43 protein-coding genes and 3 pseudogenes (1 of these 46 running past the window's edge) are annotated in these 44,290 nt (G+C 35.7%); 14 read left to right on the forward strand and 32 right to left on the reverse strand.

The window, feature by feature from the left end; translation table 11 throughout:
* Nucleotides 1-28, reverse strand: partial view of a hypothetical protein gene (locus tag ACTNDN_RS05695; protein ID WP_441130851.1) — the beginning only. 146 nt of this gene lie to the left of the window's left edge; 28 of the gene's 174 nt are visible here — the first part of the coding sequence; the start codon lies at nucleotides 26-28; its stop codon lies off the left edge, out of view.
* Between the two features lie 3 nt (nucleotides 29-31).
* A complete protein-coding gene (locus ACTNDN_RS05700) occupies nucleotides 32-154 on the reverse strand; it encodes a hypothetical protein (protein ID WP_441130852.1) in 123 nt (40 codons plus the stop codon).
* Between the two features lie 86 nt (nucleotides 155-240).
* Between ACTNDN_RS05700 and ACTNDN_RS05705 the strand changes: the two genes are divergently transcribed.
* On the forward strand, nucleotides 241-1,101 hold the full coding sequence (locus tag ACTNDN_RS05705; RefSeq protein ID WP_441130853.1) for an aldo/keto reductase: 861 nt from the start codon (nucleotides 241-243) through the stop codon (nucleotides 1,099-1,101).
* A 64-nt stretch (nucleotides 1,102-1,165) separates the two neighbouring features.
* Here ACTNDN_RS05705 and ACTNDN_RS05710 read toward each other — a convergent pair whose 3' ends face one another.
* From ACTNDN_RS05710 to ACTNDN_RS05725, 4 genes are all read right to left on the reverse strand, one after another.
* Entirely contained in the window at nucleotides 1,166-1,291 is a 126-nt protein-coding gene (locus tag ACTNDN_RS05710; RefSeq protein WP_268817797.1) for a hypothetical protein, read from the reverse strand.
* A gap of 222 nt (nucleotides 1,292-1,513) precedes the next feature.
* Nucleotides 1,514-3,946 (reverse strand): heavy metal translocating P-type ATPase, encoded by a 2,433-nt coding sequence (locus ACTNDN_RS05715; RefSeq protein ID WP_441130854.1) that lies wholly within the window; start codon nucleotides 3,944-3,946, stop codon nucleotides 1,514-1,516.
* Between the two features lie 84 nt (nucleotides 3,947-4,030).
* Nucleotides 4,031-4,237 (reverse strand): copper chaperone CopZ, encoded by a 207-nt coding sequence (copZ, locus tag ACTNDN_RS05720; RefSeq protein WP_031538922.1) that lies wholly within the window; start codon nucleotides 4,235-4,237, stop codon nucleotides 4,031-4,033.
* Between the two features lie 13 nt (nucleotides 4,238-4,250).
* A complete protein-coding gene (locus ACTNDN_RS05725; protein ID WP_031538923.1) occupies nucleotides 4,251-4,577 on the reverse strand; it encodes a metal-sensitive transcriptional regulator in 327 nt (108 codons plus the stop codon).
* 148 nt (nucleotides 4,578-4,725) lie between these two features.
* Here ACTNDN_RS05725 and ACTNDN_RS05730 point away from each other — a divergent pair, with 148 nt between their 5' ends.
* Nucleotides 4,726-5,373, forward strand: coding sequence for a GntR family transcriptional regulator (locus ACTNDN_RS05730; RefSeq protein ID WP_441130855.1), 648 nt, complete (start codon nucleotides 4,726-4,728; stop codon nucleotides 5,371-5,373).
* A gap of 188 nt (nucleotides 5,374-5,561) precedes the next feature.
* On the opposite strand, the gene ACTNDN_RS05735 is transcribed toward ACTNDN_RS05730, so the two are convergent.
* Complete coding sequence (locus tag ACTNDN_RS05735) at nucleotides 5,562-5,987, reverse strand: MarR family winged helix-turn-helix transcriptional regulator (protein WP_441130856.1); 426 nt, start codon at nucleotides 5,985-5,987, stop codon at nucleotides 5,562-5,564.
* Between the two features lie 123 nt (nucleotides 5,988-6,110).
* On the opposite strand from ACTNDN_RS05735, the gene ACTNDN_RS05740 reads away from it, so the two are divergent.
* Nucleotides 6,111-7,598: an MFS transporter gene (locus tag ACTNDN_RS05740; protein WP_441130857.1), complete on the forward strand. Its 1,488-nt coding sequence runs from the start codon at nucleotides 6,111-6,113 to the stop codon at nucleotides 7,596-7,598.
* A 59-nt stretch (nucleotides 7,599-7,657) separates the two neighbouring features.
* Here ACTNDN_RS05740 and ACTNDN_RS05745 read toward each other — a convergent pair whose 3' ends face one another.
* The 7 genes from ACTNDN_RS05745 to ACTNDN_RS05775 form a co-directional block, all read right to left on the reverse strand.
* Complete coding sequence (locus ACTNDN_RS05745) at nucleotides 7,658-8,428, reverse strand: MerR family transcriptional regulator (RefSeq protein WP_031538927.1); 771 nt, start codon at nucleotides 8,426-8,428, stop codon at nucleotides 7,658-7,660.
* Nucleotides 8,429-8,604: 176 nt separating this feature from the next.
* A complete protein-coding gene (locus tag ACTNDN_RS05750) occupies nucleotides 8,605-9,318 on the reverse strand; it encodes a GntR family transcriptional regulator (RefSeq protein WP_031538929.1) in 714 nt (237 codons plus the stop codon).
* A gap of 290 nt (nucleotides 9,319-9,608) precedes the next feature.
* Nucleotides 9,609-10,325, reverse strand: a complete 717-nt coding sequence (locus ACTNDN_RS05755; protein ID WP_441130858.1) for a DsbA family oxidoreductase — start codon at nucleotides 10,323-10,325, stop codon at nucleotides 9,609-9,611.
* Between the two features lie 134 nt (nucleotides 10,326-10,459).
* Nucleotides 10,460-11,056, reverse strand: coding sequence for a nitroreductase family protein (locus ACTNDN_RS05760; RefSeq protein ID WP_441130859.1), 597 nt, complete (start codon nucleotides 11,054-11,056; stop codon nucleotides 10,460-10,462).
* Nucleotides 11,057-11,202: 146 nt separating this feature from the next.
* On the reverse strand, nucleotides 11,203-11,736 hold the full coding sequence (locus ACTNDN_RS05765; RefSeq protein WP_235248342.1) for an NADPH-dependent FMN reductase: 534 nt from the start codon (nucleotides 11,734-11,736) through the stop codon (nucleotides 11,203-11,205).
* A 149-nt stretch (nucleotides 11,737-11,885) separates the two neighbouring features.
* On the reverse strand, nucleotides 11,886-13,076 hold the full coding sequence (locus ACTNDN_RS05770; protein WP_441130860.1) for a PLP-dependent aminotransferase family protein: 1,191 nt from the start codon (nucleotides 13,074-13,076) through the stop codon (nucleotides 11,886-11,888).
* A 246-nt stretch (nucleotides 13,077-13,322) separates the two neighbouring features.
* A complete protein-coding gene (locus ACTNDN_RS05775) occupies nucleotides 13,323-14,486 on the reverse strand; it encodes a GNAT family N-acetyltransferase (RefSeq protein ID WP_441130861.1) in 1,164 nt (387 codons plus the stop codon).
* A gap of 244 nt (nucleotides 14,487-14,730) precedes the next feature.
* Here ACTNDN_RS05775 and ACTNDN_RS05780 point away from each other — a divergent pair, with 244 nt between their 5' ends.
* The 5 genes from ACTNDN_RS05780 to ACTNDN_RS05800 all read left to right on the forward strand — a co-directional run bounded on the left by ACTNDN_RS05780 (nucleotide 14,731) and on the right by ACTNDN_RS05800 (nucleotide 19,039).
* Nucleotides 14,731-14,922 carry a hypothetical protein gene (locus tag ACTNDN_RS05780; RefSeq protein WP_031538935.1) on the forward strand — a complete coding sequence of 64 codons (192 nt, stop codon included), beginning with the start codon at nucleotides 14,731-14,733 and terminating at the stop codon, nucleotides 14,920-14,922.
* A 794-nt stretch (nucleotides 14,923-15,716) separates the two neighbouring features.
* Nucleotides 15,717-16,307: an MEDS domain-containing protein gene (locus ACTNDN_RS05785; RefSeq protein ID WP_235248346.1), complete on the forward strand. Its 591-nt coding sequence runs from the start codon at nucleotides 15,717-15,719 to the stop codon at nucleotides 16,305-16,307.
* A gap of 461 nt (nucleotides 16,308-16,768) precedes the next feature.
* On the forward strand, nucleotides 16,769-17,545 hold the full coding sequence (locus ACTNDN_RS05790; protein ID WP_031538463.1) for an amino acid ABC transporter substrate-binding protein: 777 nt from the start codon (nucleotides 16,769-16,771) through the stop codon (nucleotides 17,543-17,545).
* A 72-nt stretch (nucleotides 17,546-17,617) separates the two neighbouring features.
* Nucleotides 17,618-18,277, forward strand: a complete 660-nt coding sequence (locus ACTNDN_RS05795; RefSeq protein ID WP_031538462.1) for an amino acid ABC transporter permease — start codon at nucleotides 17,618-17,620, stop codon at nucleotides 18,275-18,277.
* A 15-nt stretch (nucleotides 18,278-18,292) separates the two neighbouring features.
* Nucleotides 18,293-19,039, forward strand: a complete 747-nt coding sequence (locus ACTNDN_RS05800) for an amino acid ABC transporter ATP-binding protein (protein WP_031538460.1) — start codon at nucleotides 18,293-18,295, stop codon at nucleotides 19,037-19,039.
* A gap of 346 nt (nucleotides 19,040-19,385) precedes the next feature.
* Here ACTNDN_RS05800 and arfA read toward each other — a convergent pair whose 3' ends face one another.
* From arfA to ACTNDN_RS05825, 5 genes are all read right to left on the reverse strand, one after another.
* On the reverse strand, nucleotides 19,386-20,900 hold the full coding sequence (gene arfA, locus ACTNDN_RS05805; protein WP_031538458.1) for an arabinosylfuranosidase ArfA: 1,515 nt from the start codon (nucleotides 20,898-20,900) through the stop codon (nucleotides 19,386-19,388).
* A 60-nt stretch (nucleotides 20,901-20,960) separates the two neighbouring features.
* Nucleotides 20,961-21,560, reverse strand: coding sequence for a YesL family protein (locus ACTNDN_RS05810; RefSeq protein WP_031538457.1), 600 nt, complete (start codon nucleotides 21,558-21,560; stop codon nucleotides 20,961-20,963).
* Nucleotides 21,561-21,599: 39 nt separating this feature from the next.
* Nucleotides 21,600-22,508 (reverse strand): carbohydrate ABC transporter permease, encoded by a 909-nt coding sequence (locus ACTNDN_RS05815; protein WP_081836666.1) that lies wholly within the window; start codon nucleotides 22,506-22,508, stop codon nucleotides 21,600-21,602.
* Between the two features lies 1 nt (nucleotide 22,509).
* Nucleotides 22,510-23,409 carry a carbohydrate ABC transporter permease gene (locus tag ACTNDN_RS05820; protein WP_031538454.1) on the reverse strand — a complete coding sequence of 300 codons (900 nt, stop codon included), beginning with the start codon at nucleotides 23,407-23,409 and terminating at the stop codon, nucleotides 22,510-22,512.
* A gap of 67 nt (nucleotides 23,410-23,476) precedes the next feature.
* Nucleotides 23,477-24,832, reverse strand: a complete 1,356-nt coding sequence (locus ACTNDN_RS05825; RefSeq protein WP_031538452.1) for an ABC transporter substrate-binding protein — start codon at nucleotides 24,830-24,832, stop codon at nucleotides 23,477-23,479.
* A gap of 488 nt (nucleotides 24,833-25,320) precedes the next feature.
* Here ACTNDN_RS05825 and ACTNDN_RS05830 point away from each other — a divergent pair, with 488 nt between their 5' ends.
* Nucleotides 25,321-25,536, forward strand: a complete 216-nt coding sequence (locus ACTNDN_RS05830) for a YozQ family protein (protein WP_396953893.1) — start codon at nucleotides 25,321-25,323, stop codon at nucleotides 25,534-25,536.
* Between the two features lie 134 nt (nucleotides 25,537-25,670).
* Here ACTNDN_RS05830 and ACTNDN_RS05835 read toward each other — a convergent pair.
* Nucleotides 25,671-27,150 (reverse strand): annotated as a pseudogene (locus ACTNDN_RS05835) (aldehyde dehydrogenase family protein).
* 944 nt (nucleotides 27,151-28,094) lie between these two features.
* Between ACTNDN_RS05835 and ACTNDN_RS05840 the strand changes: the two are divergent.
* From ACTNDN_RS05840 to ACTNDN_RS05855, 4 genes are all read left to right on the forward strand, one after another.
* Nucleotides 28,095-29,462 carry an ATP-binding protein gene (locus ACTNDN_RS05840; protein ID WP_031538446.1) on the forward strand — a complete coding sequence of 456 codons (1,368 nt, stop codon included), beginning with the start codon at nucleotides 28,095-28,097 and terminating at the stop codon, nucleotides 29,460-29,462.
* Nucleotide 29,463: 1 nt separating this feature from the next.
* Nucleotides 29,464-30,135, forward strand: a complete 672-nt coding sequence (locus ACTNDN_RS05845; RefSeq protein ID WP_031538445.1) for a response regulator transcription factor — start codon at nucleotides 29,464-29,466, stop codon at nucleotides 30,133-30,135.
* Between the two features lie 78 nt (nucleotides 30,136-30,213).
* A complete protein-coding gene (locus ACTNDN_RS05850) occupies nucleotides 30,214-30,639 on the forward strand; it encodes a NusG domain II-containing protein (protein ID WP_251629493.1) in 426 nt (141 codons plus the stop codon).
* A 115-nt stretch (nucleotides 30,640-30,754) separates the two neighbouring features.
* Entirely contained in the window at nucleotides 30,755-31,015 is a 261-nt protein-coding gene (locus ACTNDN_RS05855; protein WP_231512570.1) for a hypothetical protein, read from the forward strand.
* A 191-nt stretch (nucleotides 31,016-31,206) separates the two neighbouring features.
* Here ACTNDN_RS05855 and ACTNDN_RS05860 read toward each other — a convergent pair whose 3' ends face one another.
* From ACTNDN_RS05860 to ACTNDN_RS05895, 8 genes are all read right to left on the reverse strand, one after another.
* Nucleotides 31,207-31,338, reverse strand: a complete 132-nt coding sequence (locus ACTNDN_RS05860; protein WP_349205031.1) for a hypothetical protein — start codon at nucleotides 31,336-31,338, stop codon at nucleotides 31,207-31,209.
* Nucleotides 31,339-31,350: 12 nt separating this feature from the next.
* Nucleotides 31,351-33,765: a heavy metal translocating P-type ATPase gene (locus ACTNDN_RS05865; protein WP_031538440.1), complete on the reverse strand. Its 2,415-nt coding sequence runs from the start codon at nucleotides 33,763-33,765 to the stop codon at nucleotides 31,351-31,353.
* Between the two features lie 79 nt (nucleotides 33,766-33,844).
* Nucleotides 33,845-34,051, reverse strand: a complete 207-nt coding sequence (gene copZ, locus ACTNDN_RS05870) for a copper chaperone CopZ (protein WP_031538438.1) — start codon at nucleotides 34,049-34,051, stop codon at nucleotides 33,845-33,847.
* A gap of 14 nt (nucleotides 34,052-34,065) precedes the next feature.
* The gene (locus ACTNDN_RS05875; RefSeq protein WP_031538436.1) at nucleotides 34,066-34,410 is read right to left on the reverse strand and encodes a metal-sensitive transcriptional regulator; all 345 of its coding nucleotides are present in this window, start codon (nucleotides 34,408-34,410) and stop codon (nucleotides 34,066-34,068) included.
* A 253-nt stretch (nucleotides 34,411-34,663) separates the two neighbouring features.
* Complete coding sequence (locus tag ACTNDN_RS05880) at nucleotides 34,664-36,787, reverse strand: copper-translocating P-type ATPase (RefSeq protein ID WP_441130862.1); 2,124 nt, start codon at nucleotides 36,785-36,787, stop codon at nucleotides 34,664-34,666.
* Nucleotides 36,788-37,114: 327 nt separating this feature from the next.
* Nucleotides 37,115-37,747, reverse strand: a complete 633-nt coding sequence (locus ACTNDN_RS05885) for a YdhK family protein (protein WP_031538432.1) — start codon at nucleotides 37,745-37,747, stop codon at nucleotides 37,115-37,117.
* Between the two features lie 154 nt (nucleotides 37,748-37,901).
* On the reverse strand, nucleotides 37,902-38,693 hold the full coding sequence (locus ACTNDN_RS05890; protein ID WP_048718796.1) for a C39 family peptidase: 792 nt from the start codon (nucleotides 38,691-38,693) through the stop codon (nucleotides 37,902-37,904).
* A 122-nt stretch (nucleotides 38,694-38,815) separates the two neighbouring features.
* The gene (locus ACTNDN_RS05895) at nucleotides 38,816-39,424 is read right to left on the reverse strand and encodes a class I SAM-dependent methyltransferase (protein ID WP_031538430.1); all 609 of its coding nucleotides are present in this window, start codon (nucleotides 39,422-39,424) and stop codon (nucleotides 38,816-38,818) included.
* Nucleotides 39,425-39,671: 247 nt separating this feature from the next.
* Here ACTNDN_RS05895 and ACTNDN_RS05900 point away from each other — a divergent pair.
* Nucleotides 39,672-40,418: pseudogene (locus ACTNDN_RS05900) on the forward strand (IS21/IS408/IS1162 family transposase); the annotation flags it as partial.
* A gap of 65 nt (nucleotides 40,419-40,483) precedes the next feature.
* Here the strand turns inward: ACTNDN_RS05900 and ACTNDN_RS05905 are convergent.
* The 4 genes and pseudogenes from ACTNDN_RS05905 to ACTNDN_RS05920 form a co-directional block, all read right to left on the reverse strand.
* On the reverse strand, nucleotides 40,484-41,506 hold the full coding sequence (locus ACTNDN_RS05905; RefSeq protein ID WP_031538427.1) for a tyrosine-type recombinase/integrase: 1,023 nt from the start codon (nucleotides 41,504-41,506) through the stop codon (nucleotides 40,484-40,486).
* Complete coding sequence (locus ACTNDN_RS05910) at nucleotides 41,503-42,468, reverse strand: tyrosine-type recombinase/integrase (RefSeq protein ID WP_251629495.1); 966 nt, start codon at nucleotides 42,466-42,468, stop codon at nucleotides 41,503-41,505. Before ACTNDN_RS05910 ends, ACTNDN_RS05905 begins: the two co-directional genes overlap by 4 nt.
* The gene (locus tag ACTNDN_RS05915; RefSeq protein ID WP_197030893.1) at nucleotides 42,469-43,707 is read right to left on the reverse strand and encodes a tyrosine-type recombinase/integrase; all 1,239 of its coding nucleotides are present in this window, start codon (nucleotides 43,705-43,707) and stop codon (nucleotides 42,469-42,471) included.
* Between the two features lie 114 nt (nucleotides 43,708-43,821).
* Nucleotides 43,822-44,199, reverse strand: a pseudogene (locus ACTNDN_RS05920) (DDE-type integrase/transposase/recombinase); the annotation flags it as partial.
* Nucleotides 44,200-44,290 lie beyond the last annotated feature (91 nt).

Raw genomic sequence — 44,290 nt, forward strand, 5'->3', positions numbered from 1 at the left:
TACTTGCGACTTCGACTTTTACTTGCAACTTTCACCCTCTTACTTGCGACTTCGGCACTTTTACTTGCAACTTCCACCCTCTTACTTGCAATTCCCATCCTCTTACTTGCAATTCCCATCCTCTTTCTTGCAACTCTCCTCTTCTAAACCTCACTCCCCCAACCCATCTCAATTATTTGAAAAATCAACCAGAAACCGATACGCTTAGGATAGAAAAAACTATTCTAACGGGGTGAAATAATGGAGTTAACAATTAATTCGACAAAAAAACTAAGCAATGGAGTAGAAATACCTTATTTGGGCTTTGGTGTTTTTTTAGTCAACGATCCAACAGAATGTGAGCAAAGTGTCCTTTCTGCAATAAAAAAAGGATATCAGTCCATTGATACAGCTACAAGGTATGAAAATGAAGAATTTGTAGGCAATGCTATTAAATCCGCTGGTGTGCCTCGTGAGGAATTATTTATTACAACAAAGGTTTGGGTAACCGACTTCGGCTATGAAGAAACAAAAAAAGCTTTTCACGAATCCTTAAAAAAATTACAGCTTGATTATTTAGATCTTTATCTTATTCATTGGGCAGCGCCTGGCTTTGAAGAAACATGGAGAGCATTAGAGGATCTTTATGAAGAAGGATTAGTCCGTGCTATCGGCGTGTGTAATTTCCAAATTCACCATTTTGAGAAATTAGCCGAAACAGCAAGAATAACGCCAATGTTAAACCAAGTAGAAACACATCCCCTTTTCCAACAGGTTGAATTACGAAATTATATGGCACAGCATAATATCGCACATGAAGCATGGGCTCCCCTCGGTCAAGGAAAAAATGGATTATTCGATTTGCCAGCTTTAGCGGCCATTGCCAAAAAGCATAATAAAACAGTTGCACAAATTATTTTGCGCTGGCATTTAGAACGAGATACCATTATTATTCCTAAATCCGTACATGAGCATCGTATTATGGAAAACGCTGATTTATTCGACTTTACACTTGATGCAGAAGATATAAAAACAATTGCTTCCTTAGATACAAACCAACGAAGCTTCGGAAATCCTGATGATATCGAACGTTTTAAAGCAATGCAGGAAGCTGCAAAATAATTTAATAATCAACTCAAAAAGGCATACCAATTCATCTATATTGGTATGCCTTTTATTCTAAAATTTACTGCTTCTTATTAGTAGAAGCCCATTGATTATCTGTAGCTGTCTTATTCTGTTTTTTGCTTGTAACTTCTGTATTTGCCGTTGCCCATTGGTTATTTACTTCTGATTTTTTCTGTTTCGCCATTATTCGTTACCTCCTGCTAGTAGTTATCGACGTACAATTCTAGTATGAGATAAAGTTGCTAAGATTATGAACCCAACCGAAAATCTTTTCATAAAATGAACCTTTAAAAAGGCAAAGCTTTATCCTTCAAATGATGTATTCGGACATCTACAAAACAATGATTTCCGAGCTATGTCCCTCGATTCCTCATTTACGGGAGATGTGAGTCTAACTAACCAGCATTTAAAGCTTCAATCGCTGTAAACGAAGCGCATTTAATACGACAGATACAGAGCTAAATGCCATCGCTGCACCAGCAAGCCAAGGTGCTAGTAAACCAATTGCTGCAATCGGTATACCAAGTGTATTATAACCGAATGCCCAGAATAAATTTTGCTTAATGTTGGCAATCGTCTTTCTGCTTATTAAAATACTGTCGGCAATTGCTTGTAGATCCCCACGAATAAGCGTAATATCGGCTGCCTCCATTGCAATATCTGTTCCTGTTCCAATAGCCATGCCTATATCTGCTAAGGCTAAGGCTGGAGCATCATTTATGCCATCCCCCACCATGGCCACTTTTTTCCCTTGCTGCTGTAGCTTTTTAACAGCGTCAGCCTTTCCATCTGGTAATACCTCTGCAATGATATGGTCAATGCCTGCTTGTCTCCCTATCGCTTCTGCTGTTTGCTGATTGTCTCCAGTGATCATAACGACATCCAAGTTCATCTGTTTCAATCGCTTAATTGCCGCCTTTGACGTGTCTTTAATCGTATCTGCGACTGCAAGAAGCCCTGCATATTTACCATTAACGCTTATAAGCATTGCTGTTTTCCCTTGGGATTCGAGCTCCTTCATTTTAGGTAGAATTTTCCCGACATTGATGCGATATCGATCCATTAAACGCCGTGTTCCGACTAATATTTCATTTCCATCAACATGTGCACGAATTCCATAGCCCGGGACTGCCTCAAATTGGGCTGTATCCTGAAGTACAATCCCCCTATCTGTTATGCCTTTAACAATCGCCTCAGCAAGCGGATGCTCTGATTTGCTTTCTGCTGCTCCAATTAGGGAAAGTAACGTTTCTTCCTCCCAATCTGTTATGACATCCGTTAATACAGGTTTTCCATTTGTGACTGTTCCCGTTTTGTCTAATAAAATGGTGTCAATTTTATGCGTCATTTCAAGATGTTCTCCACCTTTAAATAATATCCCATACTCGGCTGCTCTACCTGATCCGGCCATAATAGAAGTCGGAGTAGCTAGCCCAAGTGCACATGGACATGCAATAACCAGTACGGCAATTAACTTCTCTAGACTTTCTGCAAAATCTCCAGGTGCAATAATGAAATACCAGAAAAGGAATGTTACAATTGCAAGCGTCACTACAATAGGAACAAAAATGCCTGAAATATAATCTGCTAATCGTTGAATTGGTGCCTTTGATCCTTGAGCTTCTTCCACTACTTTAATAATTTGCGCAAGGGCTGTCTCTTTCCCAACCTTTGTCGCTTTCATTTTTAAGAATCCATTTTTATTAATGGTAGCACCAATTACGGTGTCTCCCCCTTGTTTATCAACTGGAATACTTTCACCTGTAAGCATAGATTCATCAATCGCTGACTGTCCTTCAATAATTTCGCCATCAACGGGAATTTTTTCTCCCGGTTTTACAAGAAGTATATCCCCTGCTAAAACTTCCTCAAGAGGAATTTCCGTTTGCTCCCCATCTCGAATGACGACAGCAGTCTTTGCCTGAAGCCCCATCAGTTTTTTTATCGCTTCGGAAGATCTTCCCTTTGCCTTCGTTTCAAATAATTTGCCCAGAATAATTAAAGTAATTAGAATGGCACTTGTTTCGAAATATAATCCAACAGGATGACCGAAATGCCCTAATGTCTCAAAAGATAGATAGACACTATAAAAATAAGCAGCTGAGGTTCCTAATGCAACAAGGACATCCATATTAGCGCTCTTATTTTTTAATGCTTTATATGCTCCTATATAAAACTGTTTTCCTACAAAAAATTGAATGGGAGTTGCCAGCGCCATTTGTACCCAAGGATTCATTAATATATCTGGTACGTAGAGAAAGGAAGTAAAGGTAAAGTGACCAACCATTGTCCATAATAAAGGAAGTGATAAAACGATCGAAAAAAGAAATTTCCGTTTTTGTCTTTGGTATTCTGCTTCCTTTTTATTTATGGTCGCTTGCTTTGATTCCTTTTTTGTTGCTCCATAGCCAAGCTTATTAATTTTTCCAATTATCTCATCTGCTGCAATACTTGCCGGATTGTACTCAATTGTTGCATTCTCCAATGCCAGATTCACGGTTGAAGTGTTAACACCAGCCATCTTATTTAAGCCTTTTTCAATTCTTGTTGCACAGGCAGCACAAGTCATTCCTGAAATATCTAGTTCCAGTTTTTCAGTTATTATTCCATAGCCCAATCCTTCTACTTTTTCTTTAATTTCATTTGTTGATAGTTCGTCTTCTCTATACGTAACTGTTGCCTTTTCAAGCGCCAAATTGACTGTAGCTTGTTCTACACCTTGCATTTTGTTAAGACCTTTTTCAATACGATTTGCACAAGCTGCACAGGTCATTCCCGTAATCTCAAATGTCTGTTCATTTATTTTACCTTTACTTTTCACTACACTTTGTTCAGCCATATCGCAAAAACTCCTTATACCTATATAGGGTATATTTGATTGAAAATAAAAATGTGCAGACGATCGCACATTTTTTAAATTGCATTACTTTACATCATAGCCTTGCTCGTCAATTGCTTCTTTAATTGTTTCAAGAGCAACTTCATTAGCATTAAATGCTACATCAACTAATCCTTCTTTAAGATTAACTTTAACAGCTGAAACGCCTGCAAGTTCTCCTACACTTCCTTCTACCGCTTTTACACAATGATTACAAGACATTCCTTCCACTTTTAACGTTACATTTTCCATCTGAAAACACTCCTTATTTTTTCATTAATTTTTGAATGGTTGTTAAAACCTCGTCAACTACTTCCATGTCTCCTTCTTGAATACGCTCTACGACACAGTTTTTCAAGTGGCCTTCTAATAAAATCTTTGCAACACTATTTAAAGCAGATTGTGTTGCAGAAATTTGCGTAATAACATCGTCACAATACGTATCTTTTTCTATTAGACCTTTTATCCCCCTAATTTGACCTTCAATACGATTTAATCTGGTCACTAAATTCTGTTTTACTTTATCTGAATGATGACTTCTTCGGTCACTCGTAAGATGGCAACTTTCTAATTCATGCTCATTATTGTCCAATAAAAATCCCCCTTAACGATTTATCGCATATTTATATTATACCCCCGTATGGTATGAATGTAAACTAGATAGATTTGACGATTTTGTGAATGATTTTAATAACCTACTCTTTTCCACTAATATAACCGAAATATGATATATTATTGCTATGAAAAACATTACGCAAATTCCACGTCAATCATTAAGAGCACAAGTATATGACCGATTAAGATCAGCAATTATCCATCTTGAACTAAAGCCTGGTGAGAGAATTAACGATAAAGCATTGGCCGAACAATTTGGTGTTAGCAGAACCCCAGTACGAGAAGCTCTCAAAAAATTGGAGGATGAAGGATTAATTGTAACTTCTCCAGGTTCCGAAACAGTTGTAAGCCTAATTGAAGTAGAACAAGCGATGCACGCCTTTACCGTTGTAGCCTCGCTCCATGGATTGGCTGCTAGATTAGCTCTTACCACTTTAACTCTTGCACATGCCGACCAAATGACGGCAATAAATAATGAATTTGCTGAAGCTTTAAAAGTGGAGGATAAGTATAGAGCAATCCAAATGGATGATCAATTCCATGCAGTAATTATTGAGGCATCACATAATCCCGAAATAATGCTAGCTTTAGATCGCCTTCTTCCGAAAATTCGCCGACTTGAATTACAAAAATTCAATACTTTCGATGGGAAAAAATCAATTAAACAGCATCAGGAAATTATTTCCTGTATATCGAATGATAGCAAGGAGCAGCTCCCAGCATTGATTGAAAATAATTGGCTAAGCCTGGCTGAATATTTAACTGAAAAATAGTTGCTATTTATCTTTCGTTTTTTTCATAATTGGTGGGAATATTGGATATTCCACCGCTCATAATGCAGAATAAAATGAACTAACCATTAGTGGGGTTTTCCTTCATCCTTCACTGATGGTTAGTTGAACCAATCGAACCTTCACGGACGTCTATCTTCTTTCCATTCTCCCAAACCTAAAGTTGATTCTTACTGAAGTTTAAGAGTGGGATAAATCTTTTTCAATAATTGAAGCAATTGACGTTCTTCTTCAGCAGTCAAATTGCTAGTAATTTCTTCATTTAGCCGTTCTAACACTTCTTGTATCTGCGGAAAAATATTTCGTGCTTTAATTGTTGGATATAAATTATTTGAACGCCGATCTTTGTGATCTGTTTGTCTATCAACATACCCGACGTTTTCAAGATGCTTGATTGCTCTAGCGGTTGTTGCTTTATCAAACTTTAATTGAGAGGAAAGTTCATCTTGGTTAATCCCCGGCTTGGCAATAATCATTTTTAAAAAGGCGTGTTGCCCACCATTTCCTAACTCAAATGGCTTCAATTCCCTCGAAAGAAATTTCTGATTCTGCCTATGGATCATCGAAACAATCCTTCCTATTGGCATTTCATTCATATTTTATCCCCCTCGGATAGTTTCATATAAGAAAGTGAAGACTAATTTTACTGATTGTAGCATACAAAATTTTAGTTGCGCGCGCAACTAAATTATTTTAAAATGAAGCAATAATAGTTACATATGCAACTAAATAAACGAGGTGATTATTTGCAACCTTCCGTAAAAGAAATCAACCAAGAAGTTCATCAACGTCGCTGGCTCATTTTTACTGTTTTAAATATATTCACATTTATGGCAACCCTTGATGCGAGTATTGTTAATATTGCACTGCCGACAATTTCTAAACAGCTAGGTCTAGCATTCGCCAGTTCTCAATGGATTGTTATTAGTTATTTACTCACAATCTGTACCGTTATCCTTTTCTTTGGAAAATTAGGGGATATGTTTGGAAAAATTAACGTCTTTAAGTGGGGCTCGATACTATTTATCATTGGTTCATTCCTTTGTGGATTAAGTACTTCTCTATCCTTATTAGTCATTTCACGGATTATCCAAGCATTTGGCGCAGCAATGACAATGGCAAATAGCCAAGGTATTGTAACGGAAATTTTTCCTGTAAAAGAGAGAGGAAAAGCATTAGGTTTAATTGGAACGTTTGTCTCTTTAGGAAGTATTACAGGACCAAGCTTAGGTGGGATCATTATTTCAAGCTTAGGCTGGGAATATATCTTTTGGATAAACATCCCAATCGGTTTTATTGCCATTGCTTTAGCGTGGAAGATATTGCCTAAGGATGTCACCATAACAAAGACAAAGATAGATGTAGCAGGAAGCTTATTATTTAGCTTTGCCATTATTCTTTCTATCGGTGGCTTATTACTTGGGCAACAATATGGCTATTCAAACTGGTATATCATTACTTCCATTATTATAGGAATCCTTACATTTATCAGTTTTATCATCGTAGAATATCGAAAAGAAAGCCCAATGCTAGAGCTTTCTATCTTTAAGAATCCACTTTTTTCTATCAGCATCTTTTGTGCATTTATTGTCTTTATCGCAAATTTTTGTTTTAATATCCTGTCTCCTTTTTACACACAGGATATTCTTGGAATGTCAGCATTGCATTCAGGTTATATCCTTATGCTCTTTCCAATTACCATGGCAATTGTCGCGCCTCTAAGTGGTGCATTATCCGATAGAATAAGTGGTCAGGCTATTACCTTTGCAGGACTTTTAGTAATGATTGTTGCCCAAATCGGTTTAACTTTCCTTCATGAAGGAAGTACGCTCACGAGTCTTGCACTATGGATTATTATGCTTGGCGCCAGCACTGGTCTTTTCCAGTCTCCTAATAATTCACTAATTATGTCGACAGTAGAGCGGAAACAACTAGGAATCGCAGGTAGCATTAATTCACTTGTTCGTAATTTAGGAATGGTCGTCGGAATTTCTGTTGCAACAAGCATATTATTCTCTGTTATGAGCATGAAAGCAGGCTACCGCGTAACTGCCCTTATCCCTGGGAGACCTGATATTTTTCTTAGTGGGATGCATGTCGTATTTCTTGTTTCAAGCAGTCTTTGTTTTGTTGGTTTGCTTCTTACAGGATGGAGATATATGACTTCTCGTAAAGTAGTGGCAAAAAAAGTTAGAAATGCTTCTTGATTTAGTGATTACTTATAAAAACTCCTTGATGGAAGACAATCAAGGAGTTTTTTCTTTAGTTAACTTTTAGAAGCCATCCCGGTATAAATCAAAATAGCATCCCGCAAAAAAGCTGTAGCTCCTACTTGCACTTTGTCATAATAGGAGGTAAATCTTTCATCAGCAACATACATTTCTGCAAGTCCCGCATGTGCCTCCTTCGTGTATTCTGGCCATGTGAAGGAAAGCCATTGCTTGTGCAACCCTGCTGTTTTTTGCCCAGCCTCTCCAGCAGGATTGCCTTCTTTTAAGGCTTCTTGTAAGGTAGAAAATAATGTCTTCTCCACTTCAACCATGCTTCGATAATCATTTTCTGACATATTCATTAATTTAGCATTAGATTGGTCTATCATCTCTTCCCCATACTTTTCTCTTATTTCTTTGCCATACTTCGCCTCGTTATCTTCTATCATTTTCTTTTTAAAGCCCACAAATTTTTCTTGATTAGACATCGTCCCACTCCCTTCTATTGTTTCCATCGTTTTTTCTACATTTGCAATTAACAGATGTAGCTGTTCTTTTTTAGCCAGGAGTTTTTCGTGATGTTCCTTTAATGCTTGTTTGACATCAAAAGTAGGAGAAGCCATCATATTCTTTATAGTCTCTAATGGAACATCTAGCTCACGGTAAAACAGAATTTGCTGTAATTTATCTACCTCATTTTGTCCATAGATACGATATCCTGATGAATTGATTCTCGCCGGCTTGAGAATGCCTATTTCATCATAATATCGCAATGTTCTTGTACTTACTCCTGCTAACTTACCTAATGCATGTACGGTGTATTCCATCTGTTCCCCTCCTGACTCTTTCATCGTAAACGTTGACGCAACGTAAATGTAAATAGTTTTCCTTTATATTTTTTAATTTTCAATAATCTACACTAAGAAAAAAGCAGCTATCGAAAGAACTTCACCTTCCTGATAGCTGCTCTATTTTTCATTTCTTTGAATAGAAATCCTTTCACCTAACGTTTTAAATTTACGGTTGTTACCTCAAATTTATCATAGCGGTGACGGGAAAATGAATATTCAAATGGAATGCCATTATTTAAATAGCCAACATGTTCTACTTCAAGGATAGGGTCATCTAATTCACATGCAAGGTGTTCATGATCTAGCTCTGTGGATTTACATGCTCTAATTTTCCGATGCGATCCAGCAATCGTTAATCCTAATGTTTTCGTAATATGCTCATAAATGGATCCATATAAAACCTCGTCATTTAAACCTGATATAATGGTTGTTGGCATATAAGTAATTTCTAAGACATATGGTTCGTCTTTCACTGATCTCAATCTAATGATATGATACACTGGTGTTTTTATATCAATTGCCAAATGTGCCGCAACCTCTTCTGAGGGAAAATGAACTTCAAATGTAATGATTTTACTCGCTATTTTCTCTCCATCTAATAGCTTGGATAATCCAGTGATTTCATTTGACAAAACATTTACTCTGCTGGCATGTAGAGCAGATTGAACGATAAAGGTACCATGTCCTCTTTTACGATAAAGAAGTCCTTCCATCACAAGTTTATCCAATGCCCTTTTCATTGTCATTCTGCTGCAGGAAAACTCTTTAGATAATGTAATCTCATCAGGTATAGGATGATCCAATGGATAAAAGTTTTCTTTAATTCGACGTTTAACTTCAATTGCTATCGCTTCATACTTATTCATAAACGAGCCACCTTAATTAGAAAAAATAATTCTATACATTTTATTTGCAATATCTTTTAATCTTATAACGAATAGATAATGATATTTTAATTATAAGCATTTGAACTTAAAAGTCTATACTTTAAAAACTTACGCTTGGTATATCTATTTATAGTATAGTACATTTTTTTATAAAGCGCATACTTTTTTAAAAACGCTTTCAATTAAATTCATTCCGAATGATTGAAAAGAAAAAGAGATAGCCATTGTTTTGACTATCTCTTTTCCTTATTCACTTAAATACTCTATCATTATTTCTTAGGAACTTCGCATCCTTCGTCTGTACAAACAGCACCTGCTCCGGTAATGTCTTGAAATTTAGGGGCTGGATGGTCTTCCTGCCATACTTGTTCTAGGACACGCTTAAAAGTTTCAGTTGGTTGGGCTCCAGAAACTGAATATTTTTGATTGATGACAAAGAATGGAACACCTGTCACACCAATTTGTCCAGCTAGCGCTTCATCAATTCTGACATCATTTGCAAAGCTAGTGGCATCTGCTAATACTTTTTGTTGCTCTGCTTCTTCTAGGCCGACTGATTTACCGATTTCCACTAATACCTGATGATCACTTATTAGTTTTCCTTCTGTAAAGTAAGCATGCAATAATTTCTCTGTTAACTCTTTTTCTTTTCCAACCGTTTTCGCATATTTTGTTAAACGATGGGCGTCAAATGTGTTCGTTGGTTTCATGTTATCAAAATCATAGCTTAAACCTGTGCTTTCAGCTTGATTGCCAACATTTTCATTCGCATTCTTTGCTTCCTCGATACTCATTCTATATTTACCAGCAAGCGCCTCATGGATACTTTTTCCAGAGTAAACTTCTGCATTCGGATCTAGTTCAAAGCTCTTAAATTCAACCTCCACTTGGTCTTTGAAAGGAAATTGCTCTAACGCAATCTCTAAACGACGTTTGCCAATATAGCAAAAAGGGCAAACAAAGTCTGACCATACTTCAATTTTCATTTTTCCACCTTCTTTATAATGATGCTATTATCCTAACACAATAGCAAGGATTTTACTTTGATTTTGCTTAAGTCAGCGTCCATTTAAGCCAAATAGAAAAACTCCTATACTAGGAGCTTCTCCTAAAAACAACCTTATTTAAAAAGCTTTACGCGATCCTCTAGAGGCTTAAATTCTTTTTCTCCTGGTTCTGCTGTTGGTTTACCAAATGGCATTTGTGCAACAAGCTTCCATGTAGAAGGAATTTTCCATTCTGCTTGTACCGTCTCATCAATAAGGGGGTTATAATGCTGCAAAGAAGCTCCATAGCCTACTTCTTCCAAAGCAGTCCAAATGACCAATTGATGCATGGCGTTCGTTTGGTTTGCCCAAACTGGAAAGTTCTCTGCGTATAACGCAAACTGCTTTTGTAATCCTTCTACTACTTCTTGATCTTCAAAAAATAAAATCGTTCCATATCCTGCTTTAAAGGAATTTAATTTTTCTTTTGTGGAAGAAAAGTTCTCCACTGGAACAATTTTTTGTAACTCCCTTGCAGTGAGATCCCAAAGTTTATCATGTTGTTCGTTTAATAAAACCACTACTCTTGTACTTTGGGAATTGAAAGAAGATGGTGTATGCAACACAGCTTCATTCACAATTTCTTGGATTTTTTCATCAGATGCTACTTGTTCTTTACTAATGCCATAATAAGAACGACGGTTTTTTATTGCTTCTAAAAATGCAGTCATTTTTTCTCCTCCAGTCGAAAATTTTTTCTTATTTATATTACCCATTTGTCTTATTATTAAAATATTTTTTCTAAAATTCTTCAACCGGATTTTCCCTTATAAGAAAAAAGAGTAAGGCTTCAAAAGCCCTACTCTATGTATACAAATTATCCACGAATTGTTTTTAATGCTGTGCTCCAAGCTACTACTTGATCAAGCATTGCATTCATGTTCTCTAAATGAAGAGAAGATGGTTTAAATGTTGTGAAGTTTTCAAAATCAGTAAATAAAGAAAGCGTTGGATGAACTCGAACGTCAGCAATTTGCAATTCACCTAAAATTCCTCGTAAATGCTCTGCTGCTCGAGCTCCGCCTGTTGAACCATAGCTTACAATTCCAGCTGCTTTATTGTTCCAAGCTTCTCTTGCAGAATCTAAAGCATTTTTTAAAGCACCAGTTATACTGTGATTATATTCTGCAGCAACAAATACGAAGCCATCAAGGCTAGCTAGCTTTTCATTCCAAGCTGCAACATTTTCTTGGCCTTCTGCTGCACCTAAAAAAGGTAAATTAAAATCTGCAATATCAACGATTTCGTATTCAGCATCTCCACGCTTGTCAGCAATTTCTTTCACCCATGCTCCAACTTGTGGACTCACTCTTCCTTGACGTGTACTACCTAAGATAATTCCAATTTTCATCCTTTTAACCTCCGTATTTTTTGAAAATTTGTATTACTTTTTTATCCTAATACTGAGATTATTTAATTGCAAATAATATGACTTACTTATCATTAAAAAGTTATCAAAAGTAACTAACTTACGTTTTTCGTTATTTAAATAGTTGCTTCCTAACACATTTCCTTCACTATTTCCCCTAAACTTGTAATGCCTTTAATGATATTCTCTTCTGACATATACGAATAATTAATTCGGCAATGGTTTTTTTCTTGCATGTTAGGGAAAAAGCTTTCACCTGGCACGTAAGCTACTTTTGCGATTGGCAAACTACGTTCCTGCATAAGAATTTTTGTATCAATATGTTGTGGAAAAGTGAGCCATGTAAACAAACCGCCTTGCGGATATGTATAGGTAACACTTTTCGGAAAAGCTTCCTGTAGCGTTTGAAACATCAATTCTTTCTTATGTTTATACGTTTCTTTGATATGTGCGATATGCTCATCCAAATCATACATATCCATAAATCGATTCACTGCATACATATTTAAAGTAGAATTTTGCGTATCGGAAGCCATCTTTAATAAGCTTAGTTTCTCAGCTAATGCACGATCTGCAATTAACCAGCCAAGACGTAATCCTGGACTAAGAATTTTCGAAAAGCTTCCAATATGAATAACTCTTCCCTCTGTGTCAAAACTTTTAATAGATGGCATATCTTCTCCTTCGTATCGTATTTCACGATACGGACTATCTTCTACAATGACGACATTATATTTATTTGCTAAGTCTACTAAAGCCTTTCTTCTCTCTAAGCTCATCGTCACTCCTGTAGGATTCTGAAATTCAGGAACCGTATAGATAAGCTTCGCATTAGGATGCTTTTGTAATACAGCCTCAAGTTCGTCCATTCTCATACCATTTTCATCCATTGATACACCTATGTATTCTGGTTCATATGGATTAAATGCAGCAAGCGCACCTAAAAAAGTTGGATTCTCCGTTATAATAATATCTCCATAATCAATAAAAGCCTTGGCTGCAAGATCTAATCCTTGCTGTCCGCCCTGAATAATAAAAAGATTATCAACATCACAGCTTATGCCAATTTTCTTCACTCGGTTCACAAGCTTTTCCCTTAATGCCATTAATCCTTCTGTTCCTGTATATTGCAGCGCCAATTTTCCCTCTTCTAGTAGTACCTGATCGTATACTTTTCTTAATTTTTCAATTGGAAAAATCTCTGGATCTGGATATCCACCTCCAAATGAAATAATAGATGGATCTGCACCTAGTTTTAATAGTTCTCTGATGGCCGATGGTTTTACTCGTTCTATTCGATTGGCAAATTTGAACTTCATCATGCTTTTTCCTCCTTATATCTGCAACTCTGAATTTTCAGTATATTCATTATAGATTAACTATCGCTCTTGGGTATATAGATTTTATTATTTTGGGATGGATACTTGTTTTAATACTTACCAAAAGCACGGAAAGGAAGCAACAGAAATATTTTGACGATTCAACAAACAGTAAACCAGTAAATGTCAAATTGATATCTAACATTTACTGGGAAGTACAAAAAGAGGTGGCTTTTAAATGAAATCGAATTAAATGGTTGTAGGAATTTCCCTTTTTATAAGCTTTTCCATATCAACTGTTTTCACTAACTTTCCATTTGGATTATCTGCCTCTTCTTCTTTTGTTATTACAAAACCTACTTTTTCGTATAAACTTATATTCTTTGCTACATTTGCTCTCACTTTACATTCCATTTTTTGCTTTCCATTTAATAATGCATATTCTTCCATCCAAGCTAACATCGCTTGCGCAATCCCTTTCCCTCTTGCTGAAGGAGTAACGGAAAGTCTCGAAAAATAAAGAGAATCTTCTTTTAGCTGTAAACGGGAGGAACCAAGAGGGATAGCATTTAATCGATAAAGAATTGCTTGCTCTGTTCCATTTTTGAGTGCATCTATTAATTTGTCTATTGGTTCATTCAGTGCACTTGAGGGCACCTCCATATATCGATAATCTTCAAACGCCTCTAGCATTAGCCTATGGACAAGAGGAGCCTCATCCTCTGTCACAAGATTAATTTGCTGTTTTCTCTCATTCTTTCTCCCTATTAAAATATCAGTTAATTGATCGATACTCTCCACAATATAGGTTGCATTTGCCTTGTGTAGCTCTTCATATGAGCCATAGCCATATGTAACTCCTATCGAATCAATACCTACATTTTTTGCTCCAATGATATCATGCTCCCTATCCCCTATCATCACAAAGTCACTCAGCTGATAAGACGGATATAAATCTACTATGTATTGAATAATTTCTGTTTTTGAAGTTCTAGTCCCATCGAGATTACTGCCAATGATTTGCGTAAAATATTGCTCGATTTGAAAATATTTCAAAATCGTCTCCGCAAAAATAGTTGGTTTGGAAGTGGCAACAATTAAAATGCAACCTTCTTTTTGTAATAAGTCGAGTAACATCGATATACTTGGATATAATTCATTTTCAAACATTCCGCTTTGCGAAAATCGCTTTCTATATAGTGCTATGGCCTGATTCGTTATTTCCTCGTTGTAACCATAGTATTTTGGAAAAGATTCTTGTAGTGGCGGACCAATAAACCTTTCTAATTTATCTAAATCAGGTTCTTCTTTCCCAAGCTTTTGCAATGCATATTGAACAGATTTCGTGATTCCTTCTTTAGGATCTGAAATTGTTCCATCTAAATCAAATAATATGAGTTCGTACTTACACATGCCCCCACCCCTTTTATAAATAAATAAATCTTAATCTTCAGTCACTTATCCTTTTGCCCATTATAACGAATTGGGCATTTTGCCACAATAAGCAATTATGGAACAAATCAAAACATAATCATTAACTATGAAATAAATCCACCTTAACCACTTGGAATAGTCAACTTGTTAAGTTATAATGACATTATCAATACTTCTTTGATATCTTCGAAAAATGAAATAGATTAAATTAGGGGGAATTACAATGGTTTATTACGATAAAACGAAATCCATTAAAAATATTCTCATTCAAAAGATTGTTTGTAATAGCGGCTTATCCTCTGAAATGTTGGAGCATTTATCCATAGCAGAGTTAAATGAGAAACTTAATAAAGACTTCCCTTATACCCACCCTCATAATGGATCCGGTTCTCTAAAGTGGAAAAATATTCGCTAGCCCTTTGTCGGACCCTTTTTTCATTATTACCCGTTATACAAATCGAGGCTGGGACATAAGCATTTCAGCTAATAATATAGACAAACTTTCATATGGTTAATACACATGAAAATTCGTGTTTAGCAGTTGGGAAAAAAGTTTAAAAACGAAGGGGATTGAGCTGAAGGCACTCGACTCCTGCGGGAAATAGAGGAAAGGCTGAGACCCCGCAGCGCATGCGAGGAGGGCACTGAAAAAGTCTAGTTCTCCAAATTAAATGAGGTTTTATTTATTTGAAAGCAAATAATAAGTTGGTTTGGAGAGGTGTCCGCTCGACTCCTACGGGAGATGCGAGAAAGTCCGAGACCCTGCAGGAGCGTAGCGACGAAGCGGCTCGGCGCTCGCCCCGGTGAGTCGTGCGGTAAGCCTCGGAAAACAAAAGCCTACACTAAGTTAGAATGGTTTGGTAACTACCGATTCACCAGGTAATCACTTTTTCAGTGGCCTCAAGTGCAGTGTCTGTAGCGCAATGGAACGACTTATTTTTACACTTGACTATATTTAAAACATAGCTAATCATCATGAGAAATTAGCTTTATTTAAGAGTTAACTTAGAGATTGTTCGTCTTTAAAAATTAGTTATTTAGTTTTGTCCCAGCCTTTTCCTAAACTTTCAACTCTCAGTTATCCAATTAGAGGATAATCGAAAAATTCTTCTTATCTTTCGGCTTCTGCTTATTTCCCCCAATATCTGAGACTTACTTTTATTAGAAAATCTACTATAATGGAATTAGAAAAAAGGGAGAGGTGCTTAATTGGAATATATAAAGAGGCAATTTTTAGAAGGGAAAGAAAAATTACATGTATTATTTTTTTATATCGATAGGAAAAACTATATGGAGGAAGTAATTCAGTTTATCCATACTGGGATTGATGCAGGTGATTATATTATTCTAGTTGAGAATGAACGGAATTTCAAAAGGATTTATGAGAAATTAACATTTATCCTTACTTCTGAACAAATGAAACAGCTACATTATGTTAATAGTTTAGATTTTTATTTTTCAAGCGGCGGGTATCATCCTCCAGCAATCACAGAATATTTCAATAAAACCGTTCAGCCATATGTAGATAATAATATATCTTTTCGATCATGGGCACATGTTGAATGGGCAACGATGGAGGAGCCTTTCCACTTAATAGGCGAATTAGAAAAAATTATTGATCAAGCAGTCAATCAGATTTCCTTTCCACTAGTCTGTGCGTATGGACAACTAAAAATGCCAAATTTTTTATCAACACTTTTATTGGAAACCCATCCTTACATATTGAAAAAAGATACACTTATATCATCTAAAAAGTACATAATAAATGCACCTTTTAATACAAATAATGATAGGGAGTAAATCCTATCTTAGCTTTGCGGGGGAGATAGCGAATAGCTATTCATCATTGATCGCTAATTCCCTGTTGCAGCAACTATCACCTCTACCTATTCTTGGTTATTAACCGTAATGAAACTATTTCCATCTAGTTATATGTTAAGCGTATTTTTTATAGGTTTCGCCTATGTAATCTCCCGCACCAATCCACTCAAGTTTTTAGTACTTCTTTTTCTTTATAATTCCTAAGTCATCCACTAATAAGAAAGAGTATTTTTTTGGATAATTCCTCCAACAAATCCTTTACTCTACTAATATACTAAAATATTTTATTGACAATTACTTTTTTAATATGGTAAATTCTATTCATTGGTTTATCACTATAATATATTATCGAACTAAAGGATTTTTGGTGAGAGCCTGTTTTTTAATAGATTTATCTTAAAAAATACAAACTTCAATTCATAAAGGTGGCTTTATACAACATGAAACGTTTAGCAATTAATTTACTTATTTTAGCGTCTGTATTCTTCATTTTTACAGCTTGTTCAAATAATTCATCTGATAAAAAGGAAGATACTTTAGTAATTGGAATTGATGACAAATTCGCTCCAATGGGATTTAGAGATGAAGATAATGAAATCGTTGGTTTCGATATAGATTATGCGAAAGCAGCTGCTGAAAAAATGGATATGTCAGTAGAATTCCAACCAATCGATTGGAAAACAAAGGAATCCGAATTAAGTAGCGGTCGAATTGACCTAATTTGGAATGGATATACTATAACGGATGAACGGAAAGAAAAAGTACTTTTCACAAAGCCTTATTTAAAAAATGCACAAGTAGTCGTAACATTAACTGATTCAAACATAACAAAATTAGATGATTTAGAAGGAAAAGTTGTTGGGCTACAATCTCTTTCTTCTGCATCTGATGCATTAGATAGCAATCCGATTAAATCAAAAATTAAAGAAGTTACCGAGTTTTCCGATAACGTTTTAGCATTAAGTGATTTAAAATCTGGTCGTTTGGATGCAGTCGTTATTGATGAAATTGTTATTGATTATTATATGACAAAAGAGCAAGATACCTTTAAAGTGCTTGAAGAGTCCCTTGCTCCAGAAGAATATGGAATTGGTGTTAAAAAAGGCAATGAAGCTTTATTAGAAAAACTTCAAAAAGCACTTGATGAAATGAATGAAGATGGAACAGCCGCTAAAGTTTCGGAAAAATGGTTTGGAGAAAATAAAGTATTAAAGTAAACTCGCAAATGAATCGTAAACAAAACAGGATTTCTTTACGAAACCCTGTTTTGTTTTGTTGGAGGAAGAGAAATGTCGTTTGATTATATTATGTCGATACTAAAACCAATGTTAGAAGGAGCACAAGCAACCGTTCTTTTATTTATTATTGCTATTGTAGTATCCATTCCACTAGGTTTTCTTTTAACTCTTGCTATAAAATCTAGTATCAAACCAATTGCTTGGCTGGCAAGTTGTTATGTTTACATCATGCGTGGAACCCCTTTATTACTGCAATTATTATTTATTTGCTTTGGATTACCCATGATTCCAGGAATCGGAGAATACTTGGTGTTAGATCGTTTTGTAGCTGCCTCTCTAGGCTTTATTTTGAATTATGCAGCCTATTTTGCGGAAATTTTCCGTGGAGGTCTACTTGCTATCGATAAAGGTCAGTTTGAAGCTTCTCAAGTTCTCGGTTTAAATAAATGGCAAACAACAACACGTGTTGTGCTGCCACAAATGTTTCGCATTGCCCTTCCTGCTGTTGCAAATGAGTCGGTTACATTGGTGAAAGATACAGCCTTGCTCTATGCTGTTGCTGTCCCAGAATTACTTCACTTTGCGCAAACTGCTGTAAACCGTGATTTTACGATTATTCCATTTTTCATCGCAGGGATTATTTATTTAATCATGACTCTACTATTAACAGCATTATTTAAATGGCTGGAGCGTAGATTTAAATTTGAATAAGAAGGACGGATTTTTATGGCAATCATCGAAATAGAGAATATTAAAAAATCATACGACAAGGTCGATGTATTAAAGCAAATTACCTTTGAAGTCAATAACAATGATGTCGTTGCGGTTATTGGTCCATCTGGTTCTGGAAAAAGTACGATGCTCCGTTGTCTTGTCGATTTAGAAAAAATAGATGGAGGAAATATTCGAATTTGTGGGGAAGATTTAGTAAAAGACGGACTCTATTCCCCACCCCAAAAAATAAAACAGATTACATCAAAGATGGGAATGGTTTTTCAGCATTTCAATCTATTTCCCCACCTTACAGTAAAAGAAAATATTGAACTTGCACCGAAATTAGTTAAGAAAGAAACAGCCGCTGTCATTCATGAAAGAAGCATGAAAATACTGGAGAAAATCGGCCTTACCAGTTTTTCCAATGCATACCCTGCCAAACTATCTGGCGGCCAAAAGCAGCGTGTTGCCATCGCCCGTGCTTTAATGATGGAACCAGAAATATTGTTGTTTGATGAACCAACATCCGCTTTAGACCCCGAACTGACTGGTGAAGTTTTAGAAGTAATGAAAGACTTAGCAGAAGAAAAAATGACAATGATAGTCGTTACCCATGAAATGGGCTTCGCCAAGGAAGTAGCCAACAACGTTATCTTTATGGACAATGGAGTAATCGAAGAGTCAGGACCACCAAATAAGATCTTTACAAACCCCCAATCCGTGCGTACACAGGCTTTTTTGAGTCGGAATTTGAAGTAAGTGTAAAGTCGGAGGTTGGGACAAAACTAAATAACTAATCTTTAAAGACGAACAATCTTTAATTTAGCTCTTAAATAAAGCTACTTTATCTATGTTTCTAAATAGAGTTAAGTGTAAAAACTAAGTCGTTCCATTGCGCTACAGATGCACGATGCGCCGGGGAGGAAGCTAAGCCTTCCCTCTATTTCCCGCAGGAGTCGAGCGTCCTCCGCTCCATTACACTTCGTTTTTTAAACCTTTTCTAAAATAACAACCACGAACTTTTAAGTAATTTAATTACATTTTAGTTCGTGTTTGTTGTTGGTTGAAATACTTATGTCCCAGCCTCTTAAATAAGAATGAAGGACTACTTTCTTCTCAAACGAATGACATTCCAAGACATTTTTGGCAGTACAAGTACTAATTTGCCATTTTCCATATAAGATTTCTTAGAGGCAATAGGTTTTACTGCCTCATGTTGAAGGGTGTTAATTGCCTTTGGGTCATCGTTTGCAAGGACAATATGCTCCTCAATGGAATATCCCTCAAATGACCGAATATCCACATCGACATTTAATTGATTGTCTAAGCTTCTATTAACAGCAAAAATAACAAGTTCCTCTTTCTCCTCATTATAGACAATGGATTGATCTAAGTATGGTACATCTGTAAAATCCTTTGAATCATATTTTGGTGAATCCACTATCGCCTGAATGGCCGTCCCTCGACCATATACAGATGTATAATAGTATGGATAGAAAATAGTCTGTTTCCAAGATCCCCCACCTGTTTCCGTCATTATTGGAGCAATAACATTTACTAGTTGAGCAAGGCAAGCAATTTTCACTCGATCTGAATGATTAATTAAAGAGTTCAATAAACTTCCTACAAGCAATGCATCTTCAAAATTATAAACGTCCTCTAACAGTGGTGGCGCTACACTCCAAGGCTCTATTTGTTTATCTTGAGCATTAGAGTGGAACCAAACATTCCATTCATCAAAGCTTAAATGAAGTTTTTTCTTGCTTCTCTTCTTCGCCTTAATATAATCACAGGTTGCGATAACCGTTTTTATAAAATCATCCATATCTAATGATTTTGCGAGGAAATTGGCTGTATCATTATCTCGGTTACCATAATAGGTATGAAGTGATACATAATCAACGTAATCATATGTCTGATCCAATGAGGTTGCTTCCCACTCAGGAAATGTTGGCATCGCTGTATTGGAACTTCCGCAACTGACAAGCTCGATTCGTGGATCCACAATTTTCATTGCCTTTGCTGTTTCTGCAGCTAGTCTTCCATATTCATAAGCTGTTTTATGTCCAATTTGCCATGGTCCATCCATTTCATTCCCTAAGCACCAAACTTTAATATTATGCGGGTCTTCATAGCCATGTTGTTTTCTTAAATCACTCCAATAGGTACCTCCTGGGAGATTGCAATATTCCAAAAGGTTACGGGCTGCATCAATTCCACGTGTTCCAAGGTTTACAGCCATCATTACTTCAGAATTCACTTGTTTTGCCCATTCAAAAAATTCATTTGTTCCTACTTCATTTGTTTCGATGGAATTCCATGCTAGTTCCAATTTCTTTGGTCGTTTCTCTTTTGGCCCTACCCCATCTTCCCAATTGTAAGCAGACACCATATTTCCTCCAGGATAACGAACGATCGGAACTTGTAATTGTTTCACTAACTCCATTACATCTTGACGGAATCCATTTTTATCCGCCAAAGGATGCCCTGGATCATAAATACCTCCATAAACCGCACGACCTAAATGCTCTATAAAGGAACCATAAATACGGGAATCAATTTCTGCTATTTTAAAAGATTTATCGATGATCAATTTTGCAGTTTTGAAATTTTCAGGCATTCTTCTCTCATTCCTTTTCGATTGGATTCAAACTACTGTACTTTTTCATCAAAAATTTACTCATTCGATTACCAAGCTATTAGTGACTCTCCATAGATAAATACGGCTGTTAATGAACACTATAAGGGCGACTCCTATTAGAGCTAATGGAATTAACATTTGACAAAAGTAAATGATCAAATAGTCTATTACTACCATCATGATGCTCATTGGTAAATTTTTTATAGCTAAAAAGAGAGAGAGTCTTAATAATTCTAAAACCGCCCCATCATAACTTACTAAAACTGGAAATATTATTACAAAGAACAAAGCAAACAGAAAAACTAGAAAAATATAAAAATAGTAAATACTCCATGATGTATTTGCAGCAATTTCAAAATAAAAATTTCGGGAAGATAGCAACAACATTTCAAAACCGACAACAATAATACCAGCCATCATATTTCTTATAAAATTTCGCTTAAATGATTGGTAAAATTCCGTGAAGATAGTCATTTCTTTCCCATTAATCAAATGAAACATACATTGATGGAGCGCAACAGTGGATGGACCGATTGTAATTACTGGAAGACTAAATAATAACCACAAGAAATTTAAAACAATTATATAATAAAGTTTTCCCATCCGTTCCCAAAATGGAGAATCATATCTTATTTTCATCGTTTCCCGACCTCCTTATCATCATCTATTTCAGTGCCTTTATCCTTTTACTGCGCCTGCTGTCATACCTTCGACAAAGTACTTATTAAATATCAAGTACAGAATAAATAAAGGGAGAATGGAGAAGATCGATCCAGCCACAAGGACATCATAATTGTTTCCATAAGGAGTTAATAACGTATTTAACCCGATAGGTAATGTGAATTTTTCTGCTGATCGTAAAACAATCAATGGCCACAGCATACTATTCCATGCCCCCATTGAACTTAGAATAGCCATAGCGGAGAATGCAGGTTTAGAAATAGGCATAACTATTCTCACGCAAATTCCATACTCACTACTGCCATCAATTCTTCCTGCATCCAACAATTCCTTTGGTATGCCTGAAAGATATTGCCTAAAGAAAAAAATGGTAGATGCATGTACTAAACCTGGAAGGATAACCCCCGCATAGGTATCTATTAGTCCAAAACTAATCATTTGTTTATATAATGGCAACATCAATATTTCAAACGGAACCATCATTGTCGCAATAACTAGGAAAAACAATAAATTTTTAAACTTAAAATGGTACATAGCAAAGCCGTATGCAACAAAATAACAGATAATTAACGTCAAAATAACGGAAACAATGGTAATAATCAAACTATTTTTATACCAATCTAGGTAGCCAGTGCTTCCATCAAAAAGATAACTATAATTGACTAATGACCAATTTTCAAAATCTAAGTTTAGATTTAAGCCGTTTCTTATTAACATTTGACCTGGACGAAAAGATGCAAATAATCCTGAGATAAATGGGACAGCCACACTAGCACACAAAATGATAAAAAAGCCATTAATAAAAGTTTTCACTAAATGATTTTTACCACCATTATTTCCTTTTGTAATATCTAATGAGGAGTTTGATAAAGATTTATTATTTGGATTAGTATTATTCTTGCTCATCCTATTTGTCCTCCTTTTTAAACATGCCGCTTGAAAGCAAGTAGACCATGCTAATGGATAACGCAACAATCAATAATACTAAGCCAACAGCAGAGGCATATCCTAAATCATTCTTTTCAATTCCTCTTCTATACAAATAACCAACAATCGTTAAACCAATATTTTTTGGAGAATTATTGCTTCCATATATCATAAAGCTTTCAAGAAACATTGCTAATCCTGCATATATACTGATGGTTGTAACATAGATTCTTGTTGGTTTAAGTAAGGGCAAAGTAATATGCCAAAATCTTTGCCATGCACTAGCACCATCAACTTTAGCCGATTCATAAAGCACTTCATCAATAGAGCTTAAGCCAGCCTCAAAATACAAAGTGTTTACTCCAGTCCATCTCCATGTTGCTAATAAAAGTAATGCAAACATTCCTGTTCCCCAATTTTTCAGCCACTGCTTTGATTCAAGGCCAAAAAATTGCAGAATTTGATTCATCAGACCAGAATCCATTTCACTAAACATATATCGAAATAAAATACCTGCAACTACTACGGAAACCAATGCTGGCAAATAAATAATCGATTTATAGATTCTTTTACCAACAACACTTTTCGAATTCAATAAAAATGCACAGAGCATTGGAATAGGAATTAATATAATTAACGTAAATATCGTGTAGATGACACTATTTCTAACGGCGATATGAAAGACCTTATCACCTAACAGTTTTTCATAATTCGCAAGACCAATATATTCACTGTATCCGTTTCCAATATTATGAAAACTCATATTTATGGTCGAATACATTGGATATATCCAGAAGAATGACAAGCTAACAATAAACGGTAAAATAAACACATAAGGAGCAATTTTCTGAGAGAATAAAAAAGCTTGGATCTTCTTCAATTCGTTCCTCTCCTTTTCTATCAAGGTCTTTAAGATTGCCTTTATGAGGCAATCTTAAAGACTAAACTTATTCTTGTTCAAAATCTACCTCTGCCTGCGCATCTTCAAGAGCTTGCTTTACATCTGCACCGTTCTCTAGAACTTCATTTAAGGTAGTTAAGTTAAACACCTCATTGATAGTAGTAGTAATTGGCACTGTTTTAATTAAATTTACTTCATCCTGAATTTCTAATAATGTATCAAATGGATTATTAACAAAATATTTAACATATTCGTTCTCTTGATTATGAGTAATGTCTTGATTTGTCCACACCTTTGTATTAACAGGATCAAAACCAAGGATATTCCAAATTTGTTCCCCGCCTTCTTCTGTCAGTTTAGCCCAGGCCATAAATTCAGCTGCTAGCTCTGCATTTTCAGAGTCTTTATATACTACTGTTCCTGTACCCCCTGCACCATTCGAACGTTTTTGTCCTTCTTCAAACACAGGAGCTGGTGCAATAGCAAATTTACCAGACATCTCTGGCATATAATCTGTAAATCGAGACATATACCAAATCGCTTTAGGAAAAGCAGCTACTTCACCTTTTGCAACAGTAGCATAACCTTGCTCTGTATCAATTTGGCCTCCTGGAGTTACTTCTGCAATACCACTTTCCAACCACCCTTGTTGCATTGTTAGCATATTATTTAAAGAATCTAATTTCACATTTGCATTTTCAGGATCTTCTACCCAAGATTCTCCATGTTCAGACATAGTTAATGTTAGCCAGTCAGCACCACCAGTATCAACAGAGGTCATATAAACTTCTCCGTTTGAAGCCTCTTTTAATTTTTCACCCGCTGCTGTGAAGTCATCCCATGTTTTAATTTGAGTATAATCAATACCGTATTTTTCTAAGATTTCCGTATTATAATACATCACCGTAGCCCCAACATGTGTTGGTACCCCATAATAGTTACCATCTTTTTCATAAGCATCTAATCGGGATGTTACTAAATCTGCTTTATATGGCTCTACATAACTGTTTAATGCCAACCACGGTACTTCTCCGTCTAAATAGTTAGGAAATTGGCCAATTTCCACATCTGCTAAATCAGGAATTCCTTCCCCTGATTGAACTGCTAAAGTTAGCTTTGTATGCATATCTGCATACGGATATACGGTAAACTTAATTTGAATTTGCTTATCCGGATTCGCTTCATTCCATTTATTCAACATTTCACTATAAAACTTTTGATGTAAATCAACAAACAGCCACATGTCCATTTTCGCCCCATCTTCTGGACCTACTGTAGTGACCTCAGACTCTACCTCTTCTGTGTTTTCTCCATTTCCACTAGAGGAATTCGAACATCCAACAACTAAAATTGCCATCAAAAGAATAACAAAATAGGAAAATACATTTTTGGGTAACCTCATAAAATTTGCCCCCATTCGATTTTTTACGTACTAGAAATTCAAGTATTTACAAGTACTTTATATGGATTAACATGATCACCCCCTGTAATTAAAACGCTTTCATCATTAGGTATATTACCATTCACGAATTTTTATGTGCAATTTCATATACGTACTTTTTTATTTTTTTCAAAAAATTGTACGTATATAATAAACATTTTTGTTAATTGAATATTTTTACATAACTTACTTGCATTTTCTACTATCACAAATAAAATATGTGTATTCCTAAAATATCTTGGCAATACAATCAATTTATGTAGGCAAGATTAATTGTTTTATTCATCATATCTACGGAGAATTTGACCACACATCTTTTGTTTTTTTAATGGGAAAAAAGGTGCTGCTGTATAAACTACTTGGAGTCACTTTTACACAAATTCAACATTACATGAGTAATTTTTCATATTTAGTAGAAAATACATCTGTAGAAGTTATTACAAAAAGGAGTGTTCACATTGAAAAAGAAAAATGCAGATCAACATACAGAAGTTGCCGGACGTGTTTTTGATCCAAGTGATTATGAAAAAAAGGACCAACTTTCATCTGGCCTGGCTACAACTCATGAACAAGCAACAGATACATATACAGAAGGGGAAATTGGTGCAGTAATTGATGATGTCGATGGGGAAGATATTCAAATTGGGAAAAAAACAAAGAAGTAACAGAACTAGCTAGACCTTGATGAATTCTTAAGATACTAAAATAGGGACTATTTCCTAAGTAAAGGAAGTAGTCCCTATTTAATTCTATTTTTTAGTTAATCAATTAGGAAAAAGCAAAACTAAATTTTCCGCTTTTACTCAGGAATATATGGTAACTCCAGGGTTTTCGGAAGATTGATAACATGTGTCTCTACATAAGATTTTAATCCTTCTTCCCCATACTCTCTTCCAACACCAGACTGCTTCACCCCACCAAATGGGAACTGAACATCCAAACCTTGAACAGCCGCTGTATTAATCATCGTTGTCCCAGCTTCAATTCTGCGCGCTACTTTCACGGCATGCTCTTCCTCCCCCCAAACAGAGCTTGTTAAACCGTATATACTTTCATTGTGTAATTCGATTACTTGCTCTTCGTCATCAAATGGCAAGATTGGTACAGTTGGTCCAAATTGTTCTTCCACTACAATCGGGTCATGATAATCTGCTCCTAGTACTACAGTTGGCTGGAGAAAATATCCGTTGTCCATTAGCTCTGGATTTAGTATTTTCCCTAATGGAATCACTTTTGCGCCTTTACTTTTAGCATCCTCTACAAGGCTACGTACGTATTTCACCTGGTTTTTATTATTTACAGGTCCGACTGTCACATCTGGATCAAAAGGATCTCCAACTCTTATCCATTTATTTGCTGCTTCGATATATTTTTCTACAAAGGCATCATAGATGGAGCGATGCACATAAATGCGTTTGGCAATCATACAAATTTGACCTGCTGTTAAAAAGTTGGAAATAACCATTCTTCTCATCGCTTTTTCATCGTTAACATCAAAATCTTCTAAGACGATGGCAGCATCATTTCCTCCTAGCTCCAAGGTCATCTTTTTGATTGTTTCTGATGCAGCTTTCATAATACTTTTGGCAGTTTTTGTTCCACCGGTAAAGGCGATTTTTGCAACTTTCGGATTAGATGTTAACTCAATCCCCACTTCTGCATCCCCATGCACAAGATTGAGAACACCAGGGGGAAATTCATTTGCAATGATTTCAACCACTTTGCTAACAGCTAATGGAGCAAAGGGACTTGGTTTAACAACCATAGTATTTCCCGTCAATAATGCTGGAGCAATTTTTATGGTGGATAAAGAAATAGGATAATTCCATGGGGAGATGGCAGAAACAACTCCTACTGGATCAAATGTAATAATGGTTCTTCCATTTTCATGTTCTTTTTCCTGTGGGCTAACGACTTTCTTCACATTTTTGCAAGCAAATTCCATCCACATGAGAGAGATGGCGATCTCTCCCTTAGAATCATATAAAAGCCTTCCCATGTTCTCTTGATAATAAGGCAGCTATTTCAGGCGTTGCATCCTTTATTTTTTGGATAGCCCGCTCCATTCTTTCAATTCGATCCTCTACTTTCGTCCATGCCCATTTTTTTAAAGCATTATATGCTGCATCTATCGCTTGTACCGTTTCCTCTTTCGTATTAAGTGGAGCATATCCTACAATCTCATCAGGATGGGTAGGATTTTCACGAGGAGCTTGTTTTTCCGTTGGTACTTTCTCTCCATTGATAATAGCATGTATTGTTATTGGTTCATTTGGCAAAATCTGAATCCTCCTTTTCGATTCTTCCTTAACATAATTAGTATGAATTAGGTTGATACAGTATATACGGTGAGTATAATGAAATTAGACAATTCTTCCTAATCCATTTAGAATAGAGAAACGCATTTACAAATTATTTCACTAATATCTTTATTATTATTCCTCTTTGATATAGTAGGAAAACACAATTTGTTTTGTAATTTTGATCTAGACCTACCAAACTTTTAGTTCTGGAAAAAAGTGTATACAGTTTAATCAGTACTAAGGGTCTTAGTGAAGAAACCGAAGTTAGAAATAACCCACAAACTCTTTTCCCACCAAAATCCAACTAAAAAAAGCATAAAATTACCAACAGAAAATTTATGCTTAACATTGTATAGTGTGACGTAAACCATAACTTTTCCATTTAATTATGCATAAACTTTCCAGCCTTAGAGACATTTGACTTTATGGCCTTTTTTAGTCAGCTTTTCTATTTCCATTTCTTTAATTTATTTCATAAAATGGAATTAATAAAACAAATAAATATGTTTTAGGAATGTTTATTCTTTATTTTTTTATCCTAGGAAATTTTATAGTTTATTCTCATCCTACTCAAATATCATTTTTAGAATAAACTTTGATTCTTAACGAGTCTTCTTAAACTTATTGCATCGTTAAAAAGCCCTGTAACATAAACACTAGGATTTGGAAAATTGATACATATCTATACAAAGAAATTGCTTCTGCCTGTCATTCCCTATTTTAATTAAAAACTAAACACCCTCAATTTTAAATAGTATACGCATAATACGTTTATTGACCTTTCTTGAATATGTAAAAATATTTTGGAATACTATTTTAGATGTATTAAGTTATTTTTTATTTCTTCACAGTTTCTGCACGAATTCTCCAAAATAATAAAGTATTATGAACCTACTTGATTGGAATATAGGTGAATGGGAATGAAAAAACTTTCAGTAAAACTCGGGATTTTATTTTTTATCATTATATTTGGTTTAATCACCTTCATGTTTTTCTTTCTGCATAACGAAATAGCTGAGTCGAGAATAGAAGATGAACTTCGAAATCTTCAATCAAGAGGGAATTCCCATAAAATGATTCTTGAAAAAAATTTCAATGATGAAATGATTGATCATGTCGTTTTAATGGAATCTGAATCAAATACGGATGTTGTGATAACCAATGAAGAAGGAAAAATACTTGATTCTTCGGCATCATTTATCAATTTTAAGAAGTATTTAGATACCCCCCTATCTTCCATTTCAAATGATGGTCAGATTGTAGAGGAAAAATGGGATCAAGAACCCTATATTGCTACAGTAAGTCCTATTCATATTGATAATAGAGTCGCTGGGTACGTCTACATGTTTCAAGACACAGCATCTGTTCGTTCCTTAATTCAAAAGTTGAATGAACACTTTCTTATAGCCGGATGGATTTCTGTAATATTTACGATTATTATTATTATCTTTCTTTCAAAAGGAATTACAAAACCGCTAATTAAAATGAAAGAAGCAACGGCACAGATTAGCAAGGGGAATTTTTCTGTTTCACTTCCAAAAACTTCTGAGGATGAATTAGGTGATTTGGCAAAATCAATTGAACTTTTAGCTACAGATTTGAACTATTTAAAACAAGAACGAAATGAATTTCTTGCTAGTATTTCCCATGAACTTCGAACACCTTTAACATATATAAAAGGCTATGCTGACATTGTAAAAAAGAGAAACTTTTCTAAAGAAGAACGTGAAAAATATTTGACGATTATTGTGGAAGAAACCAATCGATTATCTGATTTAATAAAAGAGCTGTTTGAACTAGCAAAGCTTGATCAAAATTCTTTTAAGATTGAAAAAGAGTTAATGGACTTAAATGTGTTTTTTACTAAAATAGAACAAAAATTCTCTCCTATTTTTGAAGAACAACAAATGAATTTTAAAGTGAATTATCAGCCTAATCTTTTTTTAAAAGCTGATTCGTTAAAACTAGAACAAATTATTTTTAATCTGTTAGATAATTCTATGAAATACTCTACAAGTGATGCAATCATCTCATTATCTGCATGGAAACATAAAAACGAAATTCATATAGTTGTTAAGGATAATGGGAAGGGTATTCCAAAAAAAGATATTCCGTATATATTTAATCGCTTTTATCGTGTTGATAAATCTCGTTCTCGTTCTCTTGGGGGATCAGGACTTGGCCTTGCGATTGTAAAAGAACTTATGATCGCTCATAGAGCCGAAATTTATGTAAAAAGTGAAGAAAATGTCGGAACAGAATTTGAATTAATTTTCATGGAGGAATAAAATGAAAACTATTTTACTAGTAGATGATGAACGGATGATGCTTGATTTATTAACGCTATACTTATCACCCCTAGGATACCACTGTATAAAAAAGGAATCTGCATTGGATGCAATCGAGTATTTGGAATCAAATACGGTTGATCTCATTTTATTAGATATAATGATGCCTGAAATGGATGGCTTACAAGCATGTCAGGAAATTCGAAAACGTTGGGATTTACCAATTATTATGCTTACTGCCATGAGTGAGAAATCAGACATTGTAAGAGGATTAAATTTAGGAGCAGACGACTATATATCTAAACCTTTTGATGAAGAGGAACTGGTTGCCAGAATTGAAGCAGTATTACGAAGAGGTAACACAAAGTCAGATAATATTACGTTTAAAGGACTCATTCTTAACCAAGATTCCTACCAGCTGTTTTTTCATGAAAAACAAATTCCTTTAACACCTAAAGAATTTGGCATGATGAACCTATTTTTAACCAATCAAAATAAGGTATTTACCCGGGAACATTTAATTACTTCTATCTGGGGGTATCATGTTTCAACAGAAGATAGAACAATTGACTCCCATGTTAGAAATTTACGAGAAAAGCTTAGAAAATCCGGATTCCCAGCTGATGACCACTTGCTTACCGTCTGGGGGATTGGATATAAATGGGAAGGTTAATAGATAATAAAAACCTCAAGCAAAAATATTTTAACTACTTCACTGCATTTTGAAAATGTAATTTTGGAGCTGATCCAATTGAAAACTGCATTCCATATGATTAAACCTTGGGATATTATCATTACAATCTTCCTGTTAATCTTATCTTTAGTACCTTTAAGTATTTTTAGTTTCCAGCAATCAAAAATAAATGCACAAATGGAAGATACTGAATACGTTGCTGTTATTTCAGTCGATGGGGACGAATTAAAACGTGTCAAATTGACTGGACATACTGGTACAGAGTTCTTAAATATACCTGAGATTAAATGTACTCCTAAAACGGTAGAAATAAAAGATGAGTCTATCCGTATCAAGTCTTCTACTTGCCCTGAACAAATTTGTGTTAATACTGGATATATTTCGAAGCCCGGTCCTTCCATCATTTGTTTGCCACATAGGGTTGTTATTAGTGTTGAAACGATTGGTGGCAATATTGATGACGAGGTTATTATTAGTTCTTGATCTATTATCAAGTAAAAACTTTTAATCTACTCCGTTTTAACAAATTTATCAAAAATTCTGCATGAGTTCTGCAATTAATAAAACTATAATTGAATCAAGAAAGGAGATGAATAAGTTGAAAAAAAAGTTAGTGGTTGGAATTTTAACTGGAGCCATTCTTTTAGGTAGTGCAGGAACTTATGCTTTTGCGCAAACCAATGAAGATGGTAATGGCGGAGGAAAATTCAATTTTGGACAATTGTTACCACACATGAAAGAGGTTCATCCTGATCTTTCTACTAAAGAATTAAAGCAGATGTACAATTCATGTCATGGAGAAGATGGTAATTTAGAAAAAAATACAACAAGTACTGAAAATATGATGAATAATCTTTAGTTTAAAGGCAAATCTTATGTTTAGACGTTAACTTGTTAGAGTTCTATAAAGACACTTCATTTTTTCGTCCTATGATCTCAGTTTTCCCTTTTTTCATATATAACTAAAAGGATTGGTTAATTCCAATCCTTTTGGTGTTGGTCCCTATTTTTAATAGAGACCATTATTATTAGTAAATAGAAATCTAATATCTATTCGTTATGTTGTTCCGTATCTGTATGCTGCTCTTCTTCTACAGGAGGACTCGCAATCGCCGTATACGCATAATAAGAACCTACAACAACTATTAAATAAGCAAGAGCTGTTAACACCCATTTCTTCATTAAACATCACCCTTATAGTTTTACTTTTTGCAAACGAAGTGCATTTAGCACAACAGACACTGAGCTGAATGCCATCGCTGCACCAGCAAGCCATGGAGCTAAAAATCCAATAGCAGCTATTGGAATACCAATCGTGTTATAAGCCAGTGCCCAGAAAAGGTTCTGCTTAATATTTCTCATCGTTTTATGACTCATTAGAATGGAATCAGGGATACTATTCAAATCTCCTCGAATCAATGTAATATCTGCGGCTTCCATTGCTACATCTGTACCTGTTCCAATTGCCATGCCGATATCCGCAGTTGCAAGAGCAGGAGCATCGTTAATACCGTCCCCAACCATTGCTACTTTTTTACCTTGCTCTTGAAGTTTCTTCACTTCATCAGCCTTACCTTCTGGCAACACTTCAGCTATAACATGGTCTACACCAGCTTGTTTAGCAATGGCACTAGCCGTTTGTTTATTGTCACCAGTAATCATGATAACTTCAAGGCCCATATCTTTCATCCGTTTAATTGCACTCGTTGATGTTTCTTTAATGGTATCTGCCACAGCTACAAGCCCTGCATAGGATCTATCTACTGCAGCTAACATAGCTGTTTTCCCTTGTTTCTCCAGACCTTCCATCTTTTCTAATACATCATTAATCTCGACATTGTATTTTTTCATAAGGCGGCGAGTGCCTACTAGAACTTCTTTTCCATCAACAATTGCTTTGATCCCATATCCAGGAATATTTTCAAAATCAGAAACCTCTTTTAACCCGATTGATTTCTCTTTAATCCCTTCCACAATTGCTTGTGCAAGAGGGTGTTCAGATTGTTTTTCAGCCGATCCTACAAGGGATAAGAACTCTTCCTCGTTCTTTTCAGTTAATACATCTGTTAGAACGGGTGCACCATTAGTAATCGTTCCTGTTTTATCTAAAATAACCGTATTTACTTTGTGCGTCATCTCAAGATGTTCTCCACCCTTAAAGAGAATCCCGTATTCGGCAGCGCGCCCGGAACCAGCCATAATAGATGTTGGTGTTGCAAGACCAAGTGCGCATGGACAAGCAATAACAAGAACCGCAATTAATTTTTCTAGAGCGGAGGCAAAGTTTCCTGGATCTGCCCAGAAATACCAAATAATAAATGTAATAACAGCAATACCTACAACAATCGGTACAAATATCCCTGAAATGGTATCTGCCATACGTTGAATAGGAGCTTTTGATCCTTGTGCTTCTTCCACAATTTTAATAATTTGGGATAAAGCTGTTTCTTTTCCCACTTTTGTAGCTTTAATTTTTAAAAATCCATTTTTATTGATGGTTGCTCCAATCACAATGTCTCCAACTGTTTTATCAACGGGAACACTTTCACCTGTGATCATCGATTCATCAAGGGCTGATGTTCCTTCTAGCACTTCTCCATCAACTGGAACTTTCTCGCCCGGTTTCACTAATAATATATCGCCGGTCACAACATCTTCCAAAGGAATAATTGTTTCCTCACCATTACGAATAACTGTCGCAGTTTTAGCCTGTAATCCCATTAATTTCTTAATCGCTTCAGATGAACGGCCTTTTGCTTTTGCTTCAAATAATTTACCTAGAATAATTAATGTAATTAAAATAGCACTTGTTTCAAAATAAAGACCTACAGAGTGAGCATTATTTCCAATTGTTTGTACCGATAAATATACACTATAAAAGTAAGCAGCTGATGTACCAAGGGCAACTAATACATCCATGTTGGCACTCTTATTTTTAAGTGCTTTGTATGCACCTACATAAAATTGTTTACCAATAATAAATTGTACAGGTGTTGCTAAGGCCATTTGCACCCAAGGATTCATAAGTGCCTCTGGGACATAAAGATCGGAAGTAAAACTAAAGTGTCCAAACATTGCCCATAGAAGTGGAATGGAAAGAATAGCCGAAAATAGAAATTTCCCTTGCTGTTTCTCAATCTCTTTTTGTCGGTAATCAACGGCTTCTTTTTCGTTTTCATCGCTTTTTACCATTGCACCATAGCCCAAACTTTCAACCCTTTGAATTAAATCCTTTGTCGTAACAGACGATGGATTTAATTCTACAGATGCCTTTTCAAGCGCTAAATTGACATTAGCTTGAAGAACTCCATCCATTTTATTAAGCCCTTTTTCAATTCTGGTTGCACACGCTGCACAGGTCATACCAGTAAGTACCAATTCTTTTTTATCCGTAACGACATCATATCCGAGATCTCTTACCTTTTTCGTTATATCTGAAGGACTCATCACCTCAGGGTCAAACTGGACCATTGCTTTTTCTAACGCAAGGTTTACGTTTGCCTCTTTGACTCCGTCCATTTTATTCAATCCTTTTTCAATCCTTGTTGCGCATGCTGCACAAGTCATGCCCGTAATTTGGAATTGATTTTCAATCACTTTTTCACTCATTCCCATCACCTCATACCTACCTAGGGTATATTTCAATAAAAAAGAGAGCGTGCTTATATTAAGCACGGCCCATACTCCATTACTTCACATCGTAACCTTGATCATCAATTGTTTCTTTGATTTTATCTAATGATACTTCAGCTTGGTTGAATTCCACATCTACTTTTTTGTTTTCTAAATCCACTTTAACATTTGAAACCCCACTAAGAGCACCAACACTGCCCTCAACTGCTTTTACACAATGTCCACATGACATACCTTCTACATTTAGAGTTACTTTTTCCATATTTATCTTCTCCCTTACTTTTTCATTAATTTTTGTATAGTAACTAATACCTCATCTAAAACTTCCATGTCACCTTCTTGAATTCTATTTACAACACAATCTTTCATATGTGCTTCAAGAAGTAACTTTGCTACACCATTAAGCGCTGCTTGAGATGCAGCTATTTGTGTAATAACATCGTCACAATAAGTATCACACTCAATTAATCTTTTTATGCCCCGAATCTGACCTTCAATCCGGTTCAATCGGGTTATAAGGTTTTTTTTCGTATTTTCAGAGTGATGGCTCATTCGCCCATGTGGATGGGAGCAGCAGCTATCCTCCTCTAAAGTTTTTTCATTTTCTAATTCAGGTTCCATTTTACTTCCCTCCTCGATTAAAATATAGCATACCCATGTACCCTATGTAAAGGGTCCTTTTCATGAAAAAGAAAAACGCATAATTCCATTCCTCTAGTTAATTGTATAAGGATAAGATTTGTTTTATTTTAGGATTTAATACTGAAAACTTTGAAACAATTCATTAAGGTAAAAATCGATAGTTTGACGAAAGAAATGGCACAACAAGCGTTTATATCTACTTGATGTGCCATGAGATCTGAATTTACCACACTTAGTCAATCTTCAATAATTGTGCATTAATTGCACAAATAATAGTACTTAGTGACATAACCACTGCTCCAATAGCTGGTGTTATGACTATACCTACACTGAACAAGACACCTGCAGCTAAGGGAATGGCGATTATATTATATCCCGCAGCCCATCCTAAGTTTTGAAACATTTTTCTATGACTAGCTTTTGACAACTTAATGATGTTTAGGATATCTTCTGGATTGCTATTCACTAGTACGACATCAGCAGTTTCAATTGCCACGTCTGTACCTGCACCAATGGCGATTCCTACATCAGCCTCAGCTAAGGCAGGAGCATCGTTAACACCATCTCCAATCATCGCGACTTTTTTTCCACCTTGTTTTAGACCTTTTACATTATCTGATTTTTCATGTGGTAAAACCTCAGCAATTACCTTCGAAAGTCCAAGCTTTTCACCCACATAATTGGCCACTCTACTATTATCCCCAGTCATCATGATCGTTTCAATCCCACGTTCATTCAATTCTTTAATGACTCTAAAAGAAGATTCTCTGATAATATCTGCTAAAGCAATCATTCCTTGTAACACATCATCTTTTAAGACGAAAACAACTGTTTTACCTTGCTTTGCAAGTTTCTCGTACATACTCTCATCAAACGCAATTTTATTCGCTCTCATCGTACCCGGACTAACCACTGCAATTTCTGTATCATTTACTTTTGCAACTAGTCCTTTTCCTGTTAAGTTTTGATAATCTTTAACATTATAAGGCTCTATCTTTCGTTCCTTCCCCTCTTTTACAATTCCTTTAGCAATTGGGTGTTCAGATTGAATTTCAACTGAATAGGCCAATCTAAATAATTCATCTTCACTTACTCTATTAATTGGAATAATATCTGTCACACCGAAGTTCCCTTCTGTTAAGGTACCAGTTTTATCAAAAACGATACGATCTAGTTTAAACGCACTTTCAAAAGAGGTACGATTACGTATTAACAAACCTTTTCTAGCAGCAATGGATGTAGATCTTGCAGTAACCAACGGAGTAGCAAGGCCAAGCGCATGTGGACAAGCAATAATCAAGACAGTAACCATTCTTTCTAAAGCAAAATCTAGTTCACCTGTTGTCAACCAGTAGGCGAAGGTTATGACACCTACAACAATTGCCACATAAAATAGCCATTTAGCAGCGATATCCGCAAATCCCTGGGCCTTCGATTTAGTCTTTTCTGCATCACTAACTAACTTAATTACTTGCGCTAAATAAGTTTCATTACCGGTTTTACTTACTTTGATTTTCAGTACACCTTCACCATTAACCGCTCCGCCAATTGCTTCCATACCCGTGCTTTTTTCTACAGGTACGGATTCACCTGTTAACATGGATTCATCAACGGTTGATTTTCCTTCAAAGACTTTTCCATCAAGTGGGATCTTTTCTCCTGGTTTAACGAGGATCTGATCCCCCGGTTGTAGATCTTCTACACTAACCTCCACAATGTTTCCCGATGCATCAATTTTATGTGCTTCTTTTGGCATCAACTTAATTAACTCTTCCAATGCCTTTGAAGCACCCATAATGGATTTCATTTCAATCCAATGTCCGAGAAGCATAATGACGATTAAAGTAGCTAATTCAAAGTAAAAGTCACTACCTTCAATAAAGAAGGCGGTTAATGTGCTATATACATAAGCTGTTACGATGGCTAGTGAGATTAATAGCATCATTCCAGGTGCTCTTTCTTTCAATTCACTCCAAGCACCGAGTAAAAATGGTTTTCCACCGTACAAAAAGACTATGGTTGAAAGTAAAAACAGTAATAATGTATCACCAGTAAAATTCACATCATAACCAAATAGCATTTCAATCATTGGTGACAAGTATGAAATAGGTATTGCTAAAACTAATGATATCCAAAAGCGTTTTTTAAAGTCCCCTACCATGTGTTCGTGGTGACCAGAATGTCCTCCATGGTTGCTATGATTATGTCCTTCATGTGCACTATGATTATGTTGAACTTGGTCACTATGATTGTGATGTTCATGTCCTTCATGCATACTATGTTCATGGTGGGTATGATTAATGTGATTGTGATGTTCATGAATGTTTTTATTTTCTGGTTTATTTTGCTTTTCCATAGTTAGCCCATCTCCTTTAAATATTTTCCCCTAAAAGATTCCACTCTCATATGCATTATTACTTTTACATATTCTTAGTGACGTTTATTAATAACTGATTATCTAGTTGTGACTCTTTCGTTCTCTTAAACAAAAGTTGGGATTTTTTCCGACAATAAATCTTTTACTAATAAGTTTTATTCTTATACCTCTTCGATTTAATTATAGTATACCCTGGTACCCTATGTAAAGTGTCGTTTCAAACAAAATATTGTTCGTACACTGACACACACAAAGAGCTAATTCTTTTAAGAATTAGCTCTTTGATGGACTTAGTAGGATGCAAGTTTATTTAACAGGTGATAATTCACTTTCGGTTACCCATTTATGGTTTTTAACCTCTTCACCTGTAGTTGTTGTAAAATCAACCATATAAACAGTCGTTTGTTCAGCTGAGTCTATTTCAAGGGTTGCACCCGCCATTCCTTCCATATGGTCTGCCTCTGTTTTTGCTTCTGCTCCAGGCTCTAAAGGGGCTTTCCCTGGATTGACTAACTCTTCATGAATAACCCATTTATGGTCTTCCACTCTTTCTCCACCCGTTGTAGGAGTATAGGATACCGTATAAACAGTAGTGTCATAAGCACCTACTATAGTTGCTTCTGCACTTTTCATCCCTTTCATATGATCAGATTGAATAATTGCTTTACTTCCAACAGGGTATGTTGGTTTTTTCGCTTCTTTCAATCCTTCTGGAACTTCACCAGAACCAGAGTGATTCATATAAGAATGGTCCATTTCCTCCATCTCTTCATCAGTATCTTTTTCCGGATTTTCATTATCGTTAGTTGTCGTTTCTTGATTTCCTGTTTCTTCTTCAACAGGTTGCGCTTTATCATCTGTGTTTGCACATGCACCTAATACTAATATTAAAGAAGCAAGTAGGATGTATAATATCGATTTTTTATTTGTTTTCTTCATTTTCTCATTCCTCCTTTATTTCATTACAAGTATGCCCAAAAATTCACAAATCTTGTCCATTTAACTCATTGATGACTTATAAAAGATAGGGAAATGCATGATAAGCAATTGAATGTAATACATAAATAGATACTTTAAAATAAAAGACTGCCGTTCATTTAGATTTCTTAACAATAGTCATCGCATGGCTACCTAAAGAAGAATAACTTTCAAAAAATAAATCAGCATTATATGTCGTTTGCCCCTTTAAAGGATCCATTACAAACACTTCTTTATCGTTATATCCGTTTAATACAACAGAATGTAAATTAATAAGAGCATTAAAAATTTCCTCTGTTTCATGTAAGTACCAGGAATATTCTATTTTTGGAGGACTTAAATCTCGGGTCATCCATACGACAACGGGAATACCTTGATCTACATACTCCATAATTGTTTCTCTTGAACTACCGCTAATATCCTTCGCCAAATCTTCCCCACCAACTTCTGTGATATAGCGGTTTGCTGCTTCCACAATGGGTGGAGCAAATGTAAAAAAGCCATTATTATCTCTCGGATCTCCAGCATATGCTGCATATGGATTGGAACCGTATAATTTATTATTTGTCCTATGAAAAGGTTGCTTAGGTAAGTATTTATCAGACATCTCCGTTTTAGTGACATCATAATTATAAAAGGTAAGAAGAGATGTAACGGACGTTATTTCACATCCATTTGGCAATTCAGGTATTTGCAGAATAGTATCAACTGGTAAAAATACTTCAGCTTTCTCATTATTTTTATCATCTATTTTTAGAGGATCATTCTTATCATTTTTTTTGTTAAAGTAATGCTCTTCAGTTGATTTTACTAAAGTACTTTTTGCGTCATCCACAATAAATACAAGAATATAGAATTCTATTAAAATGATTAAGACTAAAGAAATTAAAGCTATTTTCTTCTTCAAGCTACATTTCATTCCTTTTAGAAAAAGTAAAGGTTATTTAAAACTATTCACTCGTTTTAAAGTACATTTGATTTGCTAATACATATTTACAAACACTGTATCCTCTTTTGAGAAGATAATTTTTATGGACGTACAAATATTTGTTTCATAATAGATTTCATTAAAGGTATATTTTCTTCAACTTTAAGACCTGATTGTTCGATTGTTTTAAGTGTTTCTCTATTTATGTTAGCTCCCCAAAGTCGCACTGTTAAAGGGTTCAACATATCCATTACTAAACCTACTAACTTATTTTCACTCCTCATATGCTCTAACATTAAGATACGACCAGTTGGTTTACATACCCTTTTTAACTCCTTCAAACCAATCATCGGGTCTGGTACGGAACAAAATACACAAGTAGAGACAATAGAATCAAACGTATTATCAGGGTATGGTAAAGATTGTATATCCGCTTCCACTAATTCTATCGGAAACAAAAAATCTCCTTTTGATACTTTTTCCCTAGCGTATTTTAACATCCCATTACTAAAATCAACACCTGTTAAGGACTGAATATTATTAGGATAATAATATAAATTGGCACCGGTACCTATTCCTACTTCAAGTACTTTTCCAGATACATTTGATAGTAAATTAAACCGCCATTCTTCTTTAATCATTTTATCCATTACATCATATATACCGGAGATCCTATTGTATCGTTTTTTAATTACATCATCTTTATCCAACAATGTTCACCCAATTCTATTTTTAGACTTAAAAATAGTTTCCCACATTAATATGAAAAAACAATGAATTTTCATCTATAAAATTCAGCTGATATCAATTTTTTTTATAAAAATAGCCCCTATTTGTAACTGCTAAACTATAATCAACAGTTTCTGCTAAATAAGATTGAACATTTTTTACCAAAATATTCCTCAGCTGAGATATGATAGATTTACTATCGTTTGTTATAGCTGGAGGGTAAGAAAGGTGGAAAAGTTACTATTGTTTGTGGAAATACATCAATTAAAGAAACAGGGATTTAAAGTAGCAGCCATTGCAAAAAAATTAGAGATTTCTAGAAACACCGTTTATAAATACTTAGATATGAATCTAGAAGAAGCATCAGATTGGATTACATCTCTAGGAAGTAGGAGGAAAAAGTTAGACCAGTATCACGATGATATTCTAAGCTGGTTGAAGGAACATCCTGATCTCTCCTCTGCACAAGTGGAGGATTGGTTAAAAGAGCATTACCCAACATTGGATGTTGGAGGTAGTACCGTTCGCTTGTATGTTAGTCAGTTAAGAGATATCTATCATATACCTAAAGTTGTACGTATTCGATCACATGAGGCTGTAGAGGAATTACCAAAGGGCCAACAAGTTCAAGTAGATTGGGGAGAAATTACTGTTAAAAATTCAGAAAAGAAAGATATTAAGTTATACTTTATCACCTTTGTCCTCTCTCATTCTCGTTATAAGTATGTGGAATGGTTAGATCGTCCTTTTACAACGAGGGATACGATAAGATGCCACGAAAAAGCGTTTCAGTTTTTTGGAGGAATGCCGGAGGAAATTGTTTATGACCAAGACCATCTCATAACTGTAAGTGAGAATGCAGGTGACATTATTTTAACCAGTGAATTTCAGGCATACAAACAAGATCGAGGATTTCGAATTTACTTATGTAGAAAGGCAGATCCCCAGAGCAAAGGTTATGTTAAGACTTCCGTTATGTAAAGATTGACCCCCAAACATGGTGTTAACAACGAAAGCCTTAACATTATTTCTTTACATAATTATCTGCGATTGAAACTCTTAAGCCAGTCTTTCAGATTTGAATCATTATCCCAAATGGCTTCTTCTGAAGGCACGATTTCCTTGCTTGCTGCCTCGATGGCTAGTCTTTTATGCATTGCATCCGCCCTTGCATACATTTCTGTCGTTTTCACGCTTACATGTCCAAGTAAATCTCGGATATAAATTAAATCCACACCCGATTCGACTAACCCCATAGCGGTTGTGTGTCGCATTTTATGCGGACTGAAGTCTGCAGAAATCATATCTGGGGCAATTCTTCGTGCCATTTTTGTATATTTTCCTACGATATAATTAATTCCTTGTCTAGTGAAAGGTTCATTCATGTGATTTTTAAACAGCCATTCACCTAGTTTCTCTGGTTTGTCGTATCTTTTTTGAACTAGATATTTATGAATAAAAGGGATTGTATTGCGCATTAGCGGTACATATCTACTTTTTTGCCCTTTCCCGTGAACCAATAGTGTGAAGGGCTCCTGTAACGACAGATCTTTTATCCGGATTTTTATTAATTCACTGACACGGATTCCAGTTGTATACAGAAGGGATAAAATAAGGTAATCCCGCAACCCATTCTGCCGACTTAAATCTACTTGTTCGATTAATAACGCTACGCCATCAGTTTTAAGATAAGAAATTTCCTTTTGTGGTGCCTTCTTGACCGGTATGCCAAGAATTTTTTGGTATTCATCTAAGTGTTCAGGAAATTCGTACATAAGGAAGCGAATGAAGCTGTTTAGGGCTGCCTGCCTTTGGTTTCTAGTCGATATTCCGTTTGATCGTGTTACCTGAAGCCAGTTCAGGTAATCAACCACATTATTGCGAGTAAGGTCAGATACATCTACCTTATCGGCAGAAATTCGATGTTCATCCTGCATATATGTTAGGAAAAGGATAAAGGAATATCTGTACGAATCAATCGTCTGAGGGGTGCTTCCACAATTGTTCGGAAGGTAACCCGTAAAATATTTGTTCAAATATAAGGCGAAATTGGTTTTTTTCATAACGTGGTTCCCTCCCAAAACACTCTATCTAGTTTTGATTTAAACTTTTCCTCGATATATGGATAAATACCCATGGTTAGCCTGATATAACGTTCTGTTGCAAATATTGTTTTATGCCCCAAATATGTGGACAGGATTGGAAGAGCGACATACATATCCATGCCAGCATCAACCATCTTCTTGAATGAATATACGGCCATGGTATGCCTCCAGTCGTGGATTCTAGGCCCCTTCCCTCCCCCAAGATAGGGAATTCCAGCCTGCCGGAGGAATAACCTGTGCGCCTCATATATGGCATCCCCACTCATTCTACCTCCGGTGGAAGTGGTGAAAATATAGTCTTTGTCATCCAGCAAGTAAAAGCACTTTTCCGCAAATTGTTTCACGAGCACCCTTAGGTCTTCCCCCAATACGATATAGCGCTCGCAATCATTTTTGGTTTCAAACAGCTTGACAATCCCATTCTCCAAATCCACATCCTGTTTTCGTATCCCCAGAGTCTCATTGATTCTTGTACCGCAACAATACAACAGGCGGAATAAGACCGGGTATTGGATTGCGGCCTTTCGGTTTCGGGAAGATTCGTAGGTATCCACTGCGTGGAAATACCTTCTTATTTCATCCTCGGTATAAATATAGGGTTGGAATTCCGTCGGTTTAAATTTGATATCCTTGGTAACATATACATTGTAGCCCTTCTGACAGAGGAACATAAGAAAATGCTTGACTCCATTAATCCGAGAATAATGTGTAGTTGTGGCTTCAGCATCTTTTTTTTGTAGCCACCTTGCCGCATCTTCTGTAGTGAATATAGGTTCTTTAATCCCTAGTCGGATGCAGAAACTGTCAAAATGACGTAGATGGGTACAAAAACTAATAGCCTTATAGCCCGAAGCCACTTTATATTCAAGATAGGCATTCATTTCATCGGCAAATACAGAGTGGAATACTGGTGTGTTCATTCATTGCACCTCCCATCTAAAATGTGCTGAATGCAGTTCGGGCATGGGAAGGGGGCATTGCTTCAGTTTCTTTACATCGACGGCTAGATAAATTTTGGTTGTTTCTGTATTTTGATGCCCCATGACGGTACTAATGACGGGCATGGATACGTTTCTTTTTAGCATGTTGGTCGCAAGACTATGCCGCAAGGAATGGGCACCATGCTTCTTTGCCTTCCAATTTTTAATGTTCGCCTTGCCCATATACTTTGAAACAATGGAGTGGACGGTCGGTGGGGAAAGCGGCTGTCCTTTTTTGACAGTATCAGCGGCTACAATAATTTCTTCAGCGTTCGTTTTCGGGCGACCATGCTTTAGATAATCGATGATGGCATTTCCGACTGATGAAAGAAGAGGGTATTCTACCGGTATATCAGTCTTGCTTTGGTTAAAACTAATGACATTATTATCCCAGTCAATCTGAGTGAACCGGAAGCTTACGATATCCTTTGTACGCCAGCCATATTCCGCAGCTAAAAGTAAAATAAGGTAATCCCTTTTTCCGATCGAAGATGAACGCTCCACGGAAGCAATCACGCTGCTTATTTCTTGTTCTTCGTATGTTGTGGGGATTTTACAATGTTTTTTATAATTATCAGCGAGAACAAAAATGGAACAGTCCTTTTTTGTCAGTCCGTTATCGTAAGCATGTCGTAGAAAAATCCGTAAAGTTGATCCGCTGTTATGCCTTGAGGCAGGGGAGTAATCCATAGATTTGAAAAAGTTTTCTACTATGTCTACATTCAATTCTTCCAGGACCAATGAACGCCCGTTGAGGAACATATGAAATTCATACAAATACTGTTTCTTATTTCTTATCGTTTCATCGGATAGATGCAGGACGTTACTAGCATATGAAAGATATGATTCTATGATTTTACCAATTTCACCATCAAAAATTCGTTCAACACGAGGGGTGCGGAATTCAAAATCTCCATCTTTTTGGTAAGAAATCAACATTCGCACTGCCCTGAGTCTTACCCGATCCTTTTTGTTTACAATTTTCGTTAGGATATGATCCCCAAAAACCTCATCACAGTATGCAAAGCCGATAGACTCGGAGAAATCCGTGTGTTGATGTTCTTTCATCCATTGTTGTAGCCTATCCCATTCCGTTTTGATTTTCAGGTAATGCATACCGCCGTATTCACGGCTAATTAATTCATCTTGGCACAAGGAAACGAGCTTTTTAAAATCCATAACCAAACCTCCTAAAATGTTTGGTTACTTCGTAACACAGATGATTTATTATGTAAAGAAATAGGCATTAAGTATAGGGATATCCTTGAAAAGAAGCCTATTTCTTTACATAACAAAAATCTTAACATAACCCTTGCTACGGGGATCAAAAGGAGCTGTGTGCGTTAAGGTAATTCCCAATTGTGCGCATGCATATTGAAGTGTTTCAGATCGATAGATCTTACCATTGTCCGTATAGATGATAGTGGGCTTTCCTCTACGTATTAAAGCTTCTTTTGTTACTATTCTTAAACCATCGAATTTTTCCGTTGAAAAAAATTGTGCATATGGAACGATTCTAGAACAGTCATCGATATATGCTATAAGAAAGGTTTTCTTTCTTTTTCCGTCCATTGGCACATAAGGACCATGAGATAAATCCCCCTGCCAAAGGACATTTACCTTTTCATGAGCGAATCTTTTTCTTTCAGGAATGGCTAAAATTTGTTTTCCGTATGAGTAAAATGTTTGTGGGAGAATAAATATCCTTTTTGTCTAGTTGGGGGACGAGTCCCCCAACTAGACAAAAAGGCCACCAAGCGAG

Source organism: Niallia sp. HCP3S3_B10 (genome assembly GCF_052064465.1).
Taxonomy (GTDB): domain Bacteria; phylum Bacillota; class Bacilli; order Bacillales; family Cytobacillaceae; genus Niallia; species Niallia hominis.

Bases quoted from the DNA above. Each gene is read 5' to 3' on its own strand.
- ACTNDN_RS05705 (WP_441130853.1), top strand. From the start codon at position 241: ATGGAGTTAACAATTAATTCGACAAAAAAACTAAGCAATGGAGTAGAA.
- ACTNDN_RS05710 (WP_268817797.1), bottom strand. From the start codon at position 1,291: ATGGCGAAACAGAAAAAATCAGAAGTAAATAACCAATGGGCAACGGCA.
- ACTNDN_RS05715 (WP_441130854.1), bottom strand. From the start codon at position 3,946: ATGGCTGAACAAAGTGTAGTGAAAAGTAAAGGTAAAATAAATGAACAG.
- copZ (WP_031538922.1), bottom strand. From the start codon at position 4,237: ATGGAAAATGTAACGTTAAAAGTGGAAGGAATGTCTTGTAATCATTGT.
- ACTNDN_RS05730 (WP_441130855.1), top strand. From the start codon at position 4,726: ATGAAAAACATTACGCAAATTCCACGTCAATCATTAAGAGCACAAGTA.
- ACTNDN_RS05735 (WP_441130856.1), bottom strand. From the start codon at position 5,987: ATGAATGAAATGCCAATAGGAAGGATTGTTTCGATGATCCATAGGCAG.
- ACTNDN_RS05740 (WP_441130857.1), top strand. From the start codon at position 6,111: ATGCAACTAAATAAACGAGGTGATTATTTGCAACCTTCCGTAAAAGAA.
- ACTNDN_RS05745 (WP_031538927.1), bottom strand. From the start codon at position 8,428: ATGGAATACACCGTACATGCATTAGGTAAGTTAGCAGGAGTAAGTACA.
- ACTNDN_RS05750 (WP_031538929.1), bottom strand. From the start codon at position 9,318: ATGAATAAGTATGAAGCGATAGCAATTGAAGTTAAACGTCGAATTAAA.
- ACTNDN_RS05755 (WP_441130858.1), bottom strand. From the start codon at position 10,325: ATGAAAATTGAAGTATGGTCAGACTTTGTTTGCCCTTTTTGCTATATT.
- ACTNDN_RS05760 (WP_441130859.1), bottom strand. From the start codon at position 11,056: ATGACTGCATTTTTAGAAGCAATAAAAAACCGTCGTTCTTATTATGGC.
- ACTNDN_RS05765 (WP_235248342.1), bottom strand. From the start codon at position 11,736: ATGAAAATTGGAATTATCTTAGGTAGTACACGTCAAGGAAGAGTGAGT.
- ACTNDN_RS05770 (WP_441130860.1), bottom strand. From the start codon at position 13,076: ATGATGAAGTTCAAATTTGCCAATCGAATAGAACGAGTAAAACCATCG.
- ACTNDN_RS05775 (WP_441130861.1), bottom strand. From the start codon at position 14,486: ATGTGTAAGTACGAACTCATATTATTTGATTTAGATGGAACAATTTCA.
- ACTNDN_RS05780 (WP_031538935.1), top strand. From the start codon at position 14,731: ATGGTTTATTACGATAAAACGAAATCCATTAAAAATATTCTCATTCAA.
- ACTNDN_RS05790 (WP_031538463.1), top strand. From the start codon at position 16,769: ATGAAACGTTTAGCAATTAATTTACTTATTTTAGCGTCTGTATTCTTC.
- ACTNDN_RS05795 (WP_031538462.1), top strand. From the start codon at position 17,618: ATGTCGTTTGATTATATTATGTCGATACTAAAACCAATGTTAGAAGGA.
- ACTNDN_RS05800 (WP_031538460.1), top strand. From the start codon at position 18,293: ATGGCAATCATCGAAATAGAGAATATTAAAAAATCATACGACAAGGTC.
- arfA (WP_031538458.1), bottom strand. From the start codon at position 20,900: ATGCCTGAAAATTTCAAAACTGCAAAATTGATCATCGATAAATCTTTT.
- ACTNDN_RS05810 (WP_031538457.1), bottom strand. From the start codon at position 21,560: ATGAAAATAAGATATGATTCTCCATTTTGGGAACGGATGGGAAAACTT.
- ACTNDN_RS05815 (WP_081836666.1), bottom strand. From the start codon at position 22,508: ATGAGCAAGAATAATACTAATCCAAATAATAAATCTTTATCAAACTCC.
- ACTNDN_RS05825 (WP_031538452.1), bottom strand. From the start codon at position 24,832: ATGAGGTTACCCAAAAATGTATTTTCCTATTTTGTTATTCTTTTGATG.
- ACTNDN_RS05840 (WP_031538446.1), top strand. From the start codon at position 28,095: ATGAAAAAACTTTCAGTAAAACTCGGGATTTTATTTTTTATCATTATA.
- ACTNDN_RS05845 (WP_031538445.1), top strand. From the start codon at position 29,464: ATGAAAACTATTTTACTAGTAGATGATGAACGGATGATGCTTGATTTA.
- ACTNDN_RS05860 (WP_349205031.1), bottom strand. From the start codon at position 31,338: ATGAAGAAATGGGTGTTAACAGCTCTTGCTTATTTAATAGTTGTTGTA.
- ACTNDN_RS05865 (WP_031538440.1), bottom strand. From the start codon at position 33,765: ATGAGTGAAAAAGTGATTGAAAATCAATTCCAAATTACGGGCATGACT.
- copZ (WP_031538438.1), bottom strand. From the start codon at position 34,051: ATGGAAAAAGTAACTCTAAATGTAGAAGGTATGTCATGTGGACATTGT.
- ACTNDN_RS05875 (WP_031538436.1), bottom strand. From the start codon at position 34,410: ATGGAACCTGAATTAGAAAATGAAAAAACTTTAGAGGAGGATAGCTGC.
- ACTNDN_RS05880 (WP_441130862.1), bottom strand. From the start codon at position 36,787: ATGGAAAAGCAAAATAAACCAGAAAATAAAAACATTCATGAACATCAC.
- ACTNDN_RS05885 (WP_031538432.1), bottom strand. From the start codon at position 37,747: ATGAAGAAAACAAATAAAAAATCGATATTATACATCCTACTTGCTTCT.
- ACTNDN_RS05905 (WP_031538427.1), bottom strand. From the start codon at position 41,506: ATGAAAAAAACCAATTTCGCCTTATATTTGAACAAATATTTTACGGGT.
- ACTNDN_RS05910 (WP_251629495.1), bottom strand. From the start codon at position 42,468: ATGAACACACCAGTATTCCACTCTGTATTTGCCGATGAAATGAATGCC.
- ACTNDN_RS05915 (WP_197030893.1), bottom strand. From the start codon at position 43,707: ATGGATTTTAAAAAGCTCGTTTCCTTGTGCCAAGATGAATTAATTAGC.